Raw genomic sequence first — 55,891 nt, forward strand, 5'->3', positions numbered from 1 at the left:
TCCCCATAATACGGCGGCAATCAGGACGTTCAGCATCCCTCTTCTGGTGGACCCCATTTTTTCCTCAACATGGTGTTTTGTCTTTTTTATGTGCAGGCATCATAGCAGAGATGGCGGCACAAACGAGACGGGCGTTAGCATCGCCCACTTTTACGACAGTCGGGTAAGCTGTGTTTCACCGTCCTCCATCGCCAGTTGATACAGCGAAAACGCGGCATGTTTCTCGATCAGATTGGCCAGTTCAGGCGAATGACTGGTGAGCCAGATTTGCGAATGGCGGCTGGCTTCGGCGATCAGTTGGGCGAGGGCGGGCAACATCTGCGGATGCAGGCTGTTTTCCGGTTCGTTGAGCGCGATAAAAGCTGGCGGTCGCGGGCTTAACAGCGCTACGGCCAGGCACAGGAAACGTAGCGTGCCATCCGAGAACTCCGCAGGTTCCAGCGGACGGGTCAACCCTTCGCGTTTCATCATCAGGCGAAAGTGGCCGCCGCTGTTATCGCTGTAGAACACGCAACCGGGAAATGCCCGATCGAGAATCCGCATCAGCAGCAGTTCATCGCCAATCTCGACGATTGTCTGGAACGCTGCCGCCAGGTTTGCTCCGTCGCTGGCCAGAACCGGTGAGCGGAATCCCACCTGCGGAACACGAATCGCAGAACCAGACGAGACTGAAAACTCATGATAAAAGCGCCAGTTGCGCAGCATTTCTCGCATCTGCGACACCTCCGGGTAGAGGTGTGGCTCTCCCAACTGGCCGAATACCGACTCGTTCTCATACAGCGTGCCGCTGTGGGTGACTTTCTCGTGATGGATATTATTGAGGAATACGACCTGGTTTTTACGTTTCATCAACTGTGAGGAGGGGCGGCGAGCGTGTCCGCTCAACCAGACAGACTCCTCTTTGATGACCGGGTCGAGATCGAACTGCGACGGGTAGGGGAGCTTCTCGACAAACCCTACCTGTAACTCGTATTCATAGGTTTCTGTTTCTACCGCCAGAGTCATGCGCCGCAACTGGTCGCTGCGCGTTTTCCCGGCCCAGAATACCTTCAGAATGCCGCCTTCGTTCGCCAGCGCCTGTGAGAACTGCCCCTGTGCCGCACTGTGCATCAGGTGAATCGCCTTATAGATATTCGACTTTCCGGTGCCGTTAGGGCCGAAGACGATATTGAGCTGTTCCAGTTCCAGAGACTGATGGCGAATCGAGCGGTAGTTTTCGATGTGCAGCGTTTTGATCATGGGCGTTAGCGGTAGAGGGGCGATGCGCCAAGCATAGCGATTTCGTCCCGGAAGAGACAACCCGTTCATATAGTTTTACGCGGCGCATAAAAAAGCAGGGGCGACTTTCTCGCCCCTGGGGGGCTTATCAGAAGCCTTCCAGCACAATCTTGCCGACGGAGCGGCCCGTTTCAAGCTGTGCGTGCGCTTTCTGAATATTCGCCGCGTTGATGGCTCCGTAATGCTCGCCCAGCGTGGTGTGAATCACCTTAGCATCAATGAGCTGCGCCACGCGGGTCAGTAGCTGATGCTGGGCGATCATGTCGTCGGTTTCAAACATTGAGCGGGTAAACATAAACTCCCAGTGCAGCGAAATACTCTTTGTTTTCAGCGGTCGTGCGTCGAGCGTTGCCGGATCGTCTATCAGCGCCAGCTTACCCTGCGGCGCCAGGGCTTCGATGAGCTGCGGGTAATGCTTATCAGTGTGGGTCAGGCTGGCGACGTGCGTCACCGCGTTGATGCCGATCCGCGCCAGCTCTTCCGTCAGCGGTTTGCTATGGTCGATGACATGATGCGCACCGGCTTCGCGTACCCATTTCTGGCTTTCCGGGCGCGACGCGGTGCCGATCACCGTCAGTCGGGTGAGTTTGCGGGCCAGCTGCGTCAGGATGGAGCCCACGCCGCCTGCGGCGCCGACAATCAGCAACGTATCCCCTTCGTTGCCGCCTTCTTCAACGCCGAGGCGGTCAAACAACATTTCCCATGCGGTGATCGAGGTCAGCGGCAGCGCTGCGGCGGCGGCATTATCCAGCGTTTTGGGTTTCAACGCGACGATGCGCTCATCAACAAGCTGGAACTCGCTGTTGCTTCCCGGACGGCCCAACGCGCCGGCATACCAGACTTCATCCCCCGGTGCGAACAATGTCACCGCCTCGCCGACTGATTTCACTACGCCTGTGGCATCCCAGCCCAGCACGCGCGGGGTCTCTGCGTTAAAACCCGCGCGTACTTTGGTATCGACCGGGTTAACGGAGATGGCTTTCACCTCAACCAGCAGGTCATGTCCGGCGGCGACCGGAACAGGGAGGTCAATGTCCTGTAAAAACTCAATATTACTGCCTTCTGGCGCGGCGCGGGTAATTGCGATGGCTTTCATAACATCTCCGGTGTGGGAACAGGTTTATCGTTTGTATAATTCGATGGTAAACCGCCAGCAGAACGGGAAAAATAGCCTCACGACGACAGGACTTATATTCGGGGAGTGAAAATGTTCCGGCTTGAAGATCTCACGTTGTTTGTTCGCGCGGCGGCGCTAAACAGTTTTAGCGATGCGGCGCGGGAAGCCGGGGTACAGCCTGCCCAGGTCAGTTCCGCCATCAAACGGCTGGAGTCTACGTTAAACATTCGCCTGTTCGCACGCTCGACCCGCAGCTTACGGCTGACGCCGGAAGGCGAGGTCTGGTTGCCCTACGCCAGGCAGATGCTTGAGGTGATGCACGCCGGGCTGCAAAAAATTCAGACGCCGGAAGATGAGATCTCCGGTACGCTGCAAATCGCCGTGCCCTCCGATCTTGGGCGCAATTTACTGCTCCCGGTATTCCAGTCGTTTCGCCGTCGCCACCCTGCGTTGCGCCTGCGGGTGTTTTTCTCCGATCAGGTCGCCGATGTATTTAAAGATCCGGTTGATGTCGCGTTCCGTTACGGCAATACGGAAGATGCTTCTTACATCGCGCTGCCTGTCTCTCCCGATAACCGGCGTGTGCTGGTGGCTTCGCCGGACTGGGTCGCGCAATACGGCGATCCGCGTCATCCCGATGATTTAGCGCATCTGAATGCGTTAACGTTCGTGTTGCGCGGACGCCTGCATGACCGCTGGACGTTCATCCGCAACGGTGACGTCAGCAGCGTACAGGTCAACGGCACCATGATGAGCGACGATGCTGAAGTTATCCGGCGGCTGGCTATCGCCGGTGAGGGGATGGCGTACAAATCCTGGCTTGATGTCTCTGAAGATGTGCGTGACGGGCGATTGCAGCGCCTGATGCCAGATTATCAGGGAGAGAAAGTCCCGCTGAACATGATCTGCCCGCACCGCAAACAGCTTTCGACGGCAGTCCGCCTGCTGCACGAAGCGGTAAAAGCGCGCTGCGAAAGACTGGAACTCCCCCCGATGTGAGGCGATACGCGTTGCCGTTTGTAGTGTGTAGGCCGGATAAGCGTAAGCGCCATCCGGCGCACAATATAACGAGGGGAATCAGCGCGCCCTTAATCCTTTTTAACTGCGGTTGTGCTTCTTTTAGTTCACCAGGCAATGTTTTCTCCCGTTCGCTCCAGGCCGTCAGGACGATACAGCTATGATCGATTTCTTGATAGTGGGCGAGGGCATTTAAAGATCAGGTCGCAATGAAGGAATGAATTTGGGGAATTGGCTTAAGACCCAGGGGAAGAGTGAGGAACTTTGGCGGAGATCACAGGAGTCGCATTTGGTGGTTAATCATGTTGAATTTATTGATTATTTTCCTATGCGCTTTACTGATGTGCCCCCGATTATGCCCCCACATGTTTTTCCTTAAGGATCAGTTGGCTGATTTATGGGCGTTTCAAGCCAAGGTTGGACTGTGCCCGATGAACATCCAAAGATGTTATCCAGGGTTCTTGATCCTGCCAGGAGAAACTCTTCTGGTCAATGCGCACAAGCTCGAATCGTTCCACAAGGAAATTAACAGCATCAGTAAGATTCACTCCCGCCTCTATATGTTCCTGAATCGTCGTATCGTTACTGAACGGTGTGTCGTTGATCGTGAGGCCGTAATGATGCTCTAAAATATACGTTAATAGTTTTTGCCAAACTTGGACAGGAGACAGGCGTGACGAAACCGTCACTGTTTTCGGTACAGTCGAAATATGCATGAGTTGATTCCCTGATAAAAGTAGAGGAAGGTGTTAACTGGTTATAGCTGATGGGGATAAATGGCGATATAAACGTAGCCATAAGAGCCGAGAGTGTCAGCTTCACAAGTAAGTCCATTGTGATGCAGTGTGACGCAGTGCTGGTTGTGAGGATCAAGCTCGCCAGTTGTCAGCATCCGCTCAAGCTGTTTCACCATTAGTGGAAACGCTTGGTCCAGACTCAATGCTTCTGCGTCACTGAATGAGCCATTAAATCCTGCCCGGTCAGCCAAAAAGTATATGCGGTTGCCTTCCTGTACCAGACGAGCGCCGAAGCACGGCGTGATATTACGTTTTAATCCCCACTGAAGGCAGGATGTGTTCTCCGCCGATGTGCCGGATATGGTGGTCGACTGCATTAATATACTCCTTAATGATTGAGTGGGATGATTAGTTCACCGTCACGCAGTGAAGAATAGCGTACGGGCCTGCCCGGTCCTGACGACGTTCAACAAAAACAGCGAGTACGCCGCTGATATGCTGAACTTCATGTCCATAGTAATGGCATACACTGCCATGCCACTGGTAGTGACCTGTACAGAAGGCAGATAGCCTGGATTCGGGATGCTGACGATAAATATGCATCGCCTGGCTCTTACTGATGATTTTCATTCTGCACCTCATAACAAGCCACATTCAGCAAAAGACACCACTTCGTTCCCGACCACAAGATGATCCAGCACACGCACTTCCACCAGAGCCAAGGCTTTAGCAATTCGCTGCGTGACATGTTTATCCTGCTGGCTGATTTCTGTCGTGCCGGACGGGTGGTTATGCGCCAAAATGACCGCAGCAGCGTTATGTTTCAGGGCTGATTTAACCACTTCGCGGGGATGCACTTCGGTATGGCTGAGCGTGCCGGTAAACAGTGTTTCTCGCTCCAGCAGGCAATGCTGATTGTCGAGATACATTACGATGAAGACTTCCCGCTCCAGGTGAGCCATCTGCAGTTGCAGCCAGGTTTTTGTAAGGCTGGTAGAGGTAAATGACTCACTCGGTTGACGCTGGTATTTCTCCAGCAGACGTAATGCTCGCTGGATGACTCGCTGCTCGTTTGCAGGAAATACCGGGGATAAATTGATCGTAGACATGGTTGCTCCTTAGAAAGAAAAGCCCTTCCGAATCTTCGGAAAGGCGTTAAGGGAAAATAGTGGAAGAGATCATGAAGCAAGCTGCAGCATATTCTCAGCCATCACCCAGAGGGCCCGGTTGAGCTTCACATCACCGTCAATACCTTTCACTGCTCGGGTATGGGCGCGCTTTCCTTTGGTTGTTCTCCCCGATAGCCCGCCTTTAATTAGGTTTTCCTGAATGCGCTGATAAGTGGTCCACAGGTCGTTACTCTCATCCTGCCAGCGGCGTGGGGAAAGTATCTGCGTCTCTGTCACCGGTTGGTGCTCCTCACCGAAGCGATATGTCAGCGCCGCTTTCGCCATAGCCTGCTGAGCGGGCGGCGGCAACAAAAGCGACTGCATGGAATCGCGTTTCTCTTCTACGCGGTCAAATATTCCCAGTACTTCGTAGGCCCCTTCGATGACTTTCTCTACTACGTTGCCTTTATGCGGCACGCGTACTTCGCCAAAACTCTCACCGCAAATCAGCCCATTTTGGCAAACTGCTCTGAATAACCCCGGTAGCATCTGATATGAGCTGGAGCCGTCGTGGCTGTTCAGCAGAATAATTTCGGGAACCTGTTTGCCAGTAATCTGGCCTTCACGACGCAGGCGCAGCATGTGCTTCGTATGCTCTCGTTTGCTCTGGTCGCGGACTCTGGTTTGACACGCGAAGAATGGCTGGAAGCCTTCGCGTTGCAAGTTATCGAGAAGGGTAATTGTCGGGATGTAGGTATAGCGATCACTACGGGATTCATGCTTTTCTTCGCTGAAGACACTGGGCACATAATGGGCCAGTTCGTCGCGAGTTAACGGGCGGTCACGACGAACAAGGTTGACTGCACCAAAGCGGCTGGCTAAACGGGTCATAGTTGATTCCTTTTAAAACGGGCATAAAAGCCACTCCAGTAGAGTGGCATTGGATGGAAGATAAAATGTTCAGGGAGAGGCTGGTGGCTGGCTCTGCTGTGGCGAGAGTTCTCTGTCAGGTAATGCCGGTGGTATTAGCTTTTCGGCCTGGTGATGTTGTAATCGCTGCAGAATAAAGGGTTTACTGTACTGGAAGTATCGAAGACACCACTCGTATTTAACGACTCGCCTTATGTTCAGAGGTAAGCGTTCATACGCTTTGCTGCACACCGATAAAACAAAGGCATCATCATTGATTCTGTCCTCTGCTATTGCAGCCAGCCCTTTGATAAAGGAACGCTTCAGCTTTTGTCGAGAGTTAGCTTCCAGGCGAGCTTCGGAAGGTGATAGTACGTCTGGTACAGGTGTTAGAACACAAACCGTGTTGCCTGATTGGGACTTTTCAGGCAAGCGTGGCGAGTTTTTTTATGAGTCTTATCAGGCTATAGGTCATCAGGCTGGCTCCCATTGTCTGGCATACGACCGACTTACTTCTCAGCAGAGTGAGGCCTGCGACGCTGAAAACAACGGGCCAGGTCAACCCAAATGATTCTGCATCTGGCGTTGTATCGTCCGGGGATTTTTTAGTTTTCATAGGTTGATCCAAAAGGCGTCCGGTATCGCAGGAAGCTTATACCGGACTAGAAGAGTAATTAGGGGAGATCGACTGAGGCTATTTCCTCAGAAGCGTTTGTGGGGCCACTGTAAACGCCGACGTATTCATTTTGAGGGAAGATAATTACTGCATTTTTCTTCGGGTCAAAAGAGCAACCATTTAATCCTGCAATTTCGGCGGTTTTCCCGGAGCTTGTGTTTTTAACAACCAGTTTGTTGTCAGCACAACTGCTACCTTTTACATAATTCACCACATAACCGTCCTGCTCTGCGACCATTTCTCCAGCTGCTGGTTTTAGCTGAGAGTTACTTTCTTTATTCCTACTTACGCGTTTGCTGTTGTAAGGAATATATTGCGCAGCATCATTCCGCATGGTCGGTGGATCATTGTTCAGACCAAGATATACAGGACAACTGGGGACACCCACCTCGCAACTCTTTTCGACGATAGCACGTGACGGCCAGCCTTTTGTGCCGATGTAAGCAGCACCGGTTTCATCAAGGCAGTAGGTTTCCTCCCATGTGTAATTTTTATTCTGACCCGGCATAGTGCGGGTCGTTACGAGACAAGTCAGAGCCTTAACCGGTTTACTGTCGTAGCGGATAAAGTTCTGTTCAAGGGGTGATGCTGCGTACAGCAAAGGAGATATGTTCGCAGCAGCAGCCTTGCTCTGTGCCTCAGCGCTAAAACCAACTTTGTTGTTGAGTTTTACGCTGACTGCCGCATCGTTCATTTCGCGAAGCATTTCACCGCCTCTATCTGTTAGAAAGAACGTGTATCGCTCTGGGTGAATATTACCGGGAATTGTGATGGCAAAACTTAGGGCCGGAAATGAAAGCACTGAGATAACAAATAAGCGTGAAATAAACTCTGTCATGATGACACCCTGAGGACGTTTGTCGTTGGCTCTGCTGGACGTATCTGAACTCCAGCAACGAGTGGTTAAAACAGCAAACTGTGCTGTTTTGAGAATTAGGCGAAGAAGGTGCTTAACGGCTGATGCAGTCCTGCCAGGTTACCTCTTTCAGCGCTTCCTGAAGACCTACATTTTTGAACGGTTTGGACAATGGTTTTTTGGCTTCAGTGACTTCCAGCACTCCTTCATCATTGGTGTTTTTGAGCGCCATAAATGCAGCTTCGCCTAATTGATAGTGGGTTGAGTTGATGATCAACCCTGGCTTTTTCAGACCTGCCCCAGAAGAAATGGAATAGTTCTTTGCTGGGACGCTGTAGGTGATGCCCAGGTGGCCTCCGATGCAAGTGAAGGTAATGCGCTCACCAACATCATTGTCGGCATTAATACCAAATTCCATTCCGCTGGTATTACCAAACCAGTTACCCCACTGCTGTTCCTGAATGGTCGCGTGGGCAGCGGTGGTGAACAAAGTTGCACTGAGAAAGAGTGCAGAAGTGACCTTGAACATAGAGATTCCTTACTGTTGTTTTACAAACGAAAAATGGCCCTTTGCTGTACAAAAGGCCACCTGATCCTATGCATTTGAGAGAGAATGGGATAATCGTTACTACAGATCAGTTTCCAGGAATTGATCGTTATATTCTATTGATAAAACGATCGATTCCTCTCTATTAATAGTCAGTAACTATCACTGCTTGAGTATCGATCGGTGCAATAGATCAATGTGAAGAAGCCGCGCCAGTAATACATACTGGCACGGCTTCATGTGGGTAATATAGATGTGAAATGATCTGGAATACTTTCAAGGCACTTTTATGGGGTAATTTATACTAAGTTATAAGCTCACCAGTTGCCCACAGACTAATTCAGCTCCTGTAATTTATTTCTGATTATTTTTATTTTTTTTCTTTTACGGGTAAGGTATGTATCCCTGGCACGCTTAAACTGGTTATAAAGTTCTGGTTCCAAGAAGGTTCCTCCAACATAGAAAATCCAGACTGCATGGATAGCTAAATATGTTTCTCTTGGTGTCGATGGCTGAATGATCTCAAATGCATCATGCCAGCCAATTCTGTTAATACTGGATAGAGAACTGCCATTTTCCGGAAAAAGGTCTATGGTTTTATAACTCACCTTTTTTATGCCACTTTCATGCTTTGAACTCTTGTCATTATCAGCGTCATTGTTAGGTGATTTATTGTAATCCTCCTGTGCCGTACTTTCTGACATATTCTTATTGCAGATGCCATATTTGTCGTCAGCAGAACATATTGAGAGTGAATAATCTTCAACAGATAATTTAATTCCCCCCTCTGGCGCTTCTGTGCCTTGACTGTAAACGCGCTTCCTCATGGATGGTTTATTTTTCATATAGTCCCAGGCCCACTGGCATAGACCTGTATTTTCCACGGGGATATTTAACTTACGTTTTGCTTTAAACTTAACATCCCATTGAGACCTTATGTTTTTTATAAATGATAATTTATCAATGAAGTATGATGGAACTAGATCCATGAAATACAGGATAGAGTTATAACGTTCTTTGTGGGATGCGGGATGTACATGCAGCGAGTTTATTTCTGAAAGAAAAGGTTCCGATGCAATTGCATGCTGATTCTTTTGGCTAAAATTATCAAGACCTGATAGGTCAACCAGAGAATGCACATTGCTAAATTTTTGTGGCGCAACCTCCTGTTGAATATTGAGCATTTCAGAAGATAGCTGAGGATAGTATTTTTTAATACTTAACCAAACAAAATAACAAGCATGCTCATTTTTCCTGAACCATTCAAACTCTGATTCTGGAAGAAGTGAGTCAAGAAAAATTTCTATTTTTCTTTCATAATGAAGTATAGCATCAAGGACACCTGAATAATAGTCGCTGATAATTTCAGATAATAGTAAAGAGGCATCCCGTATATTCATTCGGTAAATTGAGTTTATTCTTTTCATGTTTTTTAGAGGTGAGGAACGGTAGCGATCGACCATAGGTTTATTTTCCATTACAAACCAATAAAAAACGGATAGTTCTCTTTTTGTTTTTATTTTTAGCCTGTAATCCTCATTCTTTCCTTTGCTTAAACTCATCTTTTACCTCTTTGAATGCCGGACTCAATTTACAGCATATCCATTATTTTTATACTGATAATAGTTGTAGTGTATTGCATAGTCAATAAGTAGATTTTTCGTAGTTTTTTTGTAGTGTTTTTTTTGATGAAACGTGCAGTACTAGTGACAAATTACATAGAAAGTAGCTTTTTTTAGACAGGGGTGTAAGGAAAGTTTCCTTATCGCCATAGTGAAAGGCCATAACCTGTCCCTGTATGCTTTCAGTAATGACTCTTCAACCACTATGGAGACTCTCCATAGAAATGTAAAACCATACATACCTGACCTATCCATTTGAAAGGATGCCGCCCGGCGTCCTCATGTTAAATTCTTTTGGAGAAGTCATGAAAGAGATTGATATTTATAAAGACCGGTTCGTTGATATGGTTTTCATTACCGAGCTGACCAGTCTGTCTGATAAGTGGTTTTATAAAATGGCACAGCAAGGGAAATTTCCAAAACCTATAAAGTTTGGCCGCAGTTCCCGCTGGATTGAACGTGAAGTAAAAGAATGGTTAGAAGCCCGCATTAATGACTCGAGAGCATAAAGACAATTAAAGATAGTGATAAAAAGGTCACTAACTTTACACCATGCTTTTATACTTGCGTGCCTTGTTGCTCATGGGTTTTATGTGATTTATAAAGACGGTTTATTTATTATTGTATTTAATGCATTATCAATCGGTCATTAATGCACTCAATCATCAAACAATATCAACCCATATAAGCACTTTATACCCATCTCATTGAGGTGTTATACACTTATACTTTGTTATCACACAGACACTACCTCTGATATAACTATTCATACTGAATATTAGACAAAGACACTCATCCAATAACCACACTAATACATTGCCGGTCAGCCATTGCTGACCGGTCTCAGAGAAATACATTATGGCCTTACCAGAATCATTCCTGTTATCTCATGCTGAATATCACATTGAGAATAATACTCCCTATGTCACCATATCCGATGACAATGAATTCAGACTCAGATTAGAACAACTGGATAGTTGTCTTAAAACTATCAGCAGAGGACGTAAGTTACCTTTCGCTATTCTGTATAACCGTTCAGGATACAAAGAGAGCGCTGAGTCAGTCACCATTCTTGATGCCATCCGTTATCTTAATATGTTGCCACAAGATGCAATGAAAGTACGAATAGCTAATCCACGTATAGCTACCTTCCAGCGTCTATTTACTGGCGCCAATTTATATTCGCGTGTCCATAACGGGAAAATAGCAGGGGCAGACACTGTTACCACAGCAGAAATGCTGAATAAGCTGATACAGGATTACCGGTTTACTGTGAGCCAGGCAGGATTTAAAAAAGCATGCAGAAAGTATCAGAGGGCTTCGGTTAAAAATCTTAAGGGAGTGATGAATTACATCAGACATCTGCAGGAGCGTCATTCCCGGCTGCTGGTCTTGCGGGTTGATTTATCATGGGCAAATGAGCACAAAGCTGATATCACTGCTGATGATGCCCGTAAGCACCGTCAGCAGCTGTTTCGCAATATGCAAAAGAATCCAATGTTTCGCCATGTCCTCGGGACGGTATGGAAACTGGAATATGGCCCACAACGTAAATTTCATTACCACATGCTATTTATCTTAAATGGTAATAAGGCACAACAGGATGGCGTGATTGCTCATGCTTTCGGGAGATACTGGAATGAAACTATTACTAAAGGTAAAGGCATGTTCTACAACTGCAACGCTTACAAAGAGCGTTATGAGGACTGCTGCCTCGGCAAACTGAAACGCGGTGACAGTAGTAAGGACAAGGGGTTACTTAAGGCGCTAAGTTACATCACCAAAATCGATGCCTGTGCACGTCTGGTTCTTCCGGGTAATGCCAGAACCTTTGGTCGCGGAGAAGTACGTTCATTGAAAAAAAGGAAGAGAGCATAAATAGGCCGGTAAACCTAACCTGTTGTAACAGTCGGTAATGCTTCCTTCCCCCCTTCTATCTACAAAGCCAGCTAACCATGCTGGCTTTTTTCATTTGTTACGGAGTTCATGATGAATTACTTCGTCTTAGCCACTCACGCCGTCACCGTAGATGGTGAATGGGTTACACCAGAATCTGTTCAACAGGTTGATTTTGATTCATTGCTTTGTATTTACTGCAAACTGCAGATCGGTCTTCAGTTTGATCCTCTGACATCTACAAAAACGTTTGTGCACATACCGAGGCATATCAACAATGTTGCTCGGCTTAAAACATGTCGATTTAACAAGCCCCAAACAGTACCAGAACAAACCTCGCCAAAAACTATCCCGCCTCCAGAAATGCGCCTTCGACCTACTAACACGACGATACGGCAATGGCGATGCTGCTGGTGCGATACTCACTGGCATGGGGACAAGGTTTGTCCGAAATGTCGCGACTTGATTTATGTGTTAGACGTTTAAGAGACAGTTTCGGTCGTTAGAGTTCGTAGGTTAAATCTGAGCGTGCCGACATCTACCATTGCCCCTCTTTTACCAGGAAATGAAATTAGGTATATTTCCACAATTCCGGAAATATAGAAACGAGATGCAAATGGAGCTTTCAAAAGCAGCAGACACCCTGAAAGAGCTGGGACATCCTACACGACTGAGCGTGTACAGAGAGCTGGTTAAAGCCGGGCATGAAGGTTTACCGGTTGGCGAACTGCAGAAGCGGCTCGACATCCCTGCCTCTACGCTGAGCCATCATCTCTCATCGCTGATATCAGTTTCTCTGGTACGCCAGGAACGTCAGGGCAGAACGCTCTTTTGCCATGCTCGATATGAAAATCTTGAGGCTCTGATTGCCTTCCTGACAGAAGAATGCTGCTCAGGAACTGACGACTGCCTCACCATGCCCCAGAAGACGGAGAAGTAAAATGACAGGTGATCTTAAGAATGTTGATTCGGGTTTGTTCGACACCTCAATCACAGAGGCAAGATTCGGCGTTCCTGCCGTTCCCCATCCTCCACGTATCCTCATGTTGTACGGCTCTGTACGCGAACGTTCCTACAGCCGACTGGCAACTGAGGAAGCTGCAAGGCTGCTGACTGCCATGGGCGCAGAGGTGCGGATCTTCAATCCTTCTGGCTTGCCTCTTCCTGATGATGCGCCTGATTCGCATCCTAAAGTCATGGAGCTGCGTGAGCTGGTTCGTTGGTCCGAAGGCATGGTGTGGTGCTCACCTGAACGCCATGGTGCGATGACCGGCATCATGAAGGCCCAGATTGACTGGATACCACTTTCGGAAGGCGCTGTTCGCCCTTCTCAGGGTAAGACGCTGGCCGTTATGCAGGTCTGCGGTGGCTCCCAGTCTTTCAATGCCGTAAATCAGATGCGCATTCTTGGCCGCTGGATGCGGATGATCACCATCCCGAATCAGTCCTCCGTGGCAAAAGCCTGGCAGGAGTTTGATGAAGATGGACGAATGAAACCATCGTCTTATTACGACCGCATCGTGGATGTGATGGAAGAACTGGTGAAATTTACTCTGCTGACAAGAGGTAGCTCAGCTTATCTCGTCGATCGCTACAGCGAACGTAAAGAGTCTGCAGAAGAACTTTCCCGGCGGGTTAATCAGAGCAAAATCTGAGGGCTAGGATGAGTGATGTAACGGCATTCAACAACTGCATGAGCGCGTTATGGCGGCAACATGAAGCCGAACTCTCTCGCTTCCTGACATCGAAGACAGGTGATAGCGAAAAAGCAGCAGACCTTCTGCAAGAGCTATTCCTGCGTGCCCGCGCTCATTCAGACAGTTTCTGCGAGATGGAGAATCCGCGAGCCTGGCTATATCGGGCGGCGAGGAATCTGCTGATTGATGAGTACCGCACCACCAGGGAGTTTGTTGAGCTGGAAGAAGATGCCCCATTAACAGACGCATCCCCTGATGCAATCTCAACGCTGGATATTTGCCTGCCTGAAACATTACAGGCTTTACCCGAAGATGAGCGATGGTTGATTGAAGAGTCCGACCTTAACCGGCGTCCCCAGCAGTCTCTGGCCGATGAACTGGGAATCACGCTTACGGCGTTTAAATCCCGTTTGCTTCGAGCCAGAAAGCACCTGAAAGAAACGATGACAGAACTTTGTCAGATTGAGGCGGATGACACGTCTCCCGTCTGCTGCCACAAAAAAATGAATTAATCGCGCATCTTTTTCCCGTCACCTTCGTTTACCTCAGTGTAAAGCCAAATGACTAAACACTGAGGTAAACAGTCCATGTCAAAAATTGAGATCTTTGAAGCAGCAGGCTGCTGCGCAACCAGCAGCGTTGTGGTCAGCGACAATGCCGTCAAATGGAACGCCAACGCCGAATGGGCGAAAAAGAATGGCGTTGATATTCAGCGCTACAGCCTTGCGAAGAACCCACAGCAGTTCCTGAATACCCCCGTCATCAAAGAGTTCCTGAACACATCAGGAATGGAGTCCCTCCCCGTCACCTTGCTCGATGGGAAGCTCGTGATGGCAGGCAAACTCCCGACGCGTGAAGATATCGCCCGTTGGTCAGGTATTCCGCTTACTCAGGACTGGAGTGAAGACAACACGCAACCACGCTGCTGCAGCATTCCACGTATGCCTTAATTCCAGAGGAGCTATTACTGATGAATATTCCATTTTTAAAAGACATTCCCCCGTTCATCTTCTTCACTGGCAAAGGTGGCGTGGGTAAAACATCTCTGGCCTGTGCTACTGCGGTATGGCTGGCCGATCAGGGTAAGAGAACGCTTCTGGTGAGTACCGATCCGGCTTCCAATGTCGGCCAGGTCTTTAGCCAGACTATCGGCCACCGAATCACAGATATCAGCACCGTAGAAAATCTTGCCGCGATGGAAGTTGATCCGATGGCTGCAGCACAGGCTTATCGTGACCGCGTACTCGACCCGGTTCGCGGGCTGATGCCAGCCGATGTGGTCAGCAGTATTGAAGAACAGCTCTCTGGCTCATGCACCACGGAAATCGCTGCGTTTGATGAGTTTACCGGTCTACTGACCAATCATGAGCTGCGGGAAAAATATGACCATATCGTATTTGATACCGCGCCAACCGGTCACACCATCCGCATGCTTGAGCTGCCGGGAGCCTGGAGCGGTTATCTGGAAGCGAACCCCGATGCCGCCGCTAACCTCGGGCCGCTGGTGGGGCTGGAGAAACAACAGCACCAGTACTCAGATGCGGTTAAGGCGCTCTCTGATGCTGCACTCACGCGTCTGGTTCTGGTTGCCCGCGCCCAGGCTTCGACACTGAAAGAGGTTTCCCATACGCATGATGAGCTGTCTGCTATCGGTTTGCGGCATCAACACCTTGCCATTAATGGTGTGTTGCCGCCATTTGTGGGTGAAAATGATCCGCTGGCGCAAAGTATTTTAGCTCGGGAGGAAAAAGCGCTACTTGCTATGCCAGAGAATCTGGCGAACCTTCCCCGCTCGCAGCTGTATCTGAAGCCATTTAATCTGGTCGGTCTCGAAGCCCTGCGTGGGTTATTTACAGAGAGCGAAGCCTCGATGTCTCTCCCAGCTACCACGCTGAACACTCTGGATTTACCAAAACTTGCCTCGCTGGTGGATGAACTCAGCCTGACAGGTAAAGGTCTGGTAATGACGATGGGTAAAGGCGGGGTCGGCAAAACGGCTGTTGCAGCATCGGTGGCGGTATCTCTGGCAAAACGCGGTCATAAAGTCCATCTGACGACGTCAGATCCGGCAGCACATCTGTCTTATACGCTGGATGGCTCGATACCAAACCTTCAGGTCAGCCGTATTGACCCGAAAGTAGAGACTGAACGCTATCGTCGCTTTGTTCTGGAAAATCAGGGGAAAGGGTTAGATGCAGAAGGGCTGGCGGTGCTGGAGGAAGATCTCCGCTCACCATGTACTGAAGAGATCGCCGTCTTCCAGGCATTCTCGCGGATCATCAAAGAGGCAGACGATCATTTTGTCATTATGGACACCGCGCCAACGGGTCATACGCTTCTGCTACTGGATGCAACAGGGGCCTATCACCGGGAAATGGTGCGCCAGATGGGGCAAACACATGACCATGTGATGACACCAATGATGCAATTGCAGGACCCGGAGAAGACGAAGGTGATTATCGTGACGCTTGCCGAAACGACACCTGTACTGGAAGCAGCAAACCTGCAGCAGGATTTGCGTCGGGCTGAAATTGAACCATGGGCATGGGTAATCAATAGCAGTCTGGCTGCTGCGAAACCGTCCTCACCGTTCCTGGTAACCCGAGCCAGTCGCGAACTGCCGCTGATAAATGACGTTACAGAGCAGTTTGCAAAGCGTATTGCATTAACACCACTGCAGAACGAAGAACCAGTGGGTGCGGCTCTGCTGGCAAAAATGGCAGGCTAATAGATGGGGCTGCGGCCCCATCTTCTGTAGCCAAACTTTTGCTTATACAGATTATAAGCTTAAGTGCTTAACCTGCTGTCGCGAATTTCGGTAGTTTGTAAAACACCATTACTGGAGCAATTCGATGCACATTATCAAAGCTGAAGAACAGCACATTACCGCGATACGCAATATCTATGCTTACCATGTTCTGCATGGTACAGGTAGCTTCGAAACCGAACCTCCGGATACGCAGGAAATGCTTAACCGACTGAGGAGCATTCAGTCTCGGGGATTCCCATGGTATGTCGCCCTGCAGGGCGATACGATCATTGGCTACTGTTATATTTCCCGTTACCGCGAACGCCATGCTTATCGGTTCACGGTTGAAAATTCGATATATATTGATCCGGCTTATCAGCGCCAGGGCGTCGGAAAAGCACTGCTCGACCATGCATTAAAATGGGCCGAATCTCAGGGATATCGTCAGATGATTGCTGTTGTGGGTGACAGCGCTAACGTTGCTTCTGTTGCGCTGCATATCCGCGCAGGATTTACTGAAATAGGCACATTAAAGGACATTGGTTTCAAACATGGCCGCTGGCTTGACACGGTTTTGCTGCAAATGAAACTTGGTGAAGGGAATAGTACTCTGCCAGAAGGTTCAGATCTTATGCCTTGAGGCAGGAATAAGGGGGCGTCTGCCCCCTTTATGTTTATTTCAATCGCTTACCTGTTTCATCAACAACTTTCTCGCCGTCTTCCTTAGCAAATGCACCTTTTTGCGCATCCGGAAGAATATCCAGTACCACTTCGGAAGGGCGGCAAAGGCGCGTTCCCAACGGTGTCACCACAATCGGGCGGTTAATCAGGATCGGATGCTGAAGCATAAAATCGATTAACTGATCGTCAGTAAACTTATCTTCGGCAAGCCCCAGTTCTTCATAAGGCTCGACATTTTTACGCAGCAGCGCCCGTACTGTAATCCCCATATCTGCGATAAGTTTGACCAGTTCATCGCGTGACGGTGGATTTTCAAGGTAATGAATAACGGTCGGTTCATTACCGCTGTTGCGGATCATCTCCAGCGTATTACGCGACGTGCCGCAGGCCGGGTTGTGATAAATGGTGATGTTGCTCATATCAGTATCTCATTACAAAGTGAAAGAGAGACGTAGCGCCAGCGCGGCCAGCGTTACAAACAGCACAGGCAGAGTCATGACGATCCCGGTGCGGAAATAGTATCCCCAAGTGATGGTCATATTCTTCTGTGAAAGGACATGCAGCCAGAGCAGCGTTGCCAGGCTACCAATAGGTGTAATTTTCGGGCCCAGATCGCAGCCAATCACATTGGCGTAGATCATCGCCTCTTTAATAACGCCAGTTGCAGTGCTTCCATCGATAGAAAGAGCGCCAACCAGCACGGTAGGCATGTTGTTCATGATGGAAGACAGGAAAGCCGTCAGGAAGCCAGTACCCAGCGTCGCAGCCCAGAGTCCTTTATCCGCCAGTACGTTCAGCACACCTGAAAGGTATTCGGTTAGCCCGGCGTTGCGCAGACCGTAGACCACCAGGTACATCCCCAATGAGAAGATGACGATCTGCCATGGCGCACCGCGCAGCACTTTGCCAGTGTTAATAGCATGGCCTCGTTTAGCTACTGCAAACAGGATCACAGCTCCAACAGCCGCAATCGCGCTAACGGGAATACCGAGCGGCTCAAGGACAAAGAACCCAACCAGCAGAAGAATTAAGACTATCCAGCCGGTTCTGAAGGTTGCCAGATCTTTTATCGCTTTCGCCGGTTCTTTCAGCAGAGCCAGGTCATACGTTGGCGGAATGTCTTTGCGAAAGAACAGATGCAGCATCACCAGCGTGGCGATAATAGCGGCAATATCCACCGGCACCATTACCGACGCATACTCAGTGAAGCCCAGTCCAAAGAAGTCCGCCGAGACTATATTCACCAGGTTCGACACGATAAGCGGCAGGCTGGCCGTATCGGCAATAAAACCCGCAGCCATGACGAATGCCAGCGTGGTGCCTTTGCTGAACCCTAGTGCCAGCAGCATGGCGATGACTATCGGCGTTAGAATAAGTGCCGCACCATCGTTGGCGAACAGTGCCGCCACCGCCGCACCGAGCAGAACAATATACGTAAAGAGCAAACGTCCACGACCGTTACCCCAGCGGGAAACGTGCAGCGCTGCCCATTCGAAAAAACCGGACTCATCAAGCAGCAGGCTGATAATAATTACGGCAATAAAGGTCGCCGTCGCGTTCCAGACGATATTCCACACCACTGGAATATCTCCCACATTCACAACGCCAGATATCAGAGCCAGTCCCGCGCCCAGCATTGCACTCCAGCCGATCCCTAATCCCTTCGGTTGCCAGATAACCAAAACAATGGTCAGGACAAAAATAGCGCCTGCCAGTAACATAAAACCTCCTGACAGGGCGACTTTGTCGCCCTGTATATGCCAAAAAATTAACTCATCAACTCTCTGAGCTTTTCAATACCGGCGGGCTCTGACGCCAGCACCGGAACAAGCGCTATACGGTCAGCGTGCTGATTCTTAACAGCCTCAATCTGAGGCCGTTCCTGATGAGCACGCTGGCAAAGCAACGGAGAACGCGTATCCGCAATGGAAAGGCTGTTATTGATAATCCAGCCCCACGGATGAATCCCCGCTCTCTCGAGGTCAGCCTGCAGGTTTGCCGCTTCCAGCACCGGTGTGGTTTCAGGAAGCGTAACCAGCAGAACTTTGGTGCGTTCCGGGTCCTGAAGCTGCATCATTGGGGTAGTAAAATGACCTTTACTCCCCATTTTTTTGGCAATCTCTCGGTGGTAAGCCCCGGTCGCATCCAGCAGTAAAAGCGTGTGCCCCGTAGGGGCAGTATCCATGACAACAAACCGTTTACCCGCTTCACGAATCACCCTGGAAAAGGCCTGAAACACGGCAATTTCTTCAGTACAGGGAGAGCGTAAATCCTCTTCCAGTAGCCGTTTCCCTGCTTCGTCCAGATCTCTTCCCTTCGTCTCAAGGACATGCTGACGATAGCGTTCGGTTTCATCGTGAGGGTTGATGCGGCTGACCTGCAGGTTTTTGAGGCTGCCGTTCAGCGTTGTACTCAGGTGCGCAGCAGGATCAGAGGTCGTGAGATGCACGTCAAATCCCATGTCTGCCAGCCTGACGGCTATAGCCGCAGCCATCGTGGTTTTCCCTACGCCACCTTTGCCCATCAGCATAATCAGGCCGTGTTCACTGCGAGCGATATCCTCGACCAGGCCAGAGAGCGATAAGTTTTCAGGCATGTACAGAGCGTTCGTTGCCGGGAGCGGTAACGCCTCAGAATGGATATCCAGCAGTCCCTTCAATGCGGACACACCAACCATATTGACTGGCTGTAGTAATAGGGTATCTGTCGGTAGCTCAGATAAACCGGCAGGAAGATTTGCCAGTGCCTCCTGCTCACGTTGCCATATCGCAGCGGCCAGGGCGTCATGTTCAGCTTCGGCTTTAGGCAGCACACCATTAATCACCAGGTATTGGTTTTTCAGGCCAATTGCAGCCAGTTCTTCATGGGTGCGGGCGACTTCCTGCAGCGTCGATTTTTGCAGTCGTGCAACCAGAACCAGGCGGGTACGTTCAGGATCGGATAACGCCTCTACTGCATGAGCATACTGCTCACGCTGCTTTTCCAGCCCGGCCATTGGGCCAAGACAGGAAGCACCATCTGGATTACTTTCAATGAAGCTACTCCAGGCACCGGGAAGCTGGAGAAGGCGAATCGTGTGGCCCGTCGGCGCTGTATCAAAAATGATGTGATCGAAGCGGGTCAGCAGGGTAGCGTCTGTCAATAAGCCGGTGAACTCGTCAAACGCCGCAATCTCAGTGGTACAGGCTCCTGAAAGCTGCTCGCTGATACTGTTAACAACGTCATCTGGCAGAAGACCTTTGATAGGATCAACAATTCTGGCGCGGTATTGCTGGGCGGCTTCCTGCGGGTCAATCTCCAGAGCAGAAAGCCCAGGAACTGCTGTCACAGGGCGAATGTTGTTACCGATAGCTTGGTCGAATACCTGGCCGACATTCGAGGCAGGATCGGTACTGACCAGCAAAACCTGCTTACCCTGTTCGGCAAGGCGGATAGCCGTCGCGCAGGAAATGGAAGTTTTTCCTACGCCTCCCTTGCCAGTAAAAAACAGGTAAGGCGGGATATTCTGTAAGAATTTCATATGTCCTCCTGACATATTCAGCAACAGGAAGTATTACCACCACAGCAGCTGGTGGGAGCTAACCCTACCTTCTCCAGCGGAATACCGAACCAGCGAGCCAGCTCAGCACGTTTTGGGTATCGCCCTGCCATCACAGTTTCACCGTCCAACAGCAGTAGCGGAAGCCCTTCTGCTCCAGATGCTTCGAGGAATGCTTTCGCTTTCTCATTCTGAACAAAGCTCATGGGCTGCTGCGCCAGGTTGTAACGTTCAACCTGTACGCCACGTCCTTTCAGCCACTGCACATCAGCAGAAAAATCAACCAGAACCTGATCGACATCTGAGCCACATACGCCGGTACTGCAGCACATTGCCGGGTCAAACACCGTTAACGTCTTCATTCTAAATACCTCACATTCGTAAAATCATATATGTTCAGGCAAATTTTTTAGATGCAAACAGCCTTACCGCTACCAGAGCAGTTTGCCGATGCCAGCTTACGGGCGATGGCCTGTACGTCGTCCTGTTGGCTTAACCAGGCCTGCTCAATCACCTGAGCGGCCCAGGAAGGAATATGAGGGGACAGGCGGTAATGAACCCACTTGCCCTGTTTGCGATCCAGCAAAAGTTCACTTTCCCGGAGCATTGCCAGATGGCGTGAAATCTTGGGCTGAGACTGTTCCAGCGCCGTACATAGATCGCACACGCATAGCTCTCCCATCTCTCTAAGCAGCAACACGATGCCCAGCCGAGTTTCATCGGAGAGGGTTTTAAAAAGCAATAAAGAAGTCAGCGTCATAGTTTCAACCTTGTTTCTTTCTAGGATAAGCCAATCTAAAAAGATAGCAATAACATATTCGTTTTTTCATATGTGACTTATAAATTAAAAAAATAAACAACAAAAACAAGAAGTTATTCTTCAATGGAATTAAAATTGGAATATTTTGTTGTAAAAAATGTTGTTGAGTTCTATCCTTCATAGTGACATTTCACAATAAATTTTTCGAGATCCTCTATGTCTTTAATCAATAAAGAAGAAGCCCATTTAGTATGCCGTCCTTACTACAACACCCTAACTTCTGTTTTCGATAATGCTTGGAAAAACTGGATTCAAAACGATATTGCCCGTCGCCTGGTCGACAAACGAGTGCGCTCGGCTGTGCTCCGAAACGATGCCTTATTTTTTTTGAAGGACCAGATTGAAGCTGCAGAAATTGAAGGTATTAAGTACGTAAAGATGCCTCATCAAGTGGGATTTTTGATTCAGGATCGCTATTTTGTGAGAATCAAAAAAGGGGATAAGAGCCTTCGCTCTTCTAACTATCCGACGCAAAGAGCATTGGATTTCCACAACCCTGAAATTGACATGTTTGGTGGTCTGATTCGATTAGAGCTACTTTACATACTTAGTGACGACTGTGTAGGAATTGATAAAATCGTCCTTACTCAGCGCAACGGGAAATTTGTTGCATGGGCAATTGATATAACAGATGAAAATCTGTACGACTTGCCTGTACACGAGCTTGAAGTGAACATACCCCAACCTCAGCCTGTTACAAAAAGTGTTTCACCTGCGAAAAGTGTTGTGAAACCGAAACGGGTTAGAAAGACAGAACCGAAGGTAGAAAATGGTCGTGGAGATTAAGTCAGCAGCCACCGTACGCCCAGAGATGATTGAGTTGCGTCGGAAAATGTTGGGTATGAGCCAAAAGGATTTGGCTCATCGTGTAGCCCTGTCTCAAGGTACGTTGTCCAAAATTGAACAAGGGCTTAAATCTGCAACTGAAGACCAAATCCGCAGTATTGCGGAAGCGCTTAACTGTCCCATCGATTTTTTCATGATGTCAGAAAGGCTTTATGGTGGACCAATCAGTGCAAACCCGATGTACCGTAAAAAAGCATCTGTCAGCATGAAAGTGCTGGATAAACTTGTTGCTGAAGTAAATGTACGTATTGCTCATCTCAGAAAGCTGTTGCAGTTCGTTGAGTTCGAGCCCGAATATGAGCTCCCTTACTACGATCCTGAAGACTACGAAGAAAATATCGAACAAATTGCTCGTAATGTCCGTACTGCGTGGCATATCCCACGTGGGCCGATAAAAAACCTTGTTGAGGTACTGGAAAGAGCAGGCATCATTATCATTGATTGCGATATGGAAGATACTGGACTTTCAGGGCTAAGTTACAAAGTGGCGGGGCTACCACCATTAATCTTTATAAATAAAAATCAGCCAGTTGATAGGTACAGATTTACTCTAGCCCATGAGCTGGGTCATTTAGTGATGCACCGGGCTCCCACTCCAACGATGGAGGACGAAGCCAACGCTTTTGCTGCAGAATTGCTTATGCCCGCCTCTGATATTTATAACGATTTACGAAATATCAGTATCGAAAAAGCCGCTGCCCTTAAACCATTTTGGCGGACTTCAATGGCTGCGTTGTTCTATAGAGCAAAAACGCTAAAAGCGATTACGGCAGGTCAAAGCGATTGGATCTGGCGGCAAATGTCCATTAAACGTTACAAAATAGATGAGCCTGTAAAACTCGATGTAAACGGTGAAACACCAACATTACTGAACGCAATAATTGATCATACGAAAGACGAGCTAGGGTATGACCAAAGCGAACTTGCATCCATCTTCAATTTATTCCTTCCCGAGGTTATACGTCTGTATGCTTTGGGAGCTCAAAACCAACATTTACGGCTGGTAAATTAATCATTTAGGGCTGAGCAATAACGCTCAGCCTATTGCTTAACCTACTGTTTTAATTTGTAAAAATGAAGCTTCTGCCAGAGAGCTAACGTAGTCGGCATACCACTTCATCATCTCCCTACGCCCCTCCAAATACTGCGCATGGTTGTAAGTCCCACGTATCGCGTTCTTATCCACATGGGCTAGCTGCGTTTCTATCCACGCTGAGTTAAAACCTTCTTCATGGAGTATGGTACTCATCGTGTGGCGGAAACCATGTCCTGTCAGCCTTCCTTTATATCCCAATAACTCAATAACCTGATTAACGCTTTCCTTTGAGATCGGCTTCGTTCGATCGTTACGTCCGACGAATACCAGTGGGTATAGCCCGGTAATAGGTTTAAGTGACTCAAAGAGCTCGACAACCTGATCCGACATCGGAACGATGTGTGGTCGTTTCATCTTCATCACTTCAGCAGGGATCTCCCAAAGCCGCTTTTCAAAATTGATATCCTCCCAGCGGGCAAAACGTAATTCCTGAGTTCGTACCCCTGTAAGCATGATGATTTGAGTCGCAGTCTTGGTAATAACGCTACCGGTGTAACCGGCAAGATCCCTAAGAAAGTGAGGGAGTTCTTCGGCTGTCAGGAATGGAAAATGTGTTTTCTTTGGTGTTGCGAGGGCTGTGGCGAGATCGGGTGCTGGATTGTATTCAGCGCGTCCGGTCACAATCGCATGACGGAATACTTCACCGCAGCGCTGTCTGACTTTGCGCATCTTTTCTAATGCACCACGCTTTTCCATACGACGAAGGGTTTCCAGCAATTCCATGGGCTTAATTTCAGCTATAGGGCGCTTACCGATGTAGGGAAAAATATCCTTTTCAAAGGTATCAATAATTTCATCGCGATAGCGTAATGACCAACGATCCGCTCTCAACTGATGCCATTCACGGGCAATAGCTTCGAAGGTACTTTCATAGTTAAGCTTTTGGGCAATTTTCTCTGCTTTCTTTACTTCACTGGGATCGCTTCCAGCAGACAGCAGCTTTTTCGCAGCATCACGCTTTTCGCGTGCTTGAGCGAGAGAAACCTCGGGATAAACGCCGAAAGCAAGGCGCTTTTCTTTACCCGCATAACGATACTTTAAACGCCAATAGCGTGAGCCGTTGGTGGTTACTTCAAGGTAGAGGCCTCCACCATCAGATAGCTTGTACGGCTTCTCTTTGGGCTTGGCTGTGTCGATTTGTCTGACTGTTAGCTTCATTGGGGGCATCTCAAAATGGGGCTATAAATCATGCCCCCCATTATGCCCCCAGAATGCACTTGATTCTGGTGGAGACAGTTGAACTCGGGAGAACATAATTAGCAGTAATTGGGGGTATTATAGGGGATTTACTTGAGACAGTGGAGTTCAGTAGAGGCTAATTGGCGGAAGATCACAGGAGTCGAACCTGCCCGGGACCGCTGGCGGCCCCAACTGGATTTGAAGTCCAGCCGCCTCACCGGAGACGACGATCTTCCGCGCCCACATTGCTACATGGAGGCGGGGCGCATTATAGCTACTTTCTCAAGGTTTCCACATCCCCCCTCTCACTTTTTTCATCAGCCTTTCGCCTTACCATGATCGGTTTCATATAAATCTTCACAAAATCCATGAGTTACCTGTTTTCATATCTTTTGGGAATTATGAGTTCACATAGCGTCCATGCGACGTTTCGTGAGAAAACCTGTCACAGGCCCGGTAAGCGTAGCGCCACCGGGCAAAACACACTATTGCGCAGGCTGTGGTTGCGTGACTTCCGCTCCTGACACAACGCCTGCCCGCATTGTTTGCGTCACCTGCTGTTTATCGGCGTTTACCGCGTGCAACTGGCCGTTTACCGTTGGCTTCAGTGGGGCGTCCGCCTGGATATTACCGCTGGCGGTAAGCTGGATGTTGCCGTCGCCGGAAATGGGCAGCGCAGGCCATCCCCATTGCTGCAAGACGTTCATTGGCACGCCGCGTCCGTTCAGGCTGACTTTTGTCTGGCGCTGGGGGAGTTGTGAAACGCTGGCCGTGGCTTCTAACAGCCCCTTCTCCGTAAATGCGCTCAGCTCGTTGATGTTAACTGTGCTGCTGTTTGCCGCCAGCGCCAGAGAGGGGCGACGCACGTCCACACGGTTAAACGTCGCGGCTGCCGCGTTAAGCGTTGCGTTCCCGCTCCATACGCCCCATTGATGGTTCTGCACCAGTCCCAGATTTGCGCCATAACCATCCAGCGCGGTGAGCTGCCACGGGAAAGCCGGGTCGATATCAATCACCAGGTTGCGACTGGCGCTGAATTTTTTCAGCGTCAGGCTGTTTAACCAGCCAGGCAGAGGTTTCATCCACTGCTGCTTCCAGTTTTCCGGCAGCGTGTATTCCAGCCCGGCAATGGCGGCATCGTCGAGGATTAGCGCTTTGCCATTACGCAGCCAGTTGCCGGATGTTCTGACCATACCGCCTTCCCAGCGGGTCGTGAACTGGCGTAGCGCAATGCCCTGCGGTGAGAATTCGGCATTCAGAATGGGATCGAAGAAATGCAGAGAACCGTAGATGAACTCGCTGGCATTCATCGATAGTTTGCCTTCTTGCGTCTGCCAGTCATCTTTGCTGAACGTCAGGTTGCGCAAACTGAGATCGAGGTCGGTTACTGCCCAGTCCGGGCCTTGCAGGCGGGCATCGGTCACTTCAAGACGGCCAATTTGCAGAGACGGGATAGCGGTGAGCGGGGCAAAAAAGTCGGTCAGCGATTTATCGCTTTGCAGCCGGATGTCGTTCAGACGCAGATTTTCCACCACCCAACTGCCGTCCGCGTTGCGTCGCGCCACGCCGGTTAAGGCGCCGCGCGCAATGTCTGCGCCAATGTTGCTTAAGATTACCTGTTCCTTATCAATGCTGCCTTCAATCAGCACGTTGGTCGCGGGAACATCATTCAGCGTGAGTGAACCGGCGCTGAGCTGGATCTGCGCCTTATTCCCCAATACCTTGCCCGCTTCGGGACGCCAGGGAACCACGCCGCCGTTAACGCGCTGAGCGCTCAGGTTCCACTCACCGCCCGGGCTGTTAAGTGCCATGTTCTGTAATTGCAGGCGGTCAGCCTGAACAGGAAGCGGTGCGGTTTGCGGGGAGATATTGAGCGTGCCGTCCTGCAACAGGATGGCGTCGACGTGCAGGGGATCGGTTATCTGGCGACTGCTCAGGCCGATATCCACCGTTTTCGCGACTAACGTGGCGGGCTGGCCATCCCGGCCAAACGTGACGTTCTCAAGCAAAACGTGGGACGGTGCGGAGAAGCGGTGGTCCATGACATCAAATGTCAGGCTGTACCCGCTGTTCTCTGATATCCAGGCGCTTACATGCTCCGCGCCCCAGCGGGTTTGCAGCAGAAAATAGAGGCCGAAGATCACCACCAAAAGGGCAATCAATATGTAGAGAATCAGCTTTCCAATAAATTTCATGGTCTTCCATCCCGCGAAGTGCACACATCTGAGTTATGCACGATTTACGCGCAATCCTCAAGGCGGGAATGGTGAAAGAGCGTTACAGCGGCGATGATTGTCGATCATCGCCGCATTTCGCTTACGGCTTCTCTGGCGGGAAAATCAGGTTCAGAACGATAGCGGTGATGCCCCCAGCGGCAATGCCGGAGGAGAGCAGGTTTTTCACCCAGTCTGGCGCAAATTGCAGGATCAGCGGCTGCTGAGAAACGCCCAGGCCGACAGCCAGCGACAGCGCGATAATCAGGATAGCGCGGCGGTTCAGCGGTTCACGGGAGACGATACGCACGCCGGAAGCGGCGATGGTGCCGAACATCACCAGCGTGGCGCCGCCGAGCACCGGTTCAGGAATGTGCTGCACAAAGCCGCTTACCGCCGGGAACAGGCCGAGCAGGATCAGCATCAGTGCTACCACAAAGCCGACATAGCGGCTGGCCACGCCGGTCAACTGAATCACGCCGTTATTCTGCCCGAAACAGGAGTTGGGGAAGGTATTGAACACGGCGGAAACAAAGGAGTTCAGGCCGTTAGCCAGCACGCCGCCTTTCAGGCGCTTCATATACAGCGGCCCGGAGACCGGCTGCTCGGAGACATCGGAGGTGGCGGTGATATCGCCGATGGTCTCCAGTGAGGTGATCATAAAGACCAGCATCAGCGGCAGCAGCAGGTTCCAGTCAATGCCCAGACCGTAGTACAGCGGCGTGGGCACCATGATTAAGTCTTGTGTTGCCGGTGTGGTGTTTTCCGGCAGCATTCCCATAAACCAGGCCAGCAGATAGCCTGCCGCCATCGCGATCACCAGCGAGGCCACGCGCAGGTAGGGGTTGCGCTGGCGGTTAAGCAGGATGATCAGCGCCAGTACAACGCCTGCCAGCATCAGGTTTTTGGGCGCGCCAAAGGTGTTGTCGCTCATTGCGGCATAGCCGCCGCCAATGGATGTTAAACCCACCTGGATCAGCGACAGACCGATAATCATCACCACCACGCCGGAGACCAGCGGTGTGATAATGCGGCGCGCCAGATGCAGTATGCGGGAGAGAACCATCTCGGTGCAGCTTGCCAGCATCAGCGTGCCGAATAGCGCTGCCATCATGGTGGGGACGTCCGCTCCGCCGGTTTTCAGCGCGGTGCCGCCCATAATCAGCGGGGCGACGAAGTTAAAACTGGTGCCCTGAATAGATAACAACCCTGAACCGACCGGCCCCCATGCTTTGATTTGAATAATTGAGGCCACACCGGAGGCGAACAGCGACATACTGATAATGTGTTGAGTATCTTGTGCCGGTAAACCGAGCGCCTGGCAGATTAACAGCGCTGGCGTGATGACCGCGACGAACATTGCCAGCAGGTGCTGACAGGCGGCAAACAGGGTTTGAGGGAGCGGCGGGCGATCTTCAAGACGGTAAATCAGTTCGCTGTTTTGCGTCTGCGCAACCGGTTGCGCATTTGCCGACTCGACGGTGTTAACAGACATCAGAGGCAATCCCATGGTGGAAAAGCGGTGATTTTATCTGACCAGATGGTAAAAGCAAACGATTGCATTTATAAATTTTACAAACGGTCTCGGGCAGGGGTTATCAGGCGTTGGAATAACGCTCGGTTTCGGGCATCCAGCGTTCAATCAGGGCGGTTGCCTGTTGCGGATAATGTTCGTGAATGTGACGGGCGATGCGTTGAACATCCGGGATAATGGCCTGATCGCGCAGCAAATCCGCCACTTTGAACTCGGCGTTACCCGTCTGACGCGTACCCAGCAGTTCACCAGGGCCGCGAATCTCTAAATCCTTTTGCGCAATTACAAAGCCGTCGTTGCTGTCCCGTAAGACCTGAAGGCGCTTCTGCGCGGTTTTCGAAAGCGGTGATTTGTAGAGCAGTACGCAATGGGAGGCCACCGCGCCACGGCCCACGCGTCCACGCAACTGGTGTAATTGCGCCAGACCTAACCGTTCCGGGTTTTCGATAATCATCAGGCTGGCGTTGGGGACATCCACCCCGACTTCAATCACCGTTGTCGCGACCAGCAGGTGCAGCTCACCTTGCTTAAAGGCCGCCATCACCGCCTGCTTCTCTGCGGGTTTCATCCGCCCATGAACCAGACCAATCTTCAACTCCGGTAAGGCGAGCCTGAGCTCTTCCCATGTCGCTTCCGCAGCCTGGGCTTCTAACAAATCTGACTCTTCAATCAACGTACAGACCCAGTATGCCTGGCGGCCTTCCTGGGTACAGGCATTGCGGACGCGATCGATAATATCGCTACGACGGGTGTCCGGGATGGCAACGGTAGTGACAGGTGTGCGACCCGGCGGTAGCTCATCAATCACGGAGGTATCGAGATCGGCATAGGCGGTCATTGCCAGGGTGCGGGGGATCGGCGTTGCGGTCATGATTAACTGATGCGGGTGGAACCCCTGCTGCTGACCTTTTTCCCACAGCGCCAGACGTTGATGGACGCCGAAGCGGTGCTGTTCATCGATAATCACCAGCGCCAGCCCGTTAAATTGTACCTGCTCCTGGAAAATCGCGTGGGTGCCGACCACCATCTGTACCTGCCCGCTGGCGATGGCTTCCTGCTGCGCCAGGCGCGCTTTCCCCTTCTGTTTACCTGCCAGCCAACCCACTTCAATACCAAGCGGTGCAAACCAGTTGCGGAAGTTACTGGCATGCTGCTCGGCCAGCAGTTCTGTCGGCGCCATCAACGCCACCTGTTTGCCGTGCGCAATGGCGCGTAGCGCAGCCAGCGCGGCGACCAGCGTTTTACCGGAACCGACGTCGCCCTGCACCAGACGCATCATTGGCACATCGAGCGCCATGTCACGTTCGATCTCCGCCACCACGCGCGCCTGCGCACCCGTTGGTTTGAACGGCAATGCGGCCAGCAGCTGATTCTTCAGTGAATCGTTCGCGCTAAGCGGCTGGGCGTGAAAACGCTGCGCGCCGGCACGCAGCGCCAGCATGCTCAGGTTATGCGCCAGTAGTTCTTCCAGAATCAGGCGTCGCTGCGCCGGATGCTGCCCGGTTTCCAGATCGCTAAGCTGTAGCGACGGTGGTGGGCGATGCAGCGTGCGCAAGGCTTCCGGCAGGCTCGTCATTCCTTGCGCAAGTTCAGGCGGCAGAAGTTCGGCAATGGCGCAGGTATCAAGCAGGTCCAGCGCCTGGTCGGTGAGCTTACGCAGCGTGGCTTGCTTAATGCCTTCGGTGGTCGGATAAACGGGTGTGAGCGTTTCCTGAAGCTCCGGCGTGCTGAGATCGCCCTGCACGCGGTATTCAGGGTGAATCATCTCCGCGCCGTACTTCCCGCGTTTGGCTTCACCATAGGCCAGTACGCGCCGCCCGGTCGCCAGGCTGTTTTTCATTGCCGCGCTGAAGTTGAAAAAGCGCATGGTGAGAATGCCGGAGCCATCGCTAATCTGGCAGGTCATCATCCTGCGACCGCCGAAGGTGATATTGCAGTTCAGCACTTCGCCTTCAACAGTGGCGTAAATGCCCGGCAGCAGTTCGCCAATCGGGTAAAGATGGGTGCGATCTTCATAACGCAGGGGAAGGTGCAACAGGAGGTCCTGCACGGTGTGCAGGCCAATTTTCGCCAGTTTGCTGCTTTGCGCCGCGCCAACGCCGGTTAAGGAATTGAGCGGGATGGCATCCAGCAAACGGCCTTTCATGTGATTACCCTGCCGCCTGCATCGTGGACCACCAGGCGGCGTCGGCCTCGATCTCACCCTGCATGTTTACATGAGGGTAGGGTAGACCTTTGCGCTTGGCGACTTTCGCCAGCACCGGATAGCCGCCCTCAAACAGCAGGCGCTGCTGTTCGTCTTCCGGCAGCATGCTGTTTTCACGCAGGTACATGCCTGCATTCTGCCGCTGGCGCTGCGCTTCGTAGAGAATCAGAGCGGAAGCGACGGAAACGTTAAGTGACTGCACCATGCCGATCATCGGGATGATGATGTCCTGATCCGCCAGGTCTAAGGCTTCCTGGGTGATGCCGGTTTTCTCCTGACCCATCAGGATGCAGGTTGGGCGCGTGTAATCGATTTCGCGGAAATCAACGGCTTTATCAGAGAGATGAGTCGCCAGAACCTGCATGCCCCGGCCCTTCAAGTGGCTGACCGCATCGCCGATGGTACGGTGGGTTTTCACCTGTACCCAGCTATTGCTGCCCGCTGCCGCCGACGCCATGGTGCGCATACGGCTGCCCGGCCAGACGGCGTGAACTTCGTGTACGCCTACTGCGTCGGCGGTGCGAATGATCGCCGAGACATTATGAGGTTTGTGGACCTGCTCCATGCAGACCGTCAGATCAGGCTGACGCCTGGCGAGCATCTCGCAGATACGCGCATAACGCTGTAAGTTCATAAAACTAGTTTCGGTTACGGGTGACTTTTATCACGTCCGGCATCACGCGGATTTTGCGCATGATATTCGCCAGATGAACACGGTCACGCGCGGTGAGGCGAATAAAGGCGCTATAGACGCGACCATCCTTTTCTTCCGTATTCAGACTCTGAATATTGGAGGTCGTCGTGTTGATTGCCGCCGTCAGGTTGGCCAGCGCCCCCTGGTGATTAAACATATCCACCTTAATTTCAGTGATGAACTCCTGCTCCGTCTCTTTGTCCCATTCCACAGCCATAAACTTCTCTGGCTCTTTCTGGTAACCACGGATGTTGCGGCAGGATTCATGGTGGATCACTAACCCTTTACCTGGGCTGACGTGCGCAATGATCGGGTCGCCTGGAATCGGGCGGCAGCACTTCGCAAAGGTGATTAGCACGCCATCCGCGCCTTTAATCGGCAAATGCCCATGATTGGACTGCGTTGTGGCAGGTGCGGCGGCTTCGCCTTGCTGAAGATTTTTCGCCACCACCACGCTCATCGCATTGCCCAGACCAATTTCCGCCAGCAGATCGTCCAGCGTTGCGAGCTTCATACGCTCCAGTTCGCGCTGGATGTTCTCCTGCGGGATTTCAGCCAGTTTACGGCTGCCGCCGAGGGCATGGTTGAGCAGACGGCGCCCCAGGCTGACGGAATCATCACGCTTGAGGTTCTTCAGCAGTTGGCGAATTTTGGCGCGAGCTTTTGAGCTGACGACAAAGTTAAGCCATGCCGCATTCGGGCGTGCGCCAGGGGCGGTAATAATTTCGACGGTCTGACCGCTGGTGAGCGGCTGTGACAGCGGGTATGGCTGCCTGTCGACGCGCGCGCCTACGCAGGCATGACCGATATCGGTATGTACGGCATAGGCGAAGTCGACCGGCGTGGCACCGGCAGGCAGCTCAACAATGCGCCCTTCCGGTGTGAAAACGTAAATCTCATCCGGGAAGAGATCGGATTTAACGCTCTCGATAAATTCAAACGAGCTACCGGCGCTCTGTTGCAGCTCCAGCAGGCTTTGCATCCAGCGCTGGGCGCGGATTTGCGCGGTGGTGCTGGTTTCACCGTGCTCTTTATAAGCCCAGTGCGCCGCAACCCCCATTTCCGCCATCTGGTCCATGTCTTCGGTACGGATTTGTACCTCAACCGGAACGCCGTGCGGGCCGATCATTGAAGTGTGTAAAGACTGATAGCCGTTCGCTTTTGGAATGGCGATATAGTCTTTTACTCGCCCTGGACGCGGCTTATACAGGCTGTGCATCTGGCCGAGTACGCGATAGCAGGTATCGGCATCATGTACGATCACGCGAAAGGCGTAGATGTCCATGATGGAGTGAAAACGCTGCTCTTTGAGCACCATTTTGCAGTAGATAGAGTACAAATGCTTTTCACGCCCACTCACGCGACACGGAATGCCTGCTTCCTGCAAACGCCCTTCGATCTCAGAGAGGATTTTTTGAATCATCTCTTTGCGGTTGCCGCGAGCGGCTTTTACCACTTCTTTAATCACGCGATAGCGGTTTGGGTACAGCGCTTCAAAACCCAGCTCTTCCAGCTCGGTTTTAATGTGATGAATACCTAAACGGTGCGCCAGCGGACTGTAGATCTCAAGGGTTTCACGGGCGATGCGGCGACGTTTATCCGGGCGTAATGAGCCCAGCGTGCGCATGTTGTGAGTGCGGTCGGCAAGTTTGATGAGAATGACGCGGATATCCTGCACCATCGCCATAATCATCTTGCGAAAGTTTTCAGCCTGCGCTTCTTTCTTATCGCGGAACTTAAGCTTATCAAGCTTGGATACCCCTTCTACCAGCTCTGCAACGCTTTTACCAAAAAGCTGTTCCATGTCCTGGTAGGTCGCAGGAGTATCTTCAATCACGTCATGCAGCAGCGCAGCCATCAGTGTTTCATAGTCGAGTTTCATCTCGGCCAGAATACAGGCTACCGCAACCGGGTGCGTGATATAGGGTTCACCGCTTGAACGTGTCTGACCCTCGTGAGCGTCACGTGCAACGAGATACGCCTGCTGAAGACGTTTTATCTGGTCTTCAGGCAGGTAGTTTTGAATCAGTTGATTCAGGCTTTCAAACAGATACAAGGGCGACCCGCTTTGTGATTAACGACGGCCTTCAGCAATAGCGGTAACGGCTTGTAATTCAGCGGCTTCCTGCTCTTGCTGTTCCTGGCGCTCACGGACGTCGAGGATCTGGTTGTTGATCAGACCTTCTTCGATTTCGCGCAGCGCGATTACGGTAGTTTTATCGTTTTCTTCCGGTACAAGCGGATCCTTGCCGCCTACCTGCATCTGACGAGCGCGACGCGCGGCGACCAGTACCAGGTCAAAACGGTTACCAATTTTCTCTACAGCGTCCTGAACAGTTACGCGTGCCATATTTAAAATGCTCCACAGGTGAAGAAATGACTGGGCATAATACTGAAAGTGGGTTCAGTCTGCCAACAGTTTGCTGATTAAAGCGTCATGACGCTGCTTTTGGCGGCTCATGCGCAGACGTTCGGCGCGAATAATGGTTTTCAGATCGCCCAGGGCGGTGTCGAAATCATCATTCACAATAAGGTAATCATATTCGGCGTAATGGCTCATTTCTGCAACAGCTTGCGCCATACGTTTTGCGATTACGTCTTCGCTATCCTGACCGCGCCCGCGAAGGCGGCGGTCCAGCTCAATTTTGGATGGCGGTAAAATAAAGATACTGCGCGCTTGCGGCATCTTCTCACGAATTTGCTGCGCGCCCTGCCAGTCGATATCCAGAAAAACATCCACACCCGTTGCCAGCACTTGCTCAATGGTTTCACGCGATGTGCCGTAATAGTTACCAAACACTTCAGCGTGCTCCAGAAACGCATCTCTGCCAATCATGGTTTTGAACTCATGATGATCGACAAAGAAATAATGCTCGCCATGCACTTCCCCCGGACGCGGCGCGCGCGTGGTGTGTGAAACAGAAACCTGGGTGTCATACAACGGTTGGGTTTTTAATAACGCCTGAATCAGGCTGGATTTACCCGCGCCACTGGGGGCAGAAACAATATAAAGCGTGCCTTGAGCCATGAGTATCTTATGTATGTGATTATCGAAAGAGAGCCTACATACGAGCTTATTATACACGTCGCCGCTATGTGACGTAGCCTTTGTCACACTTTTTGCGTCAGTTTATTGCGTTTTGCGTACCTGTTTCCTGATTTACCGTGTAGTTACTGCAATCAATGAAAATGTCTGGAAGCGTGTTCGCACGATCGCTTTTTGCCTCTCGGTTTTGATGACCCCCTGCGTTATACCTGGCCCGCAATCTACAGCGGAGGTACTGATGAGAAGAGGGAAAAGCATCGTGCTGAGTCTGTTGCTGTGGCATTTCCCGGTATGGGCGGCTTGCCCTGACTGGTCGCCAGCCAGAGCGAATGATGAAATCGCCCGGCTACAGCAGCAGCTCGCCCAGTGGAACGACAGTTACTGGCAGCAGGGGGTTAGTGCGGTAGAAGATAGCGTTTACGATCAGCTCAGCGCGCAATTGGTGCAGTGGCAACGCTGCTTTGGCGGTGATACCGGGGCAGAACTGGCGCCGCCAGTGAGTGGCTCATTGCCCCATCCTGTTCCGCATACGGGTGTGCGAAAGCTTGCGGACAAACAGGCGGTGCAGCAGTGGATGCGTAAGCGCAGCGATTTGTGGGTGCAACCGAAAGTGGATGGAGTGGCGGTTACTCTCGTATACCGGGATGGGCGCCTGGTCAGCGCGATTAGCCGGGGAAGCGGGCTTAAAGGCGAGGACTGGACGCAGAAGGTGCGTTTAATACCCGCAGTACCGCAAAGCACAAAAGGCGCGCTTGCCAATAGCACGTTGCAGGGTGAGATTTTTTTGCTGCGCGACAACCATATTCAGCGACAAATGGGAGGAATGAATGCCCGCTCGAAGGTCGCCGGAATGATGATGCGCCAGAATAACACCTCGTCGCTCCAGTCGCTGTCTGTTTTCATCTGGGCATGGCCTGATGGCCCGGCAACGATGCCTGAACGCTTGCGTCAACTGTCCGGGGCAGGATTTGGCTTTGCACAACAATATTCTCAACCGGTGAAAAGCGCTGATGATGTTGAACGCGTGCGTACAGCATGGTGGACAACGGGATTACCGTTCGTTACCGATGGAGTCGTGGTAAGAACGGGTAAAGAACCCGAGGCCAGACACTGGATGCCTGGGCAGGGTGACTGGCTGGCTGCCTGGAAGTATCCTCCGGTCGCGAAAGTGGCTGAAGTCACCGGGGTTCAGTTCGCTGTCGGCAAGAGCGGGAAAATCTCGGTTGTGGCGTCGCTTGCGCCAGTGATGCTGGATGATAAACGGGTGAAGCGCGTAAATGTAGGGTCTGTCAGGCGCTGGGCGGAGTGGGACATTGCGCCAGGTGACCACATTCTTGTCAGCCTTGCCGGACAGGGGATTCCGCGTATTGATAAGGTTGTCTGGCGTAGCACTCAACGGGATAAGCCCGCACCGCCGGGGAATCGCTATAACGCATTAACCTGTTTTTATGCGACTGAGGTATGCCAGGAGCAGTTCATCGCCAGGCTGGTCTGGCTGGGGTCGAAGGAGGCGCTGGAGGTTGACGGGATGGGGGAAGCAGGATGGCGTGTGCTTCACCAGGCGCATCGTTTCGAGCATATTTTCTCCTGGCTCGCGTTAACGCAGGAACAACTACAGGCGACACCTGGGTTTAGTAAAGAAAAAAGCAAGCAATTGTGGCATCAGTTTAACCTGGTGCGGCATCGGCCATTTATCCGCTGGGTGATGGCGATGGGCATACCGTTAACGCAGGGGGCGCTTAAGGCCAGCGGCGATCGTTCATGGGGGCAGTTACTGGCACGCACGGCAGAATACTGGCAACAGCTTCCGACGACAGGGGAGGGGCGCGCCAGGCGGGTTATCCAGTGGCGGGATAACCCGGAAATACGGGCGCTGGGCAACTGGCTGGCTGCCCGGCATATTAACGGCTTTAGCCCTTAGTGACCTTCGTGGCGATAGTAAAACACCGGCAGGCCAAGTTTGAGACGCAGCGCCAGCAAGCGAGCGGTAAAGCCAAAAACCAGCGTGGAGATAACCACGACGTCTTGGTTGGATACGTAGTGTTGTAGCGCGATGTACAACACGGCAGACGCAAAGGAAACACCAGCATACAGCTCTTTCTGGAAGACCAGCGGAATACGTTTGCAGAACATGTCACGCAATACGCCGCCAAATACGCCGGTAATGACAGCCGCCACAATAGCGATGACCGGGCTATGCCCCATATCCAGCGCAACCTGAGCGCCGATAATAGAAAAGACCACTAAGCCCAGCGCATCAAGTACAAGGAACAGTTTGCGTAGGTAAGGCATTACAGGGGCGACGATCGTCGTCAGAACCGCAGCAGAAGCGACAATAATCACGTACTCAGGGTGCTGTACCCAACCGAGCGGATAGTGACCGAGCAGAATATCGCGAACGGAACCTCCGCCAATTGCTGTCGCGGTAGCAATGATAATAACGCCAAATGTATCCATGCGGCGTCGACCCGCAGCGAGCGCCCCGGTCATGGCTTCGGCAGTAATGCCAATTAAGTAGAGAACGTGTAACAGCATGTCTTCCCCCTGGTTTACTGAGGGCAGAGACTAACGATTTGTGCGTAATATCACGATTGAGATTTTCTAAGGTGAAGCAATTTTAATAACTATAGTTTATGCGGATATTGCGATTCATCCGCTATTTATGCGTTATTCATTTTTAATGGATTAGAAAATGGATAAGAAAAAATAATCCGAAAGTGGCGAGGGCAGTACGGAGTGTAAAGGAAGCACGTAGCGCCATCGCATCGCGACGGGCTACGTGGGAATGAGGTTTACTCGATGTTCTGGATCTGCTCGCGCATTTGCTCGATCAATACTTTCAGCTCAATTGCAGAATTGGTGACATCAGCATTGATGGATTTGGAGGCCAGCGTGTTCGACTCGCGGTTGAACTCCTGCATCATAAAGTCCAGACGACGGCCAACCGCCTCTTTTTTCTTCAGGATGTTGTAGGTTTCTTTGACGTGCGCGTCCAGACGATCCAGCTCTTCCGCCACGTCAATGCGCTGTGCCATCAGCACTAGCTCTTGCTCCAGACGGTTATTTTCCAGTTGTACCTGTGCGTCTTCCAGTTTTGCTACCAGACGTTCGCGCTGCCATTGCAGGATTTCCGGCATATGGGCGCGGACTTTCACTACCTCAGCGCTGACGCCTTCCAGACGCTGCTCAATCAGTGCTTTCAAAGCCTGACCTTCGGTTTCCCGGGCGACAATGAAGTCATCCAGCGTCCCGTCCAGCGCGGCGAGGATCTCTGCGGCAATCGCGTCCAGATCCTGTTCCTGGGCGGCCATGACGCCCGGCCAACGCAGGATATCTACCGGGTTGATTTCCCCTTCATCGCTCTGCATTTTGACCCAGTTCGCAGAGGCAACGAGCTGCTTTGCCAGCTTCTCATTCAGAATGAGTTCGCCTTGCGCGCTGGCATCGGGTTCAAAGCGTAAAGTACATTCGATTTTTCCGCGCGTCAGGCGTGTACGAATGCGTTCGCGTACAACAGGTTCAAGGCTACGGAACTGTTCCGGCAGACGAAAATACGTTTCCAGATAACGCTGGTTTACCGAGCGCATTTCCCAGGTAGCGCTACCCCATTCACCCTTGATTTCACGCCGGGCATAGGCGGTCATACTGCGGATCATAGACGTTCCTGTTTTTAAAGGAGAGATGGAAGGATTATAGCCATCCATGCCTTGTCAGGATAGGAATAACCGCCGGAAGTCCGTATAATGCGCAGCCACATTCGTTTCAAGCCGGAGATCTCAATATGCGTCCAGCAGGCCGTAGCGCTAATCAGGTGCGTCCCGTAACCCTGACCCGTAACTATACAAAACACGCTGAAGGCTCGGTGCTGGTCGAATTTGGAGATACCAAAGTGCTGTGCACGGCATCCATCGAAGAAGGCGTACCGCGCTTTTTGAAAGGGCAGGGCCAGGGGTGGATCACCGCAGAATATGGCATGTTGCCACGCGCTACGCATACTCGTAACGCGCGTGAAGCGGCGAAAGGCAAGCAGGGCGGCCGCACGATGGAAATCCAGCGTCTGATCGCCCGCGCGCTGCGCGCTGCTGTCGATCTTAAAACGCTTGGCGAGTTTACTATCACTCTGGATTGCGATGTGATCCAGGCGGACGGCGGTACGCGTACTGCATCTATCTCCGGGGCTTGTGTTGCGCTGGCCGATGCGCTGAACAAGCTGGTCGCGAACGGTAAGCTGAAAACCAACCCGATGAAAGGGATGGTGGCTGCGGTTTCCGTCGGCATCGTGAATGGTGAAGCGCTCTGCGATCTGGAGTACATTGAAGACTCCGCGGCTGAAACCGATATGAACGTGGTAATGACCGAAGACGGTCGAATTATTGAAGTGCAGGGAACGGCAGAAGGCGAGCCGTTCAGTCACGAAGAACTCCTTACCTTGTTGGCATTAGCCCGAGGGGGAATCGAATCCATTGTAGCGACGCAGAAAGCGGCGTTAGAAAATTGATTTTAAGGCGACCAGCGAGTCGCCTTTTTTTTGTCTGTAATAAAGTGAAATGAGGAGCGAATCCATGAAACCGTATCAGCGCCAGTTTATTGAGTTTGCGCTTAACAAGCAGGTACTAAAGTTTGGCGAATTTACGCTGAAATCCGGGCGCAAAAGCCCCTATTTCTTCAACGCCGGGCTGTTTAATACCGGGCGCGATCTGGCTCTGCTGGGACGTTTTTATGCCGAAGCGTTGGTGGATTCGGGTATCGATTTCGATCTGCTGTTTGGTCCGGCCTATAAAGGTATTCCGATTGCGACGACCACCGCTGTGGCACTGGCGGAACACCATGACAAAGACCTGCCGTACTGCTTTAACCGTAAAGAAGCCAAAGACCACGGTGAAGGCGGAAGTCTGGTCGGGAGCCCATTACAGGGACGCGTGATGCTGGTGGATGATGTGATCACTGCGGGTACTGCAATTCGTGAATCGATGGAGATTATTCAGGCGAATGGCGCAAGTCTGGCGGGGGTGCTGATTTCTTTGGATCGTCAGGAGCGTGGCCGTGGCGAGATTTCCGCAATTCAGGAAGTGGAACGCGATTACGGGTGTCAGGTGATCTCGATTATCACGCTGAAAGACCTGATTGCGTATCTGGAAGAAAAACCAGAGATGGCGGAACATCTGGCGGCAGTGCGCGCGTATCGGGAAGCGTACGGGGTTTAAGTGAATTGCCCGGCGGCGTAGCGCTTACCGGGCCTGTAAGGTCGGATAAGGCATCGCCGCCATCCGGCTACGCTGTTACTGCAATTGCGCAGCAACCAACGGCCAGCGGGCGTCGAAATCGTCCGTTGGGCGGTATTTGAACTCGCTGCGTACAAAGCGGGACAACATCCCTTCACAAAACGCCAGCAACTGACTTGCCAGCAGGGTTTCATCCGTGGCGTACCCTTCGCCTTCGCGCATTCTTTTTTCCCGCAGAACCTGACGCAGCTGCGCTTCAATGCGCTCAAACAGCTGGTTAATCCGTCCTTGCAGGCGATCTTGTTCAAACATTAACGCATGACCGGTGAGGATACGCGTCAGGCCTGGGTTGCGTTCGCCGAAGCCCAGAATCAACAACACAATTAAACGCAGACGCGCGCTGGTGTCTTTCTCATCTTTTAAGATCAGATTGATACGGGTAATCAGACTGTCTTCGATAAACTCAATCAGACTATCGAACATGCGAGTCTTACTGGGAAAATGGCGATACAGCGCCGCTTCAGAAACGCCGACGGAGGCTGCCAGTTTCGCTGTTGTGATGCGTTGGCTTCCATCGCTGGATTCCAGCATCAGCGCCAGAGACTGAAGTATTTCTTCGCGACGATTCCTTTTCGCAGTTTGTTTTTCTGCCATGTTACAAAATACCCCTGAAAATAAGCACTTGCCAGGCGAGCATCCACACTATGACCGCAAACTCAGCGTTTGCGGCGATGTTATGTCGTTATCAGGATGCGTAAATGTCTTACTTGCGACCAGAATGGCCGAAGCCGCCTTCACCACGGTCGGTGGCTTCAAACTCTTCCACCAGATTAAATTCGGCCTGTACAACCGGTACGAAAACCATCTGAGCAATACGTTCGCCTGGCTCAATGGTAAAGCTGTCCTGGCCACGGTTCCAGATGGAAACCATTAACTGACCCTGATAGTCAGAGTCGATCAGGCCGACCAGATTGCCGAGCACAATACCATGCTTATGGCCCAGGCCGGAACGTGGCAGCATTACCGCCGCCAGAGACGGATCGGCAATATGAATCGCCAGACCGGTCGGCACCAGCGTTGTTGCGCCAGGCGCCAGTTCTACGGCGTCATCGAGACAGGCGCGCAGGTCAAGTCCGGCGGAGCCGGAGGTGGCATAAGTTGGAAGCGGAAATTGCTGCCCAACGCGCGGGTCCAGAATCTTAACGTCGATTTTTTTCATCATAACGGGTCACGATCTCGTCGAGTAATAATTGGCCCAGGAGCGCTTTCCGTTCGAGCGGTAAGGCTTTATCTCCATCCTGCCAGAAAAGGTGTAATGCGTTGCTGTCGCTATTAAATCCTTGAGTTGAAAGCGAAACATCGTTCGCGCAGATCAGATCAAGGTTTTTGCGGATACGTTTTTGCCGGGCGTATTCTTCCACATTATTTGTTTCCGCGGCAAACCCAACGACATAAGGACGCTTGTCTTTGAGTGCGGCGACCCCGGCGACAATATCAGGGTTCTTGACCATTTTTACTGTTAATTCATCGCCCTGCGTCGCCTGTTTTTTAATTTTTTCGCTGGCGACGGCGGCTGCACGGTAGTCAGCAACCGCAGCACAGCCGATGAAAATATGCTGCTTCTGAACTGCCGCCTGGACTGCCGCTTCCATTTCCAGCGCGGTCATCACATCAATGCGCTGAACAAAAGGTGGCGTGGGCAGCGCAACGGGGCCGGAAACCAGCGTAACGTTGGCGCCGCGTCGTGCGGCGGCGGCGGCAATGGCAAATCCCATCTTACCGGAGCTGTGGTTAGAGATATAACGCACCGGATCGAGCGGCTCGCGCGTCGGGCCCGCCGTAATCATGATGTTGAGATGTTGCAGATCGTTGACAGGGGAGAAATGCGCTGCCGTCATATCCACAATGGTCAACGGGTCGAGCATGCGTCCAGGCCCCACGTCTCCACACGCCTGGCTGCCGCTGTCCGGCCCCCAGATGAGCATTCCGCGTGACGCGAGTACATCCAGATTATGTTGCGTGGCGGCGGCGCGATACATTTGCTGGTTCATGGCCGGAAGTACGGCAATCGGGGCGGGTGTCGCCAGACAAATCGTTGAAACCAGATCGTTGGCCATACCGGCAGCGACGCGAGCGATCAGATCTGCCGTGGCTGGCGCAAGGATAACTAAATCCGCCCATTTCCCCAGCTCAATATGGCCCATCGCGGCTTCTGCGGCAGGGTCAAGCAGACTGTCAGAGACGGGATAACCCGACACCGCCTGTAGGCTCAGGGGCGTGATAAAGGCTTTTGCCGCTTCGGTCATCGCCACGCGGACGTCGGCGCCGCGTTCGCGTAAACGACGCACCAGTTCAGGGGCTTTATAGGCAGCAATGCCGCCGCTCACGCCGAGAACGATTTTTTTGCCAGCCAGGCTCATCATGATCTTTCCTGTTGGATTGCACCAGAAGGCGGACATTTTATCACAATCCTGAATCCCGTCGTGCAGTTGCCCGTAATTCACTTTGCGAGGCGCTACGCAGGAGTGAAATACGGGCGTCGATTCACCCCAGGAGCTATGCCACCATGAGGCGTGCTTAAGGAGGTGAACGTATGGATGCGCCGGAACGTTTAATGCCCCGGGAAAAAATGTTGAAGTCAGGAATTGGTTCGCTGACGGATGTTGAACTGCTGGCGCTCTTTTTACGTACAGGAGTGCCAGGAAAAGATGTGATGGCTCTGGCGCATGAAACGCTGCACAACGCAGTGGGTCGCTCTATGGGTTGCTGTCTGCGGATTTCGCGCAATTTCGCGGTACAGGTATCGGTATCGCTAAGTATGCGCAGCTTAAGGGGATTGCCGAACTGGCAAGGCGCTATTACAAGGCGCGCATGATGAAGGAAAATGCGTTGTTGAGCCCGGAAATGACGCGTGAGTTTCTGCAAAGCCAGTTGACGGGGGAAGAGCGGGAGATCTTCCTGGTGATCTTTCTGGATGCCCGGCACCGGGTGATTAAACACAGCCGTCTTTTTTCCGGCACGCTGAATCATGTCGAGGTGCATCCGCGCGAGATTATCCGCGAGGCGATAAAATTAAATGCTTCTGCGGTGATCCTTGCGCATAATCACCCCTCGGGGTGTGCAGAACCGAGCAAAGCGGATAAACTCATCACCGAACGTGTCGTAAAATGTTGTCAGTTCATGGATATACGAGTACTGGATCACCTTGTGATTGGGCGCGGAGAGTACGTTTCTTTTGCCGAACGTGGTTGGATTTAGAACACTTCGCGCGATCCATCGGGATCTTTGTCTGTTCGGGACTTGAGCACATCGCTTACACAGCGTATACTACGCCACCTTTGAGAATCTCGGGTTTGGCATTTGGGCCTGGCAATCGAGAGTTCACAATGAACTGCGATAACCAGGCTGAGAAGCCTGACGAGGCGCCAATACCCCATACGAAGCTCGAGCTAATTTGATTTTTGGAGAATAGACATGTCCCGAGTCTGCCAAGTTACTGGCAAGCGTCCGGTGACCGGTAACAACCGTTCCCACGCACTGAACGCGACTAAACGCCGTTTCCTGCCTAACCTGCACTCTCACCGTTTCTGGGTTGAGAGCGAGAAGCGTTTTGTCACCCTGCGTGTATCTGCTAAAGGTATGCGTGTAATTGATAAGAAAGGCATCGAAACAGTTCTGTCCGAACTGCGTGCCCGTGGCGAAAAGTACTAAGTACTTAGAGGAAATAAATCATGGCTAAAGGTATTCGTGAGAAAATCAAGCTGGTTTCTTCTGCTGGTACTGGTCACTTCTATACCACCACGAAGAACAAACGTACTAAGCCGGAAAAACTGGAACTGAAAAAGTTCGATCCAGTTGTCCGTCAGCACGTTATCTACAAAGAAGCGAAAATCAAATAATTCTCGCTTTGATGTAGAGAAAAACCTCGCTTCGGCGGGGTTTTTTGTTTTCTGGCCGTCCCCATATTAATGAGACCTGAAACAGAGCCGGAGACGTTATGCCTGAATTACCTGAAGTTGAAACCAGCCGCCGCGGCATTGAACCGCATCTGGTTGGGGCAACCATTCTGCATGCCAATGTGCGCAATGGACGTCTGCGCTGGCCGGTATCGGAAGAGATCTACCGCCTGAGCGATAAACCCGTACTCAGCGTTCAACGCCGCGCGAAATATTTGCTGCTGGAGTTACCGGATGGCTGGATCATCATTCATCTGGGAATGTCGGGCAGTTTGCGTATCCTTCCTGAAGAACTTCCCGCTGAAAAACATGACCACGTTGATCTGGTGATGAGCAATGGCAAAGTCCTGCGCTACACCGATCCTCGCCGCTTTGGCGCCTGGCTGTGGACGAAAGAGCTGGAAGGGCATAACGTGCTGGCGCATCTCGGCCCGGAGCCGCTGAGCGACGATTTTAACGGGGCCTATTTGCAGCAGAAATGTGCGAAGAAGAAAACGGCAATTAAACCCTGGCTGATGGATAACAAACTGGTGGTGGGCGTGGGAAATATCTACGCCAGCGAGTCGTTGTTTGCGGCAGGCATCCATCCTGACCGTCTGGCGTCGTCATTATCGCAGGCTGAGTGTGAGCTGCTGGCCCGCGTGATTAAGGCCGTTTTACTGCGTTCCATCGAGCAGGGGGGTACAACGTTGAAAGATTTTCTGCAAAGCGACGGTAAGCCGGGCTATTTTGCTCAGGAGTTGCAGGTTTACGGACGTAAAGGGGAACCGTGCCGGGTTTGCGGTACGCCGATCGTTGCAACTAAACACGCGCAACGGGCGACGTTCTACTGCCGTCAGTGTCAGAAATAAGATGGATTGCAGGCCGGATAACGCGCTGACGCGCCATCCGGCAAAAGCGTTTTACTTCAGCTTATCCATCAAGGCCTGATGAACGTTCTCCGGTAAGAAGTGGGTAACGTCGCCCTGATGGCGCGCCACTTCTTTTACCAGCGAAGAAGAGATAAAAGACCACTCTTTTGAAGGCATCAGGAAGACGCTTTCAAGCTGCGGCATTAAATGGCGATTCATGTGCGCCAGCTGCATTTCATATTCAAAATCAGCCACGGCGCGCAGGCCGCGAATCAAAATATTGGCCTGCTGAATGCGTGCGAAGTTGGCCATTAAATCGCTGAATCCCATGACTTCCACGTTGCCGAGGTGCGCCGTCGCCTGTTGCGCCAGCGCTACACGCTCTTCAAGGGTAAACATCGGTTTTTTGCTGGGGCTGGCGGCAATGGCGAGGATAACGTGATCGAACATCTGCGTCGCGCGCGTCACGATATCAATATGGCCGTTGGTGATCGGATCGAAGGTTCCTGGGTAAATCGCCCGTTTTTGCATGACAGCCCTCAATGCGTTTTCGGTGGCAGGTAAGGTTCCAGCAGTTGTAACAGACGTTGTAGCGCACCCTGGTTTTGGTACAGCACTTCAACGGCGTGTCGACCGTAGAAATTACGATAATCCGCGTCGGTCAGTAAAGACGAAACCTCTTTTACCAGCGTTGTGGCATCGGTTACGGTAATCAGCCCGCTTGCTTGCTCCAGTCGGGCGCAAATATCTTTGAAGTTAAAGGTATGAGGGCCCATCAATACCGGTATTGCGTGTGCGGCAGCTTCCAGCGGGTTATGTCCTCCGCGTTCAACCAACGAACCGCCGACAAATGCGAGGTCCGCAATACCATACAGTAGCATTAATTCGCCCATTGTATCGCCAATAACAACCTGGGTACTGGCGGACGGCACCTCTCCTGAGGAACGCGTGGTATAGCTGAGCCCTGCCTGGCGCACGAGGTTAATCGCATCCGGGAACCGCTCTGGATGGCGAGGAACCAGAATCAGCAGCAGGTTAGGGAATTGATGCAGCAATGCCTGATGGGCGGCGATAACAATACTCTCTTCGCCGTCATGCGTACTGGTGGCGATCCACACCGGGCGGTGCGGCGCCCACTGGCGACGCAGCGTAACTGCTTTTGCAGCAAGCTGCGGCGTCACGGAAATATCAAATTTCAGACTGCCGGTGACGGTGAGCTGGTTATTTTTCGCACCCAACGCGATAAAACGCGCGCCATCTTCTTCATTTTGCGCCGCGATTAGCGTAATGCGGCGCAGCAGTCTGCGAACAAATTTCCCCAGCTTTGTATATCCAGCAGCCGACCGGGCGGAAAGGCGCGCGTTGGCGATAACCAACGGAATATGACGTTTATGCAGCGCGGCAATCAGGTTCGGCCAGAGCTCGGTTTCCATAATCAACACCAGTTTAGGGTCAACTTTATTCAGGAAACGGTTGAGCGCATCGGGCAAATCATAAGGAAGATAGACGTGCTGAACATCGCTGCCGAATGCGGACTGTACGCGCTCTGAGCCGGTAGGCGTCATGGTGGTGACGGTAATCGGCAAATCAGGATAACGGTGTCGCAGGGCGCGAACTAAAGGAATTGCCGCCAGTGTTTCACCCACAGAGACGGAATGCAGCATGATCCCGCCAGGTTTAAGCGGATGACGGTAAAAACCGTAACGTTCGCCCCAGCGTTTACGGTAGGCTGGCGCTTTACGTCCACGCACCCAAAGCCGTATCCAGATCAAGGGCTGAATAAGGTAGAGAAGGGCGGTGTAAAGCAATTCGAGCATAGTAAATAGCTGACTGATGGATGTGCTGGGGATTCTATGTATTTAGCCTGGGCTTTACCATCATTTTTATCCTTGTTGCACTAAAACACCTGAATTGACAATACATTATTTGCGGTAGGTGTTTTTCTCCAGATACATCAAAACAGGCTGTTAACGCCGAATAACGCGTGAAATCGTACTCTGTCCTTCAATAGTAATGGTTTACATCTTATTGTTTTGAAATTAAAAATTAACTTTTTGCTTAAAAAACATTCATTTCGGTTCGGGAGCTAATCAATGGTATACTACTGCGCAAATTCAGGCAGCCATCAGCCTTCAGGGCGCCGGGAATATGGAGGGTAATCTTTGTTTGCAGACAAAGATTACGGCGCTTTTACCTGCCAGGCCTGGGATGTTTGGCGACGTAACGCGGATATTATTGCATGACCATTGCTTTTTGTTTGTACAAATATTTTCCCTATGGCGGGTTGCAGCGTGATTTCCTGCGAATAGCGCATACGGTTGCGGCGCGTGGCCATCATGTTCAGGTATTGACTCAACAGTGGCAGGGCGAACGTCCCTCCGACCTTGAAATTATCCTTGTTCCGGTGACTGCCAGAACTAATCATGGAAAAAATGAGCAGTATTATCAGTGGGTTCAGAGTTACCTGAGCCAACATCCCGTCGATCGCGTCGTTGGGTTTAATAAAATGCCCGGGCTTGATGTCTATTATGCGGCAGATGTGTGCTACGCGGAAAAAGTCGCCCGTGAAAAGGGGTTCTTTTATAAGCTGACCAGTCGTTATAAGCACTATGCAGCTTTTGAAAAAGCGACCTTCCAGCAAGGTGCTCATACCGAGCTTTTGATGTTAACAAATAAGCAAATCGGTGACTTTAAGCATCATTATCATACTGAGGATCGCCGTTTTCATATTTTGCCGCCAGGGATATACCCGGACAGGAAATACAGCCAGCAACCTGAAAACAGCAGACAGATTGTCAGAGAAAAAAATGGCATTGGGTTAGATCAGTTCCTGCTTTTACAGGTAGGTTCGGATTTTAAACGCAAAGGGGTACCAAGAACGTTACTGGCGGTAGCTTCTTTACCTGAAGCAATACGTCAACGTACGCGATTGATGGTTGTCGGGCAAGACAAGGCCGACCGGTATCAGGCCCAGGCGCGTCAATTAGGGATTGAGAAGCAGGTGCAGTTTTTTTCAGGGCGCGATGATATTTCAGCGCTGATGTCTGCTGCTGATTTACTGCTTCATCCTGCCGTTCAGGAAGCGGCCGGAATCGTATTATTAGAGGCGATTGTCGCCGGGCTACCCGTGCTGACCACCGAAGTTTGTGGATATGCGCACTATATCAATGCTGCGCAGTGTGGCGTTGTTATACCGGAGCCTTTTGCACAGGAAGTCCTGAATGCTTCCCTCTGCGATGCGCTGGAGAAAGGTGAGCAGCGAAGTGAATGGGCAAGTCATGCAAGACACTTTGCCGATACAGAAGATCTCTACAGTCTGGCTGATAAAGCGGCTGATATCATTTTAGGTTTTGAGAATGATTGAATTAAAAGAGCCATTCACTACGCAGTGGCAAGGTAAAGATCCGTTTGTCGAAGTAACGAAACTGGACGGAGAGGTTTTCCGCGCTCTGGAGACCCGGAGGACGCTGCGTTTTGAGATGATGGGTAAAGGGTATTTCCTGAAATACCATCACGGAACCACGCTGAAAGAAGTGCTAAAAAACCTCATTTCCTTGCGTATGCCCGTTCTTGGCGCGGATCGCGAGTGGCTGGCTATTCACCGTCTGCAATCACTGAATGTTGATACCATGACCGGCGTCGCGTTTGGGCAAAAAGGGTTTAATCCGTTGCAGCGGACATCGTTTATCATCACGGAAGATCTCTCGCCGGCAATAAGCCTTGAAGACTTTTGCGCCAGGTGGAGTGAAGAACGTCCTGACCTCACCTTAAAACGAACCATTATCACCCGACTGGCGGAGATGGTGGGGAAAATGCATCGTGGTGGGGTGAATCATCGGGATTGTTATATTTGCCATTTTTTACTACAGCAACCATTACCGGCTGATGTGGCTGATATAAAACTTTCCGTGATTGATCTGCATCGCGCGCAAATTCGTCGCCGGGTGCCGCGTCGCTGGCGTGATAAGGATCTGATTGGACTCTATTTCTCCTCACTCGAAATTGGCCTGACCTCGAGAGATATTTATCGTTTTTTACGCGTTTATTTCTCGATGCCACTGCGTGAAATTCTTCGCAAGGAAGCCAGTTTGCTTGAGCAAGCGGCGGCGAAAGCACAAAAAATCAAACAAAGAACGATAAGAAAAGCGTTATAAAATCACATACAGGGTTTGAGGTGATCTCATCATGAACATTGATTTTGAAAACGTAATAATTCAAAAAAAGGTTATCGACAACGCTACACACCAGAAAAGCAAAAAGCTGAATATTGCATATGGTGTAGATCGAAATTTTTTATTTGGCTCTGGAATTTCAATGACATCAGTGTTGGTGAACAACCCTGATATTGATATCCATTTCTATGTTGTGACGGACTATGTTGATGATGAGTACCTGGAAAGCGTGGAACGACTCACGCAAATGTATGGTACAACGGTAACGGTCTTAGTTTTCGATAATGAGGCGTTTCGCAAGTTGCCGAGTACTAAAGCATGGACCTATGCGATGTACTATCGCTATTTTGCGTTCGAGTATTTAAGTCGTGAACTGGATTCTGTGCTGTATCTGGATGCCGATATCGTTTGTAAAAATTCGCTGCGGGAACTGACGGATATTCATTTTGCCGGAGAATATGCGGCTGTTGTTAATGATATTGATCGAGTACGTTTAAAATCCGGGCAGAGACTGGGTATTCCTGAGTTAGCTCGTGACTATTTTAATTCAGGGGTGGTATTCGCTAATCTCCATGTCTGGAGAGAAAAAAAACTGTTATCCAAAGCCTTTGAAGTTTTGCATGAGCGTCAGAAAGAACTGCTTTATTTTGACCAGGATATCCTGAATATCTTATTTGTTGGGCATGTGATCCTGCTGAGGCGTGATTTTAATTGTATTTATGGCGTAGACCAGGAACTGAAGAATAAAAATGAATATCGTTATCAGGACTTTATCACTGAGAGTACGGTATTAATTCATTATGTCGGCGTGACAAAACCGTGGCATACGTGGGCTAACTATCCGGTTTCTAAGTACTTTATTGAGGCTTATAAAAAATCGGCATGGGCCGAAAAATCGTTACTCAATGCAAATACGGCAAAATTATATAAGCGTAAGTCACGCCATGAAAGGATACAGCGAAAATATATTCGTTCTATATTTAGCCATATAATGTATATTAAAAATAAGCTACACGGCGCTAAAGTGCATTGAGTGGCTTGTTGAAAATAAATTTAAATAGGTGTAGTGAATGATTTTTGATTGCCATCAGTCTATAAAAAAGATACTTGATTTTAATCAAGCACCAGCCGGGGAGAGTCCACAGCTCAATATCGCCTGGGGTGTTGATAAAAACTTCATGTTTGGCGCCGCGATTTCGATGACATCAGTGTTGATACATAATAAAGACATCAATATCCATTTCCATCTTTTTACTGATTATGTGGATGATGATTATCAACAGAAAATAAGTATGCTGGCGCAGCAATTCTCTACTAACATCTCAATATATGTTATGGATGCCGAGGGGCTAAAGGTATTGCCCAGCGGTAATGCCTGGTCTCATGCGATGTATTTCCGTTTTATCGCATTTGAATATTTAGGTGAAAAAGTTGATTCACTCCTGTACATTGATGCAGACGTGATATGCAAAGGCTCACTTGTTGAATTGAGTCATCTCAACCTTGATGAGCATGTTGCTGCGGTAGTAAGGGACGTCGATGATAGTCCTGCCAGAGATATTGAGAAAAATAGTGATTATTTTAACTCTGGTGTGATCTATGCGAATCTTAAAAAGTGGAAAGAGCAGAACTTTATTGGTGCTGCATTTGATATCCTCCTGGATAAAAATCAGAAACTCTCTTTCCCCGATCAGGATGTTTTAAATATTCTTTTCTTAAATAAGGTGATCTTTTTACCGCGTATCTACAATGCGATATATGGTATAAAACAAGAGTTAAAAAGCAAAGATATATCACGCTATAAAGAATATATAACGGCGGATACCATTCTTATTCACTATATTGGGGTAACTAAACCCTGGAATTCCTGGGCAAATTATCCGTCTGCACAGTATTTTGTGGAGGCATGGAAGGCTTCACCATGGGCGAATGTGCCGTTGTTGCCTGCCAGAACGCCAAAGCAGTATAAGAAGAAGTCACGTCATGAAAGGCTACAGGGTAAATATATTGCTTCAATTATCAGCTACATAGGCTATCTGGCCGAAAAAGTCAAAGGTAAGTAAAAAAGCTCCCCTCGGGGAGCTTTTTTTTAATGAATCTTGGTTTTGAGGTACTTTGCGTACCATTTTATGGCGGTAAAATAATTTCCTTTTTTTGCCGCCTGACGGGAGTACACCCGATAATCGGTAGGTCTCATACGAGGGGCATAAGAGCGTAACTCTGCATTCCGCCAGGGCGTGAAATGGTGGTAGAAAACATAAAGCTGTTGCGACAGTCCCGTATGTTCTTTATACTACGGCTTTCTTCCGCCCGTAAAATGAATGATTCTTGGCAGCGTGTCACTGTGATAGAAGAAATTTTCTTTCTGTTCGTCAGTAAACCAGTTAAACAGGAAATTCCAGCGGTTATCAATAAACGTAATATTGCCGTTCATTGCAATGTTGAGTGCGTCCTGATCAAAGTAAGGCAATGATTTTCCTTGCTCAAATAACACGGTATTTGCTTTATGTTCAATGTCATGCTTAATCCAGTTCGCGACATTAATATAAAGGAAACCAGCGTTAAAATAGTGATCGATGCTCAGCCCTAATCGCCGGGCGTGTTTATTATCATGAATGTTGAGAGAGTCATGGCTGACGGCGCAAACAACATTATCAATATCAACGCTGTTAATCTCACTGAGTGAGTCAAAGCATAGCGTATCGGCATCAAGATAGATAAAATGTTCTACTTTGTCTTTAAGTAAACGGGGCACAGCCAGACGCATATAAGTTGAGCGATTGAGATGTTTTATCGCAAAATCATTGTTATATTTTTCAATATCAGCCTTATCGATCGTGATAACCTGAATTTTATTACTGGTCGACTGTAGCTTCGCAATGTCTTCATCACTGACATCATAGACAAAGACAAAAAATGCAAGAGATTGCTCAGGGTTATTCATTATGACAGACATAATGGATACGGCAACATACTCCAGATAATTAGCATCTGTGCAGTAGGCAATATTAATTACGTTAGTTTTGTTATCCATTTACGCTGTCTCATTTCCTTCAACCGGGTTGCTATCATGGAGCACAGTGTCGATAGCGTCAATAACTGCGTGTTCTGGTATCCAGGTCAGGTATTTCCGGGATCTGTCCAGTTCTGCCCGGGTCGGCATTGGATGATAATCGCCTGCCCAGATCAGCGCAGCTTTATCTGACCAGGGTTTCCACTGTTGATAATTTGTGGCGCCAAACAAACATACCTGCGGCGTACCTAATGCGGCTGCCATATGCATGGGGGCGGAGTCCACGCCGATATACAGTATTGCATGATCGATTAACGCCGCCAGTTGCAGGAAGGTCGTTTTACCTGCCACCGTCAGGTCTGGTGGTGATTGACACAGTCCGGCGATACGCGCTACCTGCTGCTGTTCTTGTACTGCGGGCCCACAGGTCAGGTAAACATGCAGACCGCGTTGCTGCAAATAATCTATGACATGCGCAAATTTCTCGTCATCCCAGCACTTAAAAGACTGTCTTGCAGTGGGTTGAATCACAACGTATTTTTGCGTGGAAAGCGCGGGGAGTTGGGTCAGCAAATATTGATAGTCACTCTCGCGATAGCAGAGCAACATCTCTTTTTTGAGCTCGCTTTCACTAAAGTCGAGGCCTTTTAGAATGGATAAGTTTTGCTCAACAATATGAGTTCCGGTTGTTGGTGTGACTTTTGTAAAAAGGCAATTCCACTGCTTCTTGTCCCTTTTAAAGGCAATAGAGGGGCGGCGTAGGGAAGCGATAAGTGCGCCAATAGGCCATTGCTCGGTTAAGTTGATAATAAGGTCATAGTGGTTTTTTTTCAGCTGGCGGCGTACCGATATATAATTTTTAATGGTTTCCAGCAGACCTTTCTTTTTTTCAATAAGGTAAAAGTTGTTGATTCTCTCATCAGCAGCCAAAATTGCCCTGGTGTCTTTATAAAGAAGAAGATCAATTTTTGCGTGTGGATAACGTGCCTGGATACTGGCAATAACAGGGGTAATGAGCAGAACATCGCCATAAAACTTAAGCTTGCAAATAAGAATTCTTTCTACTTTATCAAACATATTAACTTTCCTTGCTAACAAATAACATTTTGCAAGCGTTTATGGCTTTAAATCGTATTTTTGAAATAAAACGATCAATGTGTGGGTACTTCATTTTATAAATAACTTTTCTTTTAACGATGCTTGTATCACAGCATGTTAGTGCATCTTGAATGTCACTGATCATATCTTCTTCGTAGCGATAATAACCTTTCTTCTTGCGCAGCAATTTGCGTCCTTCAAGAAAGCAGTTAATGATCATTAATGTGGCTACAGTTCGTTTTTCATCATTTTCTTTTATATAGTCACACATTTTACGCATGGCGAAGAAAATATATTGTGCATCATTTTCAAGAATATTCTCGGTAATGCTCCGATCGTTTATTCGATAATAATATAGCTTGTTATCTATTTTTAAGATCTTATGGCATTTAAAGTATTGAAATGGACAAAAAATAATGTCCTCATAACGATGATGTTCTTCAAAGCGGTCTTGCCCAATAATGTCACGGCGAAAGAATTTTGTTACAAGGTGCCATTGACCCGCACGGAAAGTGGGTAATAACTGCGTTAAATTTTCATCAGTTAACGTGATTTCACACTGTTTTACTGCATCCGGCTTATCTTTTTGGCATTGATAGAGATTATTAATGTCACGGGTTAAGTTGAATTCAACGATATCATATTTCTCTTCTCTTAATTTAGGGAGAAGAACCGAAAAATAATCCGGGCTAATAATGTCATCGCTGTCAACAAAGCCAATATACTTCCCTGTCGCATGTGAAAGCCCGACGTTGCGGGCAATCGCAACACCATGATTTTCCTGGTAGATGTATTTCACGTTGTTGCAATGATGTTCGCGATAAAACGCATTTATGCGTTCTTCAGTCAAATCCGTTGAGCCATCATTAATAATGATTACTTCTACCTCATTAGTGATGCCCTGATGTAAAGACGTCAGCGTATCCGTAATGAATTCGGCATTGTTGTATGCCGGTATAATAATGCTCAGCAAATAATCTGAAGCGTTAATCATGGCATAACTCTCTCATCGTGCCTGGTGTCAGCATCATCGCCGCGCATAATGCCAGCATACTGCTCAGAGTTTCACCTTTGGCGTATAATAATAAGTCGCTTAAACCATAGATAACTATAGCACTGGAAATGATGAATAACAGAGGGCTACGTTGTGTATAAGCTTTTAAAAACATCGCCAGATACAAAAAGAGCAGAGCGATGACGCCAGAAATCCCTTTAAGAGAAAAAGTATCAATGAATTCGTTATGCAAATGGATGTCGACGAACCCAAGTGCTCCTCTTAACGAGGTATCCTGTCGGGCAAAATCCCGCATTCCAGCATCGCGTTGTTCAAGTGATTGGCCCCAGTAGTGGTTTTTTCCAGCATCAATACCCGCTCGTTGCATCGCGAGTCGGGCGCCAATCGAGGTATTACTGTTATTCTTACTGTAAGAATGCATATCGGTTACGAAGCTGTTATAGCGCTTTTCAATCACCGATTTTAAAGGGATTGCTGCCAGCCCCGCGAGAACAATAAAGGCCAGTAACGTACGCAGCAAAACGGTGCGGTTATGCCGATAGTGTAAGAAAAATAGCCCTATGCTCAGAACCGGATAGACCAGAATGGCGGCGCGGGTTTGCGTTATAGTGATAACCGCCAGTGATACCAAAAAGTGTAATAAATAGAGCAGGATTGTATGCTTCAGCCGCAAGTTGATGATGGCCTGTGACGCGAGCAATGCGACAAACGTCAACGCATAAGCCGCTCCTGTCGGATGTTCAAAACCCAGTTCGACACGGTAGTTAAGCGGATCTGGTGAGGTGAGGAGTTGATAACCCGCAAAAAGATACAAACCAACAGCCGTCGCAATCACCCAGTAGCGGGTTATACGATCTTTCATCGCACATGCGATTGGCGATTGCAGGGCTGTGACAATCAGTGCGGCAAAGATCATCACTTTACCGCCGTTCTGGTATGAGCGATAAGCGCCAGTAAAGGATGAGCCTGGTTCTTTAAAGATCTCAACCCAAATAATTTGTACTAAACCGAAGAGCAGCAGCATCACGGGTAACAGCAGGTTTTTCTTATCACTCAGAAGTGACTTGCTGTGTTTACCGATAATCGGTAGCGACAGAACCGCACATGCAATAAAAACTTTTAAAGCTTCGTCTGGATTGATCAGCAGCATCGCCAGGGTCGTCAGGCACCCGGCATAAAATAAAAAATAGATAACGTTAAACGGATTATTTTGCGTGCTGCGGATAAAGCGAGAAAACGTGTGTCCACGAAGCATGATTAATCTCTTTAAAAGTTATAGCAAATTAAAATCAAGCAATGATACTTTGATGGCATCCGCACCCAGAGTTGACATCTTCCCTGAATGACTCTTTTGTGCGCACTGATTCTTCCCATATCCCCCAATCAGTCCCGGATCGGTCGGGCCATACAGCGTGATATTAGGTCGATCAAGGGCGGCGGTTAAATGGCTAAGCCCGGTATCAACGGACACTACAAATTTTGCCCCTGCCAACTCGCGTGCGACCTCTTCCAGACTCATTCGTGGTAAAACATCCACATAATCAAATCCTTCCGCTAATCTTTTTGCCCGTGCTTCTTCATGGGGCGCACCCCAGGGCAGCTTAATGCGTACACCCGCATCACGCAGTTGGCCGATCAGATCTCGCCAGTTTGCTTCCGGCCAGTGCTTATCGTCTCGGGTGGTCGCGTGTAAAAATACCGCATATTGCCCTGCGTCTGCATTCAGATTGCTCAGGAAATGTTGCGCAATCGCATAATCGCCCTGGGACTGTGGCTTGCTGTACCCCAGGCTTTTGGCGAACAGCTCGCGGGTGCGTTCAACGGCATGCTGCGCTTTAGCGATGTGATGCTTTTGGTTGTAAAACAGGCTGGCCAGGGGCTCCCGGGCCGTACTCCAGTCCATGCCGTGCTTTACGCCGCGTCCCAGTCTTGTGACCAGCGCCGCGCTTTTTACCAGCCCCTGGGCATCAATAATCGCATCGTATTGCTGTGCCTGTACGGCATCGCGAAAGGCTTTACGTTCAGCTTTGATGGGCGCGGAAAACCAGGCCTTACGCCAACGGCGAATAGCGACGGGAATCACGCGATCGACAGCATCGTGCCAGGATGGAATTTGCGCGAATCCTTCTTCTACCACCCAATCAAACTGAATACCCGGGATGACTTGCTGTGCGTCAGTCAGTGCGGGCAATGTGTGTAACACATCCCCCATTGATGATGTTTTGACTATCAGAACCCGCATCCGTCAGGCTTCCTCTTGTAATAACAGACTATTGAGTTCTTCCAGGACACGCGTCGGCGTGATGTCAATCAGGCTTTGATGATACCCCTCCGCAGCATCCCCTTTGCGCACCTTGTGATAACCCGTAATCAGACGGATAACCCGCGCTTTATGCGAAAGTGGGGGAGTAAAGTCCGGGCTGCTGGGGCCGTACAGCGCGACCAGCGGACGGTTCAGCGCAGCGGCGACATGCATTAAACCAGAGTCATTCGTGACAACG

Annotated in this window: 60 protein-coding genes, 1 tRNA gene and 1 pseudogene (2 of these 62 only partly in view); 23 read left to right on the plus strand and 39 right to left on the minus strand. The window is 50.3% G+C overall.

The genetic code is table 11. The features are described 5' to 3' along the window. The 3 genes from OGW17_RS11900 to OGW17_RS11910 form a co-directional block, all read right to left on the minus strand. Positions 1-57, minus strand: the 5' portion of a protein-coding gene (locus tag OGW17_RS11900) for a carboxylate/amino acid/amine transporter (RefSeq protein ID WP_024131066.1). The gene continues 846 nt to the left of window position 1, outside the view; only the first 57 of its 903 coding nucleotides appear in the window; the start codon lies at positions 55-57; its stop codon lies beyond the left edge, outside the window. Positions 58-150: 93 nt separating this feature from the next. Then, positions 151-1,239: an AAA family ATPase gene (locus OGW17_RS11905; protein ID WP_071259157.1), complete on the minus strand. Its 1,089-nt coding sequence runs from the start codon at positions 1,237-1,239 to the stop codon at positions 151-153. Positions 1,240-1,366: 127 nt separating this feature from the next. Continuing rightward, entirely contained in the window at positions 1,367-2,374 is a 1,008-nt protein-coding gene (locus tag OGW17_RS11910; RefSeq protein WP_071259159.1) for a zinc-binding alcohol dehydrogenase family protein, read from the minus strand. A 111-nt stretch (positions 2,375-2,485) separates the two neighbouring features. On the opposite strand from OGW17_RS11910, the gene OGW17_RS11915 reads away from it, so the two are divergent. Further along, positions 2,486-3,394, plus strand: a complete 909-nt coding sequence (locus OGW17_RS11915) for a LysR family transcriptional regulator (protein ID WP_049008086.1) — start codon at positions 2,486-2,488, stop codon at positions 3,392-3,394. Positions 3,395-3,807: 413 nt separating this feature from the next. Here OGW17_RS11915 and OGW17_RS11920 read toward each other — a convergent pair whose 3' ends face one another. The 8 genes from OGW17_RS11920 to OGW17_RS11955 form a co-directional block, all read right to left on the minus strand. Next, positions 3,808-4,128 carry a TA system toxin CbtA family protein gene (locus OGW17_RS11920; RefSeq protein WP_071605960.1) on the minus strand — a complete coding sequence of 107 codons (321 nt, stop codon included), beginning with the start codon at positions 4,126-4,128 and terminating at the stop codon, positions 3,808-3,810. Between the two features lie 41 nt (positions 4,129-4,169). Then, positions 4,170-4,526 carry a type IV toxin-antitoxin system YeeU family antitoxin gene (locus tag OGW17_RS11925; protein ID WP_054627869.1) on the minus strand — a complete coding sequence of 119 codons (357 nt, stop codon included), beginning with the start codon at positions 4,524-4,526 and terminating at the stop codon, positions 4,170-4,172. A gap of 31 nt (positions 4,527-4,557) precedes the next feature. Then, positions 4,558-4,779: a DUF987 family protein gene (locus OGW17_RS11930; protein ID WP_286452200.1), complete on the minus strand. Its 222-nt coding sequence runs from the start codon at positions 4,777-4,779 to the stop codon at positions 4,558-4,560. A gap of 8 nt (positions 4,780-4,787) precedes the next feature. Next, the gene (gene radC, locus OGW17_RS11935) at positions 4,788-5,258 is read right to left on the minus strand and encodes a RadC family protein (protein WP_032294514.1); all 471 of its coding nucleotides are present in this window, start codon (positions 5,256-5,258) and stop codon (positions 4,788-4,790) included. Between the two features lie 69 nt (positions 5,259-5,327). Beyond that, positions 5,328-6,149 carry a DUF932 domain-containing protein gene (locus OGW17_RS11940; RefSeq protein ID WP_044599778.1) on the minus strand — a complete coding sequence of 274 codons (822 nt, stop codon included), beginning with the start codon at positions 6,147-6,149 and terminating at the stop codon, positions 5,328-5,330. Positions 6,150-6,841: 692 nt separating this feature from the next. After that, the gene (locus OGW17_RS11945; RefSeq protein ID WP_286452201.1) at positions 6,842-7,681 is read right to left on the minus strand and encodes a hypothetical protein; all 840 of its coding nucleotides are present in this window, start codon (positions 7,679-7,681) and stop codon (positions 6,842-6,844) included. 112 nt (positions 7,682-7,793) lie between these two features. Next, positions 7,794-8,228 carry a hypothetical protein gene (locus tag OGW17_RS11950; protein WP_286452202.1) on the minus strand — a complete coding sequence of 145 codons (435 nt, stop codon included), beginning with the start codon at positions 8,226-8,228 and terminating at the stop codon, positions 7,794-7,796. A 353-nt stretch (positions 8,229-8,581) separates the two neighbouring features. Beyond that, positions 8,582-9,808 (minus strand): hypothetical protein, encoded by a 1,227-nt coding sequence (locus OGW17_RS11955; RefSeq protein ID WP_286452203.1) that lies wholly within the window; start codon positions 9,806-9,808, stop codon positions 8,582-8,584. A gap of 365 nt (positions 9,809-10,173) precedes the next feature. Between OGW17_RS11955 and OGW17_RS11960 the strand changes: the two genes are divergently transcribed. The 9 genes from OGW17_RS11960 to OGW17_RS11995 all read left to right on the plus strand — a co-directional run bounded on the left by OGW17_RS11960 (position 10,174) and on the right by OGW17_RS11995 (position 16,850). Then, positions 10,174-10,377, plus strand: a complete 204-nt coding sequence (locus OGW17_RS11960) for a helix-turn-helix transcriptional regulator (RefSeq protein ID WP_063448364.1) — start codon at positions 10,174-10,176, stop codon at positions 10,375-10,377. A 349-nt stretch (positions 10,378-10,726) separates the two neighbouring features. Next, on the plus strand, positions 10,727-11,746 hold the full coding sequence (locus OGW17_RS11965) for a YagK/YfjJ domain-containing protein (RefSeq protein WP_126498995.1): 1,020 nt from the start codon (positions 10,727-10,729) through the stop codon (positions 11,744-11,746). A 381-nt stretch (positions 11,747-12,127) separates the two neighbouring features. Then, complete coding sequence (locus OGW17_RS21660) at positions 12,128-12,250, plus strand: putative zinc ribbon protein (protein WP_438286446.1); 123 nt, start codon at positions 12,128-12,130, stop codon at positions 12,248-12,250. A gap of 130 nt (positions 12,251-12,380) precedes the next feature. After that, positions 12,381-12,704 (plus strand): ArsR/SmtB family transcription factor, encoded by a 324-nt coding sequence (locus OGW17_RS11970; protein ID WP_025760241.1) that lies wholly within the window; start codon positions 12,381-12,383, stop codon positions 12,702-12,704. Between the two features lies 1 nt (position 12,705). After that, complete coding sequence (gene arsH / locus OGW17_RS11975) at positions 12,706-13,419, plus strand: arsenical resistance protein ArsH (RefSeq protein ID WP_023305188.1); 714 nt, start codon at positions 12,706-12,708, stop codon at positions 13,417-13,419. A gap of 8 nt (positions 13,420-13,427) precedes the next feature. After that, positions 13,428-13,973, plus strand: coding sequence for a sigma-70 family RNA polymerase sigma factor (locus OGW17_RS11980; RefSeq protein WP_054627861.1), 546 nt, complete (start codon positions 13,428-13,430; stop codon positions 13,971-13,973). Positions 13,974-14,048: 75 nt separating this feature from the next. Beyond that, complete coding sequence (locus tag OGW17_RS11985) at positions 14,049-14,411, plus strand: arsenic metallochaperone ArsD family protein (protein ID WP_063448276.1); 363 nt, start codon at positions 14,049-14,051, stop codon at positions 14,409-14,411. Positions 14,412-14,431: 20 nt separating this feature from the next. Then, a complete protein-coding gene (gene arsA, locus OGW17_RS11990) occupies positions 14,432-16,189 on the plus strand; it encodes an arsenical pump-driving ATPase (protein WP_286452204.1) in 1,758 nt (585 codons plus the stop codon). Positions 16,190-16,313: 124 nt separating this feature from the next. Further along, entirely contained in the window at positions 16,314-16,850 is a 537-nt protein-coding gene (locus OGW17_RS11995) for a GNAT family N-acetyltransferase (RefSeq protein WP_057057331.1), read from the plus strand. Between the two features lie 34 nt (positions 16,851-16,884). Here OGW17_RS11995 and arsC read toward each other — a convergent pair whose 3' ends face one another. The 5 genes from arsC to arsR are packed head-to-tail and all read right to left on the minus strand — an operon-like array spanning position 16,885 to position 21,189. Then, positions 16,885-17,310, minus strand: a complete 426-nt coding sequence (arsC, locus tag OGW17_RS12000) for a glutaredoxin-dependent arsenate reductase (RefSeq protein ID WP_017880248.1) — start codon at positions 17,308-17,310, stop codon at positions 16,885-16,887. A gap of 12 nt (positions 17,311-17,322) precedes the next feature. Further along, a complete protein-coding gene (arsB, locus tag OGW17_RS12005) occupies positions 17,323-18,612 on the minus strand; it encodes an arsenite efflux transporter membrane subunit ArsB (RefSeq protein ID WP_063448273.1) in 1,290 nt (429 codons plus the stop codon). A 47-nt stretch (positions 18,613-18,659) separates the two neighbouring features. Continuing rightward, positions 18,660-20,411, minus strand: coding sequence for an arsenite efflux transporter ATPase subunit ArsA (gene arsA / locus OGW17_RS12010; protein ID WP_286452207.1), 1,752 nt, complete (start codon positions 20,409-20,411; stop codon positions 18,660-18,662). Positions 20,412-20,428: 17 nt separating this feature from the next. After that, positions 20,429-20,791, minus strand: a complete 363-nt coding sequence (arsD, locus tag OGW17_RS12015; protein ID WP_000855179.1) for an arsenite efflux transporter metallochaperone ArsD — start codon at positions 20,789-20,791, stop codon at positions 20,429-20,431. Between the two features lie 47 nt (positions 20,792-20,838). Continuing rightward, positions 20,839-21,189 carry an As(III)-sensing metalloregulatory transcriptional repressor ArsR gene (gene arsR, locus OGW17_RS12020; RefSeq protein ID WP_286452209.1) on the minus strand — a complete coding sequence of 117 codons (351 nt, stop codon included), beginning with the start codon at positions 21,187-21,189 and terminating at the stop codon, positions 20,839-20,841. 216 nt (positions 21,190-21,405) lie between these two features. Here arsR and OGW17_RS12025 point away from each other — a divergent pair, with 216 nt between their 5' ends. Both OGW17_RS12025 and OGW17_RS12030 read left to right on the plus strand, forming a co-directional pair. Beyond that, a complete protein-coding gene (locus tag OGW17_RS12025) occupies positions 21,406-22,035 on the plus strand; it encodes a hypothetical protein (RefSeq protein ID WP_045142713.1) in 630 nt (209 codons plus the stop codon). Continuing rightward, positions 22,019-23,107 (plus strand): helix-turn-helix domain-containing protein, encoded by a 1,089-nt coding sequence (locus OGW17_RS12030; protein ID WP_191638682.1) that lies wholly within the window; start codon positions 22,019-22,021, stop codon positions 23,105-23,107. The genes OGW17_RS12025 and OGW17_RS12030 overlap by 17 nt, the downstream gene beginning before the upstream one ends. A gap of 36 nt (positions 23,108-23,143) precedes the next feature. Here OGW17_RS12030 and OGW17_RS12035 read toward each other — a convergent pair whose 3' ends face one another. From OGW17_RS12035 to gmk, 9 genes are all read right to left on the minus strand, one after another. Beyond that, positions 23,144-24,349, minus strand: coding sequence for a tyrosine-type recombinase/integrase (locus tag OGW17_RS12035; protein ID WP_191638681.1), 1,206 nt, complete (start codon positions 24,347-24,349; stop codon positions 23,144-23,146). Positions 24,350-24,511: 162 nt separating this feature from the next. Continuing rightward, positions 24,512-24,606: transfer RNA gene (locus OGW17_RS12040), tRNA-Sec, on the minus strand. Between the two features lie 249 nt (positions 24,607-24,855). Beyond that, complete coding sequence (locus OGW17_RS12045; RefSeq protein WP_071259161.1) at positions 24,856-26,565, minus strand: AsmA family protein; 1,710 nt, start codon at positions 26,563-26,565, stop codon at positions 24,856-24,858. 121 nt (positions 26,566-26,686) lie between these two features. Beyond that, on the minus strand, positions 26,687-28,078 hold the full coding sequence (gene xanP, locus OGW17_RS12050; protein ID WP_024131065.1) for a xanthine/proton symporter XanP: 1,392 nt from the start codon (positions 28,076-28,078) through the stop codon (positions 26,687-26,689). A gap of 103 nt (positions 28,079-28,181) precedes the next feature. Beyond that, positions 28,182-30,263: an ATP-dependent DNA helicase RecG gene (recG, locus tag OGW17_RS12055; RefSeq protein WP_071259163.1), complete on the minus strand. Its 2,082-nt coding sequence runs from the start codon at positions 30,261-30,263 to the stop codon at positions 28,182-28,184. A gap of 4 nt (positions 30,264-30,267) precedes the next feature. Further along, the gene (gene trmH / locus OGW17_RS12060) at positions 30,268-30,957 is read right to left on the minus strand and encodes a tRNA (guanosine(18)-2'-O)-methyltransferase TrmH (RefSeq protein ID WP_049011031.1); all 690 of its coding nucleotides are present in this window, start codon (positions 30,955-30,957) and stop codon (positions 30,268-30,270) included. Positions 30,958-30,961: 4 nt separating this feature from the next. Beyond that, complete coding sequence (gene spoT / locus OGW17_RS12065; RefSeq protein WP_012135784.1) at positions 30,962-33,073, minus strand: bifunctional GTP diphosphokinase/guanosine-3',5'-bis pyrophosphate 3'-pyrophosphohydrolase; 2,112 nt, start codon at positions 33,071-33,073, stop codon at positions 30,962-30,964. 18 nt (positions 33,074-33,091) lie between these two features. Then, positions 33,092-33,367, minus strand: a complete 276-nt coding sequence (gene rpoZ / locus OGW17_RS12070; protein WP_000135058.1) for a DNA-directed RNA polymerase subunit omega — start codon at positions 33,365-33,367, stop codon at positions 33,092-33,094. Between the two features lie 54 nt (positions 33,368-33,421). Beyond that, positions 33,422-34,045, minus strand: coding sequence for a guanylate kinase (gene gmk / locus OGW17_RS12075; protein WP_071259166.1), 624 nt, complete (start codon positions 34,043-34,045; stop codon positions 33,422-33,424). 256 nt (positions 34,046-34,301) lie between these two features. Between gmk and ligB the strand changes: the two genes are divergently transcribed. After that, complete coding sequence (ligB, locus tag OGW17_RS12080) at positions 34,302-35,984, plus strand: NAD-dependent DNA ligase LigB (RefSeq protein WP_071259169.1); 1,683 nt, start codon at positions 34,302-34,304, stop codon at positions 35,982-35,984. Here ligB and OGW17_RS12085 read toward each other — a convergent pair. Together OGW17_RS12085 and OGW17_RS12090 are read right to left on the minus strand one after the other, a co-directional pair. After that, positions 35,981-36,598, minus strand: a complete 618-nt coding sequence (locus OGW17_RS12085) for a trimeric intracellular cation channel family protein (RefSeq protein ID WP_012135781.1) — start codon at positions 36,596-36,598, stop codon at positions 35,981-35,983. The two genes, ligB and OGW17_RS12085, sit on opposite strands and share 4 nt — an antisense overlap. A 257-nt stretch (positions 36,599-36,855) precedes the next feature. After that, positions 36,856-37,719, minus strand: coding sequence for a YicC/YloC family endoribonuclease (locus OGW17_RS12090; protein ID WP_012135780.1), 864 nt, complete (start codon positions 37,717-37,719; stop codon positions 36,856-36,858). Positions 37,720-37,844: 125 nt separating this feature from the next. On the opposite strand from OGW17_RS12090, the gene rph reads away from it, so the two are divergent. Then, positions 37,845-38,561 carry a ribonuclease PH gene (rph, locus tag OGW17_RS12095; protein WP_071259174.1) on the plus strand — a complete coding sequence of 239 codons (717 nt, stop codon included), beginning with the start codon at positions 37,845-37,847 and terminating at the stop codon, positions 38,559-38,561. Between the two features lie 64 nt (positions 38,562-38,625). Continuing rightward, positions 38,626-39,267 (plus strand): orotate phosphoribosyltransferase, encoded by a 642-nt coding sequence (pyrE, locus tag OGW17_RS12100; protein ID WP_024131063.1) that lies wholly within the window; start codon positions 38,626-38,628, stop codon positions 39,265-39,267. Between the two features lie 75 nt (positions 39,268-39,342). On the opposite strand, the gene slmA is transcribed toward pyrE, so the two are convergent. The 3 genes from slmA to coaBC all read right to left on the minus strand — a co-directional run bounded on the left by slmA (position 39,343) and on the right by coaBC (position 41,705). Then, on the minus strand, positions 39,343-39,939 hold the full coding sequence (slmA, locus tag OGW17_RS12105) for a nucleoid occlusion factor SlmA (RefSeq protein ID WP_012135776.1): 597 nt from the start codon (positions 39,937-39,939) through the stop codon (positions 39,343-39,345). A gap of 109 nt (positions 39,940-40,048) precedes the next feature. Further along, complete coding sequence (gene dut, locus OGW17_RS12110; protein WP_006687626.1) at positions 40,049-40,507, minus strand: dUTP diphosphatase; 459 nt, start codon at positions 40,505-40,507, stop codon at positions 40,049-40,051. Further along, positions 40,485-41,705, minus strand: coding sequence for a bifunctional phosphopantothenoylcysteine decarboxylase/phosphopantothenate--cysteine ligase CoaBC (gene coaBC / locus OGW17_RS12115; protein ID WP_114647614.1), 1,221 nt, complete (start codon positions 41,703-41,705; stop codon positions 40,485-40,487). The genes dut and coaBC overlap by 23 nt, the downstream gene beginning before the upstream one ends. A gap of 173 nt (positions 41,706-41,878) precedes the next feature. On the opposite strand from coaBC, the pseudogene radC (OGW17_RS12120) reads away from it, so the two are divergent. The 4 genes and pseudogenes from radC (OGW17_RS12120) (at position 41,879) to mutM (ending at position 44,092) form a co-directional block, all read left to right on the plus strand. Continuing rightward, a pseudogene (gene radC / locus OGW17_RS12120) lies at positions 41,879-42,543 on the plus strand (RadC family protein). A 216-nt stretch (positions 42,544-42,759) separates the two neighbouring features. Further along, a complete protein-coding gene (gene rpmB / locus OGW17_RS12125) occupies positions 42,760-42,996 on the plus strand; it encodes a 50S ribosomal protein L28 (RefSeq protein ID WP_003024071.1) in 237 nt (78 codons plus the stop codon). Positions 42,997-43,016: 20 nt separating this feature from the next. Then, positions 43,017-43,184, plus strand: coding sequence for a 50S ribosomal protein L33 (gene rpmG, locus OGW17_RS12130; RefSeq protein ID WP_001051798.1), 168 nt, complete (start codon positions 43,017-43,019; stop codon positions 43,182-43,184). Positions 43,185-43,282: 98 nt separating this feature from the next. Next, positions 43,283-44,092, plus strand: a complete 810-nt coding sequence (mutM, locus tag OGW17_RS12135) for a bifunctional DNA-formamidopyrimidine glycosylase/DNA-(apurinic or apyrimidinic site) lyase (protein WP_071259180.1) — start codon at positions 43,283-43,285, stop codon at positions 44,090-44,092. 51 nt (positions 44,093-44,143) lie between these two features. Here mutM and coaD read toward each other — a convergent pair whose 3' ends face one another. Next, entirely contained in the window at positions 44,144-44,623 is a 480-nt protein-coding gene (gene coaD / locus OGW17_RS12140; RefSeq protein ID WP_012135771.1) for a pantetheine-phosphate adenylyltransferase, read from the minus strand. An 8-nt stretch (positions 44,624-44,631) separates the two neighbouring features. Beyond that, the gene (waaA, locus tag OGW17_RS12145) at positions 44,632-45,909 is read right to left on the minus strand and encodes a lipid IV(A) 3-deoxy-D-manno-octulosonic acid transferase (protein WP_012135770.1); all 1,278 of its coding nucleotides are present in this window, start codon (positions 45,907-45,909) and stop codon (positions 44,632-44,634) included. A 422-nt stretch (positions 45,910-46,331) separates the two neighbouring features. On the opposite strand from waaA, the gene OGW17_RS12150 reads away from it, so the two are divergent. From OGW17_RS12150 to OGW17_RS12165, 4 genes are read left to right on the plus strand one after another with little or no spacing between them, the layout of a single operon-like run. Next, positions 46,332-47,456, plus strand: coding sequence for a glycosyltransferase family 4 protein (locus OGW17_RS12150; RefSeq protein ID WP_047460257.1), 1,125 nt, complete (start codon positions 46,332-46,334; stop codon positions 47,454-47,456). Further along, positions 47,449-48,246, plus strand: coding sequence for a lipopolysaccharide core heptose(I) kinase RfaP (rfaP, locus tag OGW17_RS12155; protein ID WP_071259183.1), 798 nt, complete (start codon positions 47,449-47,451; stop codon positions 48,244-48,246). Before OGW17_RS12150 ends, rfaP begins: the two co-directional genes overlap by 8 nt. Before the next feature lie 31 nt (positions 48,247-48,277). Continuing rightward, positions 48,278-49,297, plus strand: coding sequence for a glycosyltransferase family 8 protein (locus OGW17_RS12160; protein ID WP_012135766.1), 1,020 nt, complete (start codon positions 48,278-48,280; stop codon positions 49,295-49,297). A gap of 37 nt (positions 49,298-49,334) precedes the next feature. Beyond that, positions 49,335-50,327, plus strand: coding sequence for a glycosyltransferase family 8 protein (locus OGW17_RS12165; protein ID WP_047460263.1), 993 nt, complete (start codon positions 49,335-49,337; stop codon positions 50,325-50,327). Between the two features lie 26 nt (positions 50,328-50,353). On the opposite strand, the gene OGW17_RS12170 is transcribed toward OGW17_RS12165, so the two are convergent. The 7 genes in view from OGW17_RS12170 to rfaF are tightly spaced (at most 18 nt apart) and all read right to left on the minus strand, a layout consistent with a single transcriptional unit that may run on beyond the window. Next, positions 50,354-50,539, minus strand: coding sequence for a glycosyltransferase family 8 C-terminal domain-containing protein (locus OGW17_RS12170; protein WP_286452244.1), 186 nt, complete (start codon positions 50,537-50,539; stop codon positions 50,354-50,356). An 18-nt stretch (positions 50,540-50,557) separates the two neighbouring features. Beyond that, positions 50,558-51,298, minus strand: coding sequence for a glycosyltransferase family 8 protein (locus tag OGW17_RS12175; protein ID WP_286452210.1), 741 nt, complete (start codon positions 51,296-51,298; stop codon positions 50,558-50,560). Beyond that, positions 51,299-52,354 (minus strand): lipopolysaccharide core heptosyltransferase RfaQ, encoded by a 1,056-nt coding sequence (rfaQ, locus tag OGW17_RS12180; protein WP_071259188.1) that lies wholly within the window; start codon positions 52,352-52,354, stop codon positions 51,299-51,301. It lies immediately after the preceding gene. 1 nt (position 52,355) lies between these two features. Next, positions 52,356-53,369 carry a glycosyltransferase family 2 protein gene (locus OGW17_RS12185; protein WP_071259190.1) on the minus strand — a complete coding sequence of 338 codons (1,014 nt, stop codon included), beginning with the start codon at positions 53,367-53,369 and terminating at the stop codon, positions 52,356-52,358. Next, positions 53,362-54,645, minus strand: a complete 1,284-nt coding sequence (locus OGW17_RS12190) for an O-antigen ligase family protein (protein ID WP_175479751.1) — start codon at positions 54,643-54,645, stop codon at positions 53,362-53,364. The genes OGW17_RS12185 and OGW17_RS12190 overlap by 8 nt, the downstream gene beginning before the upstream one ends. An 18-nt stretch (positions 54,646-54,663) precedes the next feature. Continuing rightward, positions 54,664-55,632 (minus strand): lipopolysaccharide heptosyltransferase RfaC, encoded by a 969-nt coding sequence (gene rfaC, locus OGW17_RS12195; RefSeq protein WP_071259192.1) that lies wholly within the window; start codon positions 55,630-55,632, stop codon positions 54,664-54,666. A gap of 3 nt (positions 55,633-55,635) precedes the next feature. Continuing rightward, positions 55,636-55,891, minus strand: the end of a protein-coding gene (gene rfaF / locus OGW17_RS12200) for an ADP-heptose--LPS heptosyltransferase RfaF (protein WP_012135759.1). It continues 791 nt past the right edge of the window; only the last 256 of its 1,047 coding nucleotides appear in the window; its start codon lies beyond the right edge, outside the window — the gene reads right to left on this strand; the stop codon is at positions 55,636-55,638.

The sequence above is a fragment of the Citrobacter sp. CK181 genome, from assembly GCF_030333595.1.
In the GTDB taxonomy this organism is placed as follows: domain Bacteria; phylum Pseudomonadota; class Gammaproteobacteria; order Enterobacterales; family Enterobacteriaceae; genus Citrobacter_B; species Citrobacter_B koseri.

Excerpts from the sequence above, each read along its gene's own strand:
- OGW17_RS12035 (WP_191638681.1), bottom strand. The coding sequence starts at position 24,349 with ATGAAGCTAACAGTCAGACAAATCGACACAGCCAAGCCCAAAGAGAAG.
- OGW17_RS11930 (WP_286452200.1), bottom strand. The coding sequence starts at position 4,779 with ATGAAAATCATCAGTAAGAGCCAGGCGATGCATATTTATCGTCAGCAT.
- OGW17_RS12190 (WP_175479751.1), bottom strand. The coding sequence starts at position 54,645 with ATGCTTCGTGGACACACGTTTTCTCGCTTTATCCGCAGCACGCAAAAT.
- OGW17_RS12025 (WP_045142713.1), top strand. The coding sequence starts at position 21,406 with ATGTCTTTAATCAATAAAGAAGAAGCCCATTTAGTATGCCGTCCTTAC.
- arsR (WP_286452209.1), bottom strand. The coding sequence starts at position 21,189 with ATGACGCTGACTTCTTTATTGCTTTTTAAAACCCTCTCCGATGAAACT.
- OGW17_RS11920 (WP_071605960.1), bottom strand. The coding sequence starts at position 4,128 with ATGCATATTTCGACTGTACCGAAAACAGTGACGGTTTCGTCACGCCTG.
- OGW17_RS11945 (WP_286452201.1), bottom strand. The coding sequence starts at position 7,681 with ATGACAGAGTTTATTTCACGCTTATTTGTTATCTCAGTGCTTTCATTT.
- slmA (WP_012135776.1), bottom strand. The coding sequence starts at position 39,939 with ATGGCAGAAAAACAAACTGCGAAAAGGAATCGTCGCGAAGAAATACTT.
- arsD (WP_000855179.1), bottom strand. The coding sequence starts at position 20,791 with ATGAAGACGTTAACGGTGTTTGACCCGGCAATGTGCTGCAGTACCGGC.
- OGW17_RS12165 (WP_047460263.1), top strand. The coding sequence starts at position 49,335 with ATGATTTTTGATTGCCATCAGTCTATAAAAAAGATACTTGATTTTAAT.
- OGW17_RS11950 (WP_286452202.1), bottom strand. The coding sequence starts at position 8,228 with ATGTTCAAGGTCACTTCTGCACTCTTTCTCAGTGCAACTTTGTTCACC.
- OGW17_RS11915 (WP_049008086.1), top strand. The coding sequence starts at position 2,486 with ATGTTCCGGCTTGAAGATCTCACGTTGTTTGTTCGCGCGGCGGCGCTA.
- OGW17_RS11970 (WP_025760241.1), top strand. The coding sequence starts at position 12,381 with ATGGAGCTTTCAAAAGCAGCAGACACCCTGAAAGAGCTGGGACATCCT.
- rfaP (WP_071259183.1), top strand. The coding sequence starts at position 47,449 with ATGATTGAATTAAAAGAGCCATTCACTACGCAGTGGCAAGGTAAAGAT.
- coaD (WP_012135771.1), bottom strand. The coding sequence starts at position 44,623 with ATGCAAAAACGGGCGATTTACCCAGGAACCTTCGATCCGATCACCAAC.
- OGW17_RS12090 (WP_012135780.1), bottom strand. The coding sequence starts at position 37,719 with ATGATCCGCAGTATGACCGCCTATGCCCGGCGTGAAATCAAGGGTGAA.
- arsA (WP_286452207.1), bottom strand. The coding sequence starts at position 20,411 with ATGAAATTCTTACAGAATATCCCGCCTTACCTGTTTTTTACTGGCAAG.
- OGW17_RS11995 (WP_057057331.1), top strand. The coding sequence starts at position 16,314 with ATGCACATTATCAAAGCTGAAGAACAGCACATTACCGCGATACGCAAT.
- rpoZ (WP_000135058.1), bottom strand. The coding sequence starts at position 33,367 with ATGGCACGCGTAACTGTTCAGGACGCTGTAGAGAAAATTGGTAACCGT.
- recG (WP_071259163.1), bottom strand. The coding sequence starts at position 30,263 with ATGAAAGGCCGTTTGCTGGATGCCATCCCGCTCAATTCCTTAACCGGC.
- waaA (WP_012135770.1), bottom strand. The coding sequence starts at position 45,909 with ATGCTCGAATTGCTTTACACCGCCCTTCTCTACCTTATTCAGCCCTTG.
- rfaC (WP_071259192.1), bottom strand. The coding sequence starts at position 55,632 with ATGCGGGTTCTGATAGTCAAAACATCATCAATGGGGGATGTGTTACAC.
- ligB (WP_071259169.1), top strand. The coding sequence starts at position 34,302 with ATGAGAAGAGGGAAAAGCATCGTGCTGAGTCTGTTGCTGTGGCATTTC.
- rpmB (WP_003024071.1), top strand. The coding sequence starts at position 42,760 with ATGTCCCGAGTCTGCCAAGTTACTGGCAAGCGTCCGGTGACCGGTAAC.
- arsH (WP_023305188.1), top strand. The coding sequence starts at position 12,706 with ATGACAGGTGATCTTAAGAATGTTGATTCGGGTTTGTTCGACACCTCA.
- OGW17_RS12175 (WP_286452210.1), bottom strand. The coding sequence starts at position 51,298 with ATGGATAACAAAACTAACGTAATTAATATTGCCTACTGCACAGATGCT.
- OGW17_RS11960 (WP_063448364.1), top strand. The coding sequence starts at position 10,174 with ATGAAAGAGATTGATATTTATAAAGACCGGTTCGTTGATATGGTTTTC.
- arsA (WP_286452204.1), top strand. The coding sequence starts at position 14,432 with ATGAATATTCCATTTTTAAAAGACATTCCCCCGTTCATCTTCTTCACT.
- OGW17_RS11925 (WP_054627869.1), bottom strand. The coding sequence starts at position 4,526 with ATGCAGTCGACCACCATATCCGGCACATCGGCGGAGAACACATCCTGC.
- OGW17_RS11980 (WP_054627861.1), top strand. The coding sequence starts at position 13,428 with ATGAGTGATGTAACGGCATTCAACAACTGCATGAGCGCGTTATGGCGG.
- dut (WP_006687626.1), bottom strand. The coding sequence starts at position 40,507 with ATGATGAAAAAAATCGACGTTAAGATTCTGGACCCGCGCGTTGGGCAG.
- OGW17_RS11905 (WP_071259157.1), bottom strand. The coding sequence starts at position 1,239 with ATGATCAAAACGCTGCACATCGAAAACTACCGCTCGATTCGCCATCAG.
- OGW17_RS11940 (WP_044599778.1), bottom strand. The coding sequence starts at position 6,149 with ATGACCCGTTTAGCCAGCCGCTTTGGTGCAGTCAACCTTGTTCGTCGT.
- arsC (WP_017880248.1), bottom strand. The coding sequence starts at position 17,310 with ATGAGCAACATCACCATTTATCACAACCCGGCCTGCGGCACGTCGCGT.
- rpmG (WP_001051798.1), top strand. The coding sequence starts at position 43,017 with ATGGCTAAAGGTATTCGTGAGAAAATCAAGCTGGTTTCTTCTGCTGGT.
- OGW17_RS21660 (WP_438286446.1), top strand. The coding sequence starts at position 12,128 with ATGCGCCTTCGACCTACTAACACGACGATACGGCAATGGCGATGCTGC.
- gmk (WP_071259166.1), bottom strand. The coding sequence starts at position 34,045 with ATGGCTCAAGGCACGCTTTATATTGTTTCTGCCCCCAGTGGCGCGGGT.
- OGW17_RS12045 (WP_071259161.1), bottom strand. The coding sequence starts at position 26,565 with ATGAAATTTATTGGAAAGCTGATTCTCTACATATTGATTGCCCTTTTG.
- OGW17_RS11955 (WP_286452203.1), bottom strand. The coding sequence starts at position 9,808 with ATGAGTTTAAGCAAAGGAAAGAATGAGGATTACAGGCTAAAAATAAAA.
- radC (WP_032294514.1), bottom strand. The coding sequence starts at position 5,258 with ATGTCTACGATCAATTTATCCCCGGTATTTCCTGCAAACGAGCAGCGA.
- OGW17_RS12030 (WP_191638682.1), top strand. The coding sequence starts at position 22,019 with ATGGTCGTGGAGATTAAGTCAGCAGCCACCGTACGCCCAGAGATGATT.
- OGW17_RS12085 (WP_012135781.1), bottom strand. The coding sequence starts at position 36,598 with ATGCTGTTACACGTTCTCTACTTAATTGGCATTACTGCCGAAGCCATG.
- xanP (WP_024131065.1), bottom strand. The coding sequence starts at position 28,078 with ATGTCTGTTAACACCGTCGAGTCGGCAAATGCGCAACCGGTTGCGCAG.
- pyrE (WP_024131063.1), top strand. The coding sequence starts at position 38,626 with ATGAAACCGTATCAGCGCCAGTTTATTGAGTTTGCGCTTAACAAGCAG.
- mutM (WP_071259180.1), top strand. The coding sequence starts at position 43,283 with ATGCCTGAATTACCTGAAGTTGAAACCAGCCGCCGCGGCATTGAACCG.
- OGW17_RS11910 (WP_071259159.1), bottom strand. The coding sequence starts at position 2,374 with ATGAAAGCCATCGCAATTACCCGCGCCGCGCCAGAAGGCAGTAATATT.
- rfaQ (WP_071259188.1), bottom strand. The coding sequence starts at position 52,354 with ATGTTTGATAAAGTAGAAAGAATTCTTATTTGCAAGCTTAAGTTTTAT.
- OGW17_RS12150 (WP_047460257.1), top strand. The coding sequence starts at position 46,332 with ATGACCATTGCTTTTTGTTTGTACAAATATTTTCCCTATGGCGGGTTG.
- OGW17_RS12160 (WP_012135766.1), top strand. The coding sequence starts at position 48,278 with ATGAACATTGATTTTGAAAACGTAATAATTCAAAAAAAGGTTATCGAC.
- arsB (WP_063448273.1), bottom strand. The coding sequence starts at position 18,612 with ATGTTACTGGCAGGCGCTATTTTTGTCCTGACCATTGTTTTGGTTATC.
- trmH (WP_049011031.1), bottom strand. The coding sequence starts at position 30,957 with ATGAACTTACAGCGTTATGCGCGTATCTGCGAGATGCTCGCCAGGCGT.
- OGW17_RS12185 (WP_071259190.1), bottom strand. The coding sequence starts at position 53,369 with ATGATTAACGCTTCAGATTATTTGCTGAGCATTATTATACCGGCATAC.
- OGW17_RS11985 (WP_063448276.1), top strand. The coding sequence starts at position 14,049 with ATGTCAAAAATTGAGATCTTTGAAGCAGCAGGCTGCTGCGCAACCAGC.
- coaBC (WP_114647614.1), bottom strand. The coding sequence starts at position 41,705 with ATGAGCCTGGCTGGCAAAAAAATCGTTCTCGGCGTGAGCGGCGGCATT.
- rph (WP_071259174.1), top strand. The coding sequence starts at position 37,845 with ATGCGTCCAGCAGGCCGTAGCGCTAATCAGGTGCGTCCCGTAACCCTG.
- OGW17_RS11965 (WP_126498995.1), top strand. The coding sequence starts at position 10,727 with ATGGCCTTACCAGAATCATTCCTGTTATCTCATGCTGAATATCACATT.